Annotated in this window: 49 protein-coding genes (2 of these 49 only partly in view); 13 read left to right on the forward strand and 36 right to left on the reverse strand. The window is 66.0% G+C overall.

The window, feature by feature from the left end:
• Positions 1–664, reverse strand: partial view of an IMP dehydrogenase gene (gene guaB / locus BCL93_RS03970; protein ID WP_112053812.1) — the start only. The gene continues 806 nt to the left of window position 1, outside the view; the window shows 664 of its 1,470 coding nt (coding positions 1–664); it begins with the start codon at positions 662–664; its stop codon lies off the left edge, out of view.
• Between the two features lie 419 nt (positions 665–1,083).
• Here guaB and BCL93_RS03975 point away from each other — a divergent pair, with 419 nt between their 5' ends.
• Together BCL93_RS03975 and xseA are read left to right on the forward strand one after the other, a co-directional pair.
• Positions 1,084–2,151 carry an AbrB family transcriptional regulator gene (locus BCL93_RS03975; RefSeq protein ID WP_112053813.1) on the forward strand — a complete coding sequence of 356 codons (1,068 nt, stop codon included), beginning with the start codon at positions 1,084–1,086 and terminating at the stop codon, positions 2,149–2,151.
• A gap of 136 nt (positions 2,152–2,287) precedes the next feature.
• Positions 2,288–3,754: an exodeoxyribonuclease VII large subunit gene (xseA, locus tag BCL93_RS03980; RefSeq protein WP_112053814.1), complete on the forward strand. Its 1,467-nt coding sequence runs from the start codon at positions 2,288–2,290 to the stop codon at positions 3,752–3,754.
• A gap of 88 nt (positions 3,755–3,842) precedes the next feature.
• On the opposite strand, the gene glrR is transcribed toward xseA, so the two are convergent.
• From glrR to BCL93_RS04010, 6 genes are all read right to left on the reverse strand, one after another.
• Positions 3,843–5,237, reverse strand: a complete 1,395-nt coding sequence (gene glrR / locus BCL93_RS03985) for a two-component system response regulator GlrR (protein ID WP_309251213.1) — start codon at positions 5,235–5,237, stop codon at positions 3,843–3,845.
• A 55-nt stretch (positions 5,238–5,292) separates the two neighbouring features.
• Entirely contained in the window at positions 5,293–5,850 is a 558-nt protein-coding gene (locus BCL93_RS03990; RefSeq protein ID WP_112053815.1) for a hypothetical protein, read from the reverse strand.
• A gap of 3 nt (positions 5,851–5,853) precedes the next feature.
• Positions 5,854–7,374 carry a sensor histidine kinase gene (locus tag BCL93_RS03995; RefSeq protein ID WP_112053816.1) on the reverse strand — a complete coding sequence of 507 codons (1,521 nt, stop codon included), beginning with the start codon at positions 7,372–7,374 and terminating at the stop codon, positions 5,854–5,856.
• Between the two features lie 1,014 nt (positions 7,375–8,388).
• Positions 8,389–9,702 carry an amino-acid N-acetyltransferase gene (gene argA, locus BCL93_RS04000; protein WP_112053817.1) on the reverse strand — a complete coding sequence of 438 codons (1,314 nt, stop codon included), beginning with the start codon at positions 9,700–9,702 and terminating at the stop codon, positions 8,389–8,391.
• A gap of 214 nt (positions 9,703–9,916) precedes the next feature.
• Positions 9,917–11,182 carry an inorganic phosphate transporter gene (locus BCL93_RS04005; RefSeq protein ID WP_112053818.1) on the reverse strand — a complete coding sequence of 422 codons (1,266 nt, stop codon included), beginning with the start codon at positions 11,180–11,182 and terminating at the stop codon, positions 9,917–9,919.
• A 122-nt stretch (positions 11,183–11,304) separates the two neighbouring features.
• Positions 11,305–11,985, reverse strand: a complete 681-nt coding sequence (locus BCL93_RS04010) for a TIGR00153 family protein (protein ID WP_112053819.1) — start codon at positions 11,983–11,985, stop codon at positions 11,305–11,307.
• 103 nt (positions 11,986–12,088) lie between these two features.
• On the opposite strand from BCL93_RS04010, the gene BCL93_RS04015 reads away from it, so the two are divergent.
• Both BCL93_RS04015 and BCL93_RS04020 read left to right on the forward strand, forming a co-directional pair.
• Positions 12,089–12,967 (forward strand): CYTH domain-containing protein, encoded by an 879-nt coding sequence (locus BCL93_RS04015; RefSeq protein WP_112053820.1) that lies wholly within the window; start codon positions 12,089–12,091, stop codon positions 12,965–12,967.
• A 99-nt stretch (positions 12,968–13,066) separates the two neighbouring features.
• Positions 13,067–14,029, forward strand: a complete 963-nt coding sequence (locus BCL93_RS04020; protein ID WP_112053821.1) for an ion transporter — start codon at positions 13,067–13,069, stop codon at positions 14,027–14,029.
• A 54-nt stretch (positions 14,030–14,083) separates the two neighbouring features.
• Here BCL93_RS04020 and BCL93_RS04025 read toward each other — a convergent pair whose 3' ends face one another.
• Positions 14,084–14,707 (reverse strand): L-threonylcarbamoyladenylate synthase, encoded by a 624-nt coding sequence (locus BCL93_RS04025; RefSeq protein WP_112053822.1) that lies wholly within the window; start codon positions 14,705–14,707, stop codon positions 14,084–14,086.
• A gap of 42 nt (positions 14,708–14,749) precedes the next feature.
• Positions 14,750–15,589 carry a PHP domain-containing protein gene (locus tag BCL93_RS04030; RefSeq protein WP_258395977.1) on the reverse strand — a complete coding sequence of 280 codons (840 nt, stop codon included), beginning with the start codon at positions 15,587–15,589 and terminating at the stop codon, positions 14,750–14,752.
• 213 nt (positions 15,590–15,802) lie between these two features.
• On the opposite strand from BCL93_RS04030, the gene BCL93_RS04035 reads away from it, so the two are divergent.
• From BCL93_RS04035 to mnmC, 3 genes are all read left to right on the forward strand, one after another.
• Complete coding sequence (locus tag BCL93_RS04035) at positions 15,803–16,102, forward strand: YciI family protein (protein WP_092523101.1); 300 nt, start codon at positions 15,803–15,805, stop codon at positions 16,100–16,102.
• A gap of 84 nt (positions 16,103–16,186) precedes the next feature.
• On the forward strand, positions 16,187–16,423 hold the full coding sequence (locus BCL93_RS17090) for a hypothetical protein (protein ID WP_146742464.1): 237 nt from the start codon (positions 16,187–16,189) through the stop codon (positions 16,421–16,423).
• Positions 16,420–18,477 (forward strand): bifunctional tRNA (5-methylaminomethyl-2-thiouridine)(34)-methyltransferase MnmD/FAD-dependent 5-carboxymethylaminomethyl-2-thiouridine(34) oxidoreductase MnmC, encoded by a 2,058-nt coding sequence (mnmC, locus tag BCL93_RS04040; RefSeq protein ID WP_112053824.1) that lies wholly within the window; start codon positions 16,420–16,422, stop codon positions 18,475–18,477. Before BCL93_RS17090 ends, mnmC begins: the two co-directional genes overlap by 4 nt.
• 142 nt (positions 18,478–18,619) lie before the next feature.
• On the opposite strand, the gene BCL93_RS04045 is transcribed toward mnmC, so the two are convergent.
• The 7 genes from BCL93_RS04045 to BCL93_RS04075 form a co-directional block, all read right to left on the reverse strand.
• Complete coding sequence (locus tag BCL93_RS04045; protein ID WP_112053825.1) at positions 18,620–18,814, reverse strand: hypothetical protein; 195 nt, start codon at positions 18,812–18,814, stop codon at positions 18,620–18,622.
• A 16-nt stretch (positions 18,815–18,830) separates the two neighbouring features.
• Positions 18,831–19,964: a cytochrome d ubiquinol oxidase subunit II gene (gene cydB, locus BCL93_RS04050; protein ID WP_112053826.1), complete on the reverse strand. Its 1,134-nt coding sequence runs from the start codon at positions 19,962–19,964 to the stop codon at positions 18,831–18,833.
• A gap of 3 nt (positions 19,965–19,967) precedes the next feature.
• The gene (locus tag BCL93_RS04055) at positions 19,968–21,548 is read right to left on the reverse strand and encodes a cytochrome ubiquinol oxidase subunit I (protein WP_112053827.1); all 1,581 of its coding nucleotides are present in this window, start codon (positions 21,546–21,548) and stop codon (positions 19,968–19,970) included.
• Between the two features lie 132 nt (positions 21,549–21,680).
• A complete protein-coding gene (cydC, locus tag BCL93_RS04060) occupies positions 21,681–23,474 on the reverse strand; it encodes a thiol reductant ABC exporter subunit CydC (RefSeq protein WP_112053828.1) in 1,794 nt (597 codons plus the stop codon).
• Entirely contained in the window at positions 23,471–25,270 is a 1,800-nt protein-coding gene (gene cydD, locus BCL93_RS04065; RefSeq protein ID WP_112053829.1) for a thiol reductant ABC exporter subunit CydD, read from the reverse strand. Before cydD ends, cydC begins: the two co-directional genes overlap by 4 nt.
• A gap of 287 nt (positions 25,271–25,557) precedes the next feature.
• The gene (locus BCL93_RS04070) at positions 25,558–27,462 is read right to left on the reverse strand and encodes a PhoX family protein (RefSeq protein ID WP_112053830.1); all 1,905 of its coding nucleotides are present in this window, start codon (positions 27,460–27,462) and stop codon (positions 25,558–25,560) included.
• Positions 27,463–27,686: 224 nt separating this feature from the next.
• The gene (locus BCL93_RS04075; RefSeq protein ID WP_112053831.1) at positions 27,687–28,604 is read right to left on the reverse strand and encodes a LysR substrate-binding domain-containing protein; all 918 of its coding nucleotides are present in this window, start codon (positions 28,602–28,604) and stop codon (positions 27,687–27,689) included.
• Between the two features lie 93 nt (positions 28,605–28,697).
• On the opposite strand from BCL93_RS04075, the gene BCL93_RS04080 reads away from it, so the two are divergent.
• A complete protein-coding gene (locus tag BCL93_RS04080; RefSeq protein WP_112053832.1) occupies positions 28,698–29,855 on the forward strand; it encodes a TauD/TfdA family dioxygenase in 1,158 nt (385 codons plus the stop codon).
• The gene (locus BCL93_RS04085; protein ID WP_112053833.1) at positions 29,852–30,439 is read left to right on the forward strand and encodes an HD domain-containing protein; all 588 of its coding nucleotides are present in this window, start codon (positions 29,852–29,854) and stop codon (positions 30,437–30,439) included. The genes BCL93_RS04080 and BCL93_RS04085 overlap by 4 nt, the downstream gene beginning before the upstream one ends.
• A 112-nt stretch (positions 30,440–30,551) precedes the next feature.
• Here the strand turns inward: BCL93_RS04085 and BCL93_RS04090 are convergent, their stop codons facing one another.
• Together BCL93_RS04090 and BCL93_RS04095 are read right to left on the reverse strand one after the other, a co-directional pair.
• Complete coding sequence (locus BCL93_RS04090) at positions 30,552–32,117, reverse strand: DHA2 family efflux MFS transporter permease subunit (RefSeq protein WP_258395965.1); 1,566 nt, start codon at positions 32,115–32,117, stop codon at positions 30,552–30,554.
• Positions 32,114–33,346 carry an HlyD family secretion protein gene (locus tag BCL93_RS04095; RefSeq protein WP_112053834.1) on the reverse strand — a complete coding sequence of 411 codons (1,233 nt, stop codon included), beginning with the start codon at positions 33,344–33,346 and terminating at the stop codon, positions 32,114–32,116. The genes BCL93_RS04090 and BCL93_RS04095 overlap by 4 nt, the downstream gene beginning before the upstream one ends.
• Before the next feature lie 198 nt (positions 33,347–33,544).
• On the opposite strand from BCL93_RS04095, the gene BCL93_RS04100 reads away from it, so the two are divergent.
• Positions 33,545–34,213 (forward strand): TetR/AcrR family transcriptional regulator, encoded by a 669-nt coding sequence (locus BCL93_RS04100; protein ID WP_112053835.1) that lies wholly within the window; start codon positions 33,545–33,547, stop codon positions 34,211–34,213.
• Between the two features lie 205 nt (positions 34,214–34,418).
• Here the strand turns inward: BCL93_RS04100 and BCL93_RS04105 are convergent, their stop codons facing one another.
• From BCL93_RS04105 to ccmA, 13 genes are all read right to left on the reverse strand, one after another.
• Positions 34,419–34,682 (reverse strand): YheU family protein, encoded by a 264-nt coding sequence (locus BCL93_RS04105; protein WP_112053836.1) that lies wholly within the window; start codon positions 34,680–34,682, stop codon positions 34,419–34,421.
• Positions 34,679–36,769: an NAD-dependent DNA ligase LigA gene (gene ligA / locus BCL93_RS04110; RefSeq protein WP_112053837.1), complete on the reverse strand. Its 2,091-nt coding sequence runs from the start codon at positions 36,767–36,769 to the stop codon at positions 34,679–34,681. Before ligA ends, BCL93_RS04105 begins: the two co-directional genes overlap by 4 nt.
• A 143-nt stretch (positions 36,770–36,912) precedes the next feature.
• Positions 36,913–38,565, reverse strand: a complete 1,653-nt coding sequence (gene zipA / locus BCL93_RS04115; protein ID WP_112053838.1) for a cell division protein ZipA — start codon at positions 38,563–38,565, stop codon at positions 36,913–36,915.
• Between the two features lie 256 nt (positions 38,566–38,821).
• Positions 38,822–42,346 (reverse strand): chromosome segregation protein SMC, encoded by a 3,525-nt coding sequence (gene smc, locus BCL93_RS04120; protein WP_112053839.1) that lies wholly within the window; start codon positions 42,344–42,346, stop codon positions 38,822–38,824.
• Between the two features lie 2 nt (positions 42,347–42,348).
• Positions 42,349–43,683 carry a c-type cytochrome biogenesis protein CcmI gene (gene ccmI, locus BCL93_RS04125; RefSeq protein WP_112053840.1) on the reverse strand — a complete coding sequence of 445 codons (1,335 nt, stop codon included), beginning with the start codon at positions 43,681–43,683 and terminating at the stop codon, positions 42,349–42,351.
• Positions 43,684–44,130 carry a cytochrome c-type biogenesis protein gene (locus BCL93_RS04130; protein ID WP_112053983.1) on the reverse strand — a complete coding sequence of 149 codons (447 nt, stop codon included), beginning with the start codon at positions 44,128–44,130 and terminating at the stop codon, positions 43,684–43,686.
• An 89-nt stretch (positions 44,131–44,219) separates the two neighbouring features.
• Positions 44,220–44,747 (reverse strand): DsbE family thiol:disulfide interchange protein, encoded by a 528-nt coding sequence (locus BCL93_RS04135; RefSeq protein ID WP_112053841.1) that lies wholly within the window; start codon positions 44,745–44,747, stop codon positions 44,220–44,222.
• On the reverse strand, positions 44,744–46,777 hold the full coding sequence (locus BCL93_RS04140) for a heme lyase CcmF/NrfE family subunit (protein WP_112053842.1): 2,034 nt from the start codon (positions 46,775–46,777) through the stop codon (positions 44,744–44,746). The genes BCL93_RS04135 and BCL93_RS04140 overlap by 4 nt, the downstream gene beginning before the upstream one ends.
• A gap of 12 nt (positions 46,778–46,789) precedes the next feature.
• Positions 46,790–47,290 carry a cytochrome c maturation protein CcmE gene (ccmE, locus tag BCL93_RS04145; RefSeq protein WP_112053843.1) on the reverse strand — a complete coding sequence of 167 codons (501 nt, stop codon included), beginning with the start codon at positions 47,288–47,290 and terminating at the stop codon, positions 46,790–46,792.
• On the reverse strand, positions 47,280–47,480 hold the full coding sequence (ccmD, locus tag BCL93_RS04150; protein ID WP_112053844.1) for a heme exporter protein CcmD: 201 nt from the start codon (positions 47,478–47,480) through the stop codon (positions 47,280–47,282). Before ccmD ends, ccmE begins: the two co-directional genes overlap by 11 nt.
• Entirely contained in the window at positions 47,480–48,220 is a 741-nt protein-coding gene (locus tag BCL93_RS04155) for a heme ABC transporter permease (RefSeq protein WP_112053845.1), read from the reverse strand. Before BCL93_RS04155 ends, ccmD begins: the two co-directional genes overlap by 1 nt.
• 13 nt (positions 48,221–48,233) lie before the next feature.
• A complete protein-coding gene (ccmB, locus tag BCL93_RS04160; RefSeq protein WP_112053846.1) occupies positions 48,234–48,965 on the reverse strand; it encodes a heme exporter protein CcmB in 732 nt (243 codons plus the stop codon).
• Complete coding sequence (gene ccmA / locus BCL93_RS04165) at positions 48,952–49,596, reverse strand: cytochrome c biogenesis heme-transporting ATPase CcmA (RefSeq protein ID WP_112053847.1); 645 nt, start codon at positions 49,594–49,596, stop codon at positions 48,952–48,954. The genes ccmB and ccmA overlap by 14 nt, the downstream gene beginning before the upstream one ends.
• Before the next feature lie 236 nt (positions 49,597–49,832).
• Between ccmA and BCL93_RS04170 the strand changes: the two genes are divergently transcribed.
• On the forward strand, positions 49,833–50,303 hold the full coding sequence (locus BCL93_RS04170) for a LexA family protein (protein WP_112053848.1): 471 nt from the start codon (positions 49,833–49,835) through the stop codon (positions 50,301–50,303).
• Positions 50,303–50,920, forward strand: a complete 618-nt coding sequence (locus BCL93_RS04175) for an IMPACT family protein (protein ID WP_112053849.1) — start codon at positions 50,303–50,305, stop codon at positions 50,918–50,920. Before BCL93_RS04170 ends, BCL93_RS04175 begins: the two co-directional genes overlap by 1 nt.
• A gap of 92 nt (positions 50,921–51,012) precedes the next feature.
• Here the strand turns inward: BCL93_RS04175 and BCL93_RS04180 are convergent, their stop codons facing one another.
• The 3 genes from BCL93_RS04180 to BCL93_RS04190 all read right to left on the reverse strand — a co-directional run bounded on the left by BCL93_RS04180 (position 51,013) and on the right by BCL93_RS04190 (position 54,494).
• Entirely contained in the window at positions 51,013–52,335 is a 1,323-nt protein-coding gene (locus BCL93_RS04180) for a sodium ion-translocating decarboxylase subunit beta (protein WP_112053850.1), read from the reverse strand.
• Positions 52,336–52,347: 12 nt separating this feature from the next.
• Positions 52,348–54,162 (reverse strand): sodium-extruding oxaloacetate decarboxylase subunit alpha, encoded by a 1,815-nt coding sequence (gene oadA, locus BCL93_RS04185; RefSeq protein WP_112053851.1) that lies wholly within the window; start codon positions 54,160–54,162, stop codon positions 52,348–52,350.
• A gap of 89 nt (positions 54,163–54,251) precedes the next feature.
• Positions 54,252–54,494, reverse strand: a complete 243-nt coding sequence (locus BCL93_RS04190; RefSeq protein ID WP_112053852.1) for an OadG family protein — start codon at positions 54,492–54,494, stop codon at positions 54,252–54,254.
• Positions 54,495–54,653: 159 nt separating this feature from the next.
• On the opposite strand from BCL93_RS04190, the gene BCL93_RS04195 reads away from it, so the two are divergent.
• Positions 54,654–55,667, forward strand: coding sequence for a tRNA dihydrouridine synthase (locus BCL93_RS04195; protein WP_112053853.1), 1,014 nt, complete (start codon positions 54,654–54,656; stop codon positions 55,665–55,667).
• Positions 55,668–55,674: 7 nt separating this feature from the next.
• Here the strand turns inward: BCL93_RS04195 and BCL93_RS04200 are convergent, their stop codons facing one another.
• Complete coding sequence (locus tag BCL93_RS04200; protein ID WP_112053854.1) at positions 55,675–56,637, reverse strand: biotin-dependent carboxyltransferase family protein; 963 nt, start codon at positions 56,635–56,637, stop codon at positions 55,675–55,677.
• Positions 56,634–57,339: the 3' portion of a 5-oxoprolinase subunit PxpB gene (gene pxpB / locus BCL93_RS04205; protein ID WP_112053855.1), read on the reverse strand. It continues 17 nt past the right edge of the window; only the last 706 of its 723 coding nucleotides appear in the window; its start codon lies off the right edge, out of view; the stop codon is at positions 56,634–56,636. Before pxpB ends, BCL93_RS04200 begins: the two co-directional genes overlap by 4 nt.

The raw sequence follows: 57,339 nt of genomic DNA on the forward strand, positions 1-57,339 counted from the left end.
CGGCGCCGACCAGCAGGCGGCCGTCGCTGTCCTTGGCGGCGCTCGGGTAGGTGCGCGCCTTCTCGATGTCGCGCACGGTGACCAGGCCGCGCAGGCGGAACTCGTCATCGACGATCAGGATCTTCTCGATGCGGTTTTCCTGCAGCTTGGTCTTGATCTGCTCGAGCGGCGTGCCGACCGGCACGGTGACCAGCTTCTCGCGCGGCGTCATGATCGCCTCGACGCTGTCGCTGTGGTCCGGCTGGAAACGCATGTCACGACCGGTGACGATGCCGACCAGGGTCTCGCCCTCGACCACCGGAAAACCGGAATAGCCGTACTCGTCGGCCATCGCCAGCAGGTCGGTGAGCTTGGCCTTGGGGCCAACGGTCACCGGATCCTTGACGATCACGCTCTCGTGCTTCTTGACCTTGCGCACTTCGGCCGCCTGGCCGGCAATGGTCATGCTCTTGTGGATGATGCCGATGCCGCCTTCCTGCGCCATGGCAATCGCCAGACGGGCTTCGGTCACGGTATCCATGGCGGACGAGCAGAGCGGGATGTTCAGTTCGAGATTGCGGGTCAGGCGGGATTTGAGGCTGACGTCCTTGGGGAGGACATCCGAGTAGCCGGGAACGAGTAATACGTCATCGAACGTAAGAGCTTCTTGCGCCATACGTAACATATCGGCAACACCCAATGTTGAGCAGATGGAGGATGTGGTGAGGGGAAGTTAATCGACCATTATAACGCCGAGGCCCACCTTCCATCAATCCGGGTCCTGGATGAAAACCTGCTCGCCCGGCAGGGTGCGTGATACCCCTCACCCGCCGTCACGCTGACCGCTCTGCTTGTCGTCAGACACGCCACCATGGCCCTGTCACCACGCCCGTCATCATGCCATCCACAACGGCCGCGGGAGGCCGGTCGCGGGCGCTCGAATAGGCGGCGAAAGCGCCGAAAAAACGTCGCAAGGCTGTTATCCGCAAGGCCGCCGCGCGAAAATGTCGCACAGGGCTCGGTCATGGCAGATCGTCGCGCGCGGCTCACCCTGCCCTGGCATGCAGTAAAAGGCTCACGCTCACGACAGGAGGTCACCGCCACTTGAATACCCCCCTCACCTCCCGTTTAGCGGCCCTGGGCCGTTTTCTGCCAACGCTTGGCCTGGGGCTTGCGGGCGGCGCCATCGCCTTCCGGCTAGGCCTGCCGCTGCCCTGGCTGCTGGGCGCGATGATCGCGACCACCATCGCCAGCCTTGGCGGAGCACGGCTGCGCTCACCCGGGCGCGGGCGCAAGGGAGTGCTGGTGGTGATCGGGGTCATGCTGGGCTCGGCCTTCCATCAGGGGCTCAACATCGATGTGGCGGCCTGGAGCGCGAGCCTCGCCATCATGCTGCTGGCAACGGCGGTGATGATGGCGTTCTCGGTGTGGTTCTCGCGGAAGGTCGGCGGCTATTCGCTGGAAACCTCTCTCTATGCCGGGGTGCCAGGCGGGGTATCGACGGTGACCCTGATGGCGCTGGAATCCGGTGCCGACCTGCGGGTGGTCGGCATGACCCACGCGGTGCGCATCCTGATCCTGCTGCTGGCCATCCCGCTGGCGCTGCCGCTGTTTGGCCATGTCAGCATGCCGGAGAATCGCACGGATATCGCTCACTGGCTGTGGCTGCCGAATGCGATGGATACCGCCTGGCTCGTCGCGGCGGGGCTTGCCGGCGCCTGGCTGGGCAAGCGCCTGCGACTGCCAAGCGCCCTGCTGTTCGGCCCGGCGCTGGCCTCGGCCGCGCTGCACCTTTCCGGGGTCAGCGATGCCGCGGTGCCGCCAACGTTGATCGCGCTGGCCCAGGTGCTGATCGGCGTGTCGGTGGGGGTGCGCTTTACCGGCACCTCGCTTGCCGCGGTCGGCCACACCCTGGCGATGGGGATTATTCAGGCACTGGGGCTGGTGGTGATCGCAGGCCTCGCCGCCTGGGGCGCACAGCTTTTGACCGGCACCTCGATTGCCGCCGCCCTGCTCGCCTACATGCCCGGCGGCGCCCCAGAGCTAAGCCTGGTGGCGCTGTCGCTGGGCATCGACCCGGCCTTCGTCACCGCCCACCACCTGCTGCGCATCAGCCTGCTGGTGCTCTGCCTGCCACTGCTGCTGAGTGCCGGACGCCGGCTGAGCACCTAGGGCTTAGCGACTGACTCTTCGCGACTGACTCTTCGCGACTGACTAATCGCGACTGACGCTTAGCATCTGAAGCGCCAGGGCCAACGGCCGCCGGCATGTTAGGCTGAGCGGCGTTTCGATCAAGGATGCCGCCGTCATGCCACAGGCCGATACCCCGACCTTTTCCGTCAGCGAACTCAACCGCCGCGCCCGGCTGATGCTGGAGCGCGATTTCGGCGATTGCTGGGTCGAGGGCGAGCTTTCCAATGTGGCGCGGCCGGCCTCGGGGCATGTTTATTTCACCTTGAAGGACGAGCGCGCCCAGCTGAAGTGCGCGCTGTTTCGCAACCGCGGGCGCTTCGTGGGCACGCCGCTGAACGACGGCGACCGGGTGCGCCTGCGCGGCAAGGTGTCGATCTTCGAGCCCCGGGGCGATTATCAGATGATCGTGGAAGCCGTGCAGCCGACGGGCCAGGGTGACCTGCTGGCGGCCTTCGAGCGCTTGAAGCATCAGCTCAGCGCCGAGGGCGTATTCGCCAATGCGCGCCCGCTGCCCTGCCCGCCGCGACATCTGCTGGTGCTGACCTCACCGACCGGCGCGGCGATCCGCGATGTATTGGCGGTGCTTTCCGCGCGCTGGCCGCTTTCCCGGGTCAGCGTGCTGCCGGTGCCGGTACAGGGCAAGGAGGCCGCGCCGGCGATGATCCGTGCCCTGGCGCTGGCCAACCGCGACTCGCGCTTCGACCCGGAGCGTGACGCTATCCTGGTGACTCGCGGCGGCGGCAGCCTCGAAGATCTCTGGGCCTTCAACGACGAGCACCTGGCCCGGGCGATTTTCCATTCCCGGTTGCCGGTGCTCTCGGCGGTGGGCCACGAAACTGATGTCACGCTTTCCGACTTCGCCGCCGATGGCCGAGCCCCGACGCCTTCGGCGGCGGCGGAGCGGCTGGTACCGGACCAGGCGGCGCTGCGTCAGCGCCTGGACAGCGCCCTGTCTCGTCTCGCCCGCGCCCAGCGCAGCCGGCTGGACGCCGAGACCCAGCGTCTGGATCACCTGCGCGCGCGGCTGCGTCACCCCGGCGAGCGGCTCGCCCAGCAGCGCGCGCATCTTGGCCAGCTCGAGGGGCGCCTGCAGCGCGCCATGCAGTCACGGCTCTTGGAGGCCCGCACACGCGAGCGACACGCCGGCGCCCGCCTGAACGCCTTCGACCCTCGCCAACAGTTGGATAGCGCCCGCCAGCGCCTCGCTCAGGCCGACAGGCGGCTCACGGCCACCCTGCCCCGCCAACTCGCGGAACACCGCCAACAGCTGTCGTCGCTTGCTCGGGAACTGCAGGCGGTCAGCCCGCTTGCGGTGCTCGGGCGCGGCTACTCGATTCTTTCGGATGATGAGGGCCGGGTGATCCGGCGCAGTCAGGATACCCAGCCCGGTCAGCAACTGACCGCCCGGCTGGGCGAAGGAAGGCTAAAAGTGGAAGTGAAGCGGCGCTTCAAGGCAGCGCCGGCCCCGGAGCGGACCTCATCACAGGCCCCGAACCAAGCCTCGTCACAGGCCCCTAACCAGGCCTCGTCACAGGCCCCAGCCGAGACCACGGGGCCGGAGCACAGGGACGAGACCGACTAGTCAGGCATGGCGGCGCTCATTCATCGCTACGGCCGTCGCCCCGGCAAGCGCCTTGTGACAGGCGTGTTGCGGCTCCGGTCTGTGCTATTCAGCCATCACTCTTGGCCACGGCCTTGAAGCTGCTGGGTTCGAGTTCGTGGCGGCCCAGCAGCTTGTAGAAGTCGGTGCGGTTGCGCCCGGCGATGCGCGCGGCCTGGGTGACGTTGCCTTCGGTGATCTTCAGCACCTTGATCAGATAGCCCCGCTCGAAGCTCGCGCGGGCGTCGTTGAATGACGGCAGGGCGTTCTCCTCGGCGACCAGCGCCTGGGCGACCAGCGCTTCGGGAATGATCGGCGCACTGGTCAGCGCCACGCACTGCTCGACCACGTTGACCAGCTGGCGCACGTTGCCGGGCCAGGCCGAAGAGGCCAGCAGGTTCAGCGCCTCGGTGGAGAAGCCCTTCACGAACGGCTTGTGGCGGGCGGCGGCTTTGCTGACCAGGTGCTTGGCCAGCAGCGGCACGTCCTCGGCGCGCTCCTTGAGCGGCGGCAGGCGCAGGTTGACCACGTTCAGGCGGTAGTAAAGATCCTCCCGGAAGTCTCCCTCATGCATGGCGCGATCCAGGTCGCGGTGGGTGGCCGAGATGATGCGCACATCGACAGATACCGAGGCGGTCGAGCCCAGCGGCCGGACCTGACGCTCCTGCAGCACGCGCAACAGTTTCACCTGCAGAGAGAGCGGCATATCGCCGATTTCGTCGAGGAACAGGCTGCCGCCATCGGCGGCCTGGAAGAGCCCTTCATGCTGGCTGATCGCGCCGGTGAACGCTCCCTTGGCGTGACCGAAGAGCTCGCTTTCCAACAGCTGCTCGGGCAGCGCGCCGCAGTTGATGGCGACGAACGGCTTGTCGGCGCGGGGGCTGGCATCATGCAGGGCGCGCGCCAGCAGTTCCTTGCCCGAGCCCGAGGGGCCACTGACCAGCACGCTGACATCGGCGCCGGCGACCATGCGTGCCTGGTCGAGGATGCGCTCCATCTGCGGGCTGCGGGTGATGATCGCCGAGCGCCAGGCGTCGTCGCCGTCGCCGGCGGCCGGCGCCTGGAGCAGCGCTTCGTCGATCGCCGTGAACAGCTCGTCGCGGTCGACGGGCTTGGTCAGGAAGCTGAACACCCCCTGGCGGGTGGCGCTCACCGCATCGGGAATCGAACCATGGGCGGTGAGGATGATCACCGGCAGACCTGGGGCTTGGCGCTGGATTTCCTGAAACAGCGCCAGGCCGTCCATCTCATCCATGCGCAGGTCCGAGAGCACCAGGTCCGGGCGCTCAATGGCCAGGCGATCCAGCGCCATGCGGCCGCTGTCGGCGGTGGTGACGCGAAAGCCACGGCTTTCCAGCCGCATGCCCAACAGCCTGAGCAGGCTGGCGTCGTCGTCGACCAGCAGGATATGGGCGATGGGTTTGCTGCCCTTGAGGGCGCCGGTCAGTTGCGCGGCGTCTTTCACGGTGATCTCCCTTCTATTCAGACGAAGCCTGGCCAGGCGCCCGACGCATCGCGCCTCAGGGGGCCTGCTGTCGCAGGTTAATGCTTTGCTCGATATCGCTCAGGGCCTCGAGCTTGTTGGCCATCTCGTCCAGCTGCTCGGCCTGAGCGGCGTTCTCGTCGGCCAGCGCCTGTCGCGCCTGGCTCTGCTCGGCCAGCTTTTCGGACAGGGCGCGGCGCCCTTCGAGCTCGTTGAGCCAGTAACGCAGCAGCGGCTGCAGCTCGGTCGGCGCCTTGGCCAGGTCGGCCTTGTAAAGCTCTGAAGCCTGATTCCATTCGCTCTCGCTGCCCCAGGAAAGCACCACGGCGCGAACTAAGCGCTCATGGGTATCGTTGCCCTCGAGGCGGGCCAGCTGGCGGTCACGCCAGGCACGATCGCCGCGCTGGGAGGCGAGCCCAAAGGCCACCCAGGCCTCGGTCTGGCAGGCGTTTACGGTCAGGCTAGGCCACTCGTCCTGGCAGCCGGCGGGCAGTTCCGTCAGCGTCGGTGGCGTGGAGGACGTTTGCGCCGGCAGCCACTGGCATCCTGCCAGCAGCGAAACGGCGACCAGCCCCGTCAGGGTGCGGTACAGCATGGGTCATGAGTTCCTTGCGTCTGCGTCTGCCGCACGGTGCTGCGGTGACGGCATCGTTATCGTATTCGTATCCTGCTGATTCGCGCCCTGCGCATTACATACCTGCCAGGGCAGCGTCAGGCGGAAGCACACCGCCAGGCGTGCATCGTCGACCAGTTCCAGATGCCCCTGCTGAGCCTTGGCACAGTCGGCAGCCACCGACAGGCCGATCCCAGAGCCCTTGAGCGGCCCCTTGCGCCGGGCGCGGCCCTGATAGAAGGGATCGAAGAGCCGCTCGCGGTCCTCGCCGCCGATCGCATCACCGCTGTTGGCGACCTCCACCAGTAGCACGTCGCCGCGCTGCTGGGCGCGCAGTTCAAGCAGTCCGCCATCTTCACCATAGGCAATGGCATTGGACAACAGGTTATCCAGAATGCGGCCGGTGGCGGTGCGGTCGGCCTGCCAGGCCAGCGGCCGATCGCTCCACTTGAGCTGCATGCCCTTGGCGTCCAGAGCCAGTTGATGCTTGGCCAGCAGTTCCTTGATCAGCGTTGTGACATCGAAACGATCGACGCTGACCTCGGCGTGGTGCTGAAGCAAATTATAGTCAAGCAGCTGTTCGATGAGGCGCTGGAGCTCCTCTCCGCTGGCCTCTATCAGCTCGAGGATCTCGTGCTGGCGCGAGGTCAGCTCGCCGGCCACCCCGTCGGAAAGCAGCGCCGTGCCTTCCCTGACGCTTGCCAGCGGCGTCTTGAGTTCGTGGGACATGTGGCGCAGAAACTGGCGCTTCTGGGCCTCCAGCTCGCCAAGCCGCGCCGACAGCCAGTCGAGCCGCTCATCGAGCTGCACCAGCTCCGCCGGCCCCTGCAGCCCCTTCGAGGGCGCGGGCTGGCCGGCGCTGCCGAGGCTCAGAATGCGTCGCTCGAGCTGGCGAATCGGGCGAATGATCAGCCAGGTGAACAGCAGCATCAGCACCAGACTCGCCGAGACCAGTGCCGTGGTCTGCACCCACAGACGGGTCTGGACGCCGCCGGCCTGTTCGCGAATACGTTCGATGCGCGCGTCGATATGCCGGTTGGTGGCCTGGCGCACGGCCTCGGTGCGCTGGGCGAAGGGCACAAACTCGTCGAGCCGGGCCTGGATATCGGCCACCGGGGCATCGAGCAGGGTCTTGAGGCTATCGATGCGTTTGCTCAGTGCCTGAGCGTCGGGGTTATCGGGCATCAACAACCGCTGCCTGGCCAGCATTGCCTCGAATTCGTCGGCGCGCTGGGTATAGATCTCGCGCAGGCCGGGCTCCTCCAGCACCGCGTACTGGCGGGCGCTGCGCTCCATCTCCACGGCAAGCGACGACAGTGCCCGGGCGCGACGGGTTTCTTCGACCGCCTGCCGAGCGCTGTCATCAGCGAGCCGGGTCAGTTCGGAAAGCGCCTGGCCGGCCTGGAACATCAAGATGCCCAGCGGCAGCATCACCACCAGAAAAGCCAGCAGTACGAGTTGCAGCAGGGAGCGTGGGCGCCATCGGCGCGAGACCTGAGTGGTCATGACAAGGGTTCTTTGCAGAAGGAGTTGGGACGATGTCATGGGGCTTACCACTGCAGGATACCAGAGTTGCCGGGAACGACCGCGACCTTTCACGGCATACCGGACCTGGCCGGATGCATGGACCAGGTCATGAGCATGGTCAGGGCTTGGACACGCCGAGCCACGCCAAGGAATAGGCAAAAAAAGAGGGCCGGCAGAGCCGGCCCAATACGCAGGGAACTTCAGGTGAAACAATGTCGAGGGAGCAGACGCGTCTGGCCGGACTGGTCGACATTCTTTCTGGGCCTAAGCCCCGAAGTCACACGACGGGATCGTCACTCGCCAGAAGCTGGCCGTCATGTGTGGGGACGTATCCCCTCTTCGTTCAGGTGGCAGCGCCGCTTGCGCGTCGCCGCCGGATTCAGCCCCCGAGGGGGCGAGGCATCCTTGCCGAGAGCATCCTTGCCCGTAGCGGTACCATTCCTTGCCTGTCGGCGGTACCCGTCTCATCGCTACATCAGTCACACATCGCGTGGAGCAGACGCGGACCGACCCGATCGGGTGACATGCACAGGGTAGTAAATGCGCCCTGTCAGGCCGGCCAGGAAACGGTTCGAGCCGTGATGAACCGAATCCCTTGCTTGCTCACTGAATATATAGCGAAGAGCGTGCCAGAAATCTTACAAACCCTTTATTTTCAATGTCTTAAAAAACACTGGCTTGTGCCAATCTGGCCAATGACGCTCACAGGGGCGAAAAGGCGCCCGCGACCCGCGGTTTTCGTCTCCAATTGGCGACGCTATATCGAAGGCAAGATAAAATAATCTAAAAATCAAACAGTTACTATGTATTCTTTTGGCGACAATCACCACTCAGGGTGTCGCTGACGGCGACACTCACACGGCGGGGCTCATACCACGGGCTCATACGACGGGCTATCGCGACAGCACTCAAGAGAGAAGCATGCGCGGCGTAGCAGGAAGGTAATGCACCAGGCGGACAGGCGGCGGCCCACAGCGGGGACGCCGCCTGTGATCAACTCAGGGTCTTGAGCAGGATCTTCGACTTGCGGGCATGGTTGTAGGCATCGCGCTTGAGCGGCGGCAGGTCGTCGATATCGGCGAGTCCGAAGCCCTTTTCGATGAACCAGTGGGCGGTATGAGTGGTCAGCGCGAATATCGCCGACAGCCCCCGGCGCCGGGCGCGACGTTCGGCATCGGCCAGCAGCCGCTCGCCGCGATTGCCGCCCCGGTAATCGCCATGCACCGCCACGCAGGCCAGCTCGCCCATGCGGGCGTCCGGATACTCATGCAGGGCAGCACAGCCGATGATCATGCCGTCACGCTCGATGACCAGATAGTCCTCGATCTCGTGCTCCAGGCGCTCCCGGGAACGCGGCACCAGCATGCCGCGCCGCTCCAGGGGCTCGAGCAGCTCGAGCAGGCCACCGACGTCGCCTAGCTCGGCGTCGCGCAGCTGCTCGTAGCGATGCTGGGTGATCATGGTGCCCACGCCGTCGCGGGTGAACAGCTCGCCGAGCAGGGCGTCGTTGTCATGCCAGGACAGCAGGTGAGTGCGGGCCACGCCATGACGGGCCGCGGCACAGGCCGCCGCCAGGTGGCGAGAAAGCTCGCTGCCGGGAGCCGCCTCGTGCATCAGCGGCTCGGCCTCGGCCGGGGTCAGCTGGCGCTGTAAAGCCCCGCTTGCGTCATGCAGGCCCTCGGCTTCGCCGAGCAGTACCAGCTTGTCGGCACCCAGTGCCACCGCGGCCTGCTGGGCGACTTCGGCGGCGTCCAGATCGAACACCTCGCCAGTGCTCGAGAAGCCGAGCGGCGGCAGCACCACCAGCGAGCCCTGATCGAGCAGCGCGTCGATCGCCTCGGCACGAACCCGTCTCACCTCACCGCTACGGGCGAAGTCGAGGCCGTTGCGCACGCCGAGCGGCTTGGCCATCACCAGATTGCCGGATACCGCCGTCAGTTCAATGCCGTGCAGCGGCGTATTGGGCAGCCCCAGCGACAGCCGCGCCTCGAACCACAGCCGCTGCTCGGCGGCGATGCGCTCGACCCGCGCCATGATGGCGTCATCTGCCACCCAGCGACCATCCTCGCGCCGCGGCGTGATGCCCTCATCGACCAGCGCCGCATTGACCTGGGGGCGAATGCCGAACACCAGCACCAGCCGCACGCCCAGGGTATGCAGCAGCGCCAGGTCCTGAATCAGCGATTCGCTGTGACCCGCCGCCATCGCCTCGCCTTCGATCAGCACCACGAAGGTTCGTCCTCGGTGGGCATTGATGTAGGGCGATGACTGACGAAACCAATCGACGAAGGGAAAGCGCGTATTCAAGGGCCGCACTCCGGCAGCTAGAGGGTGAAATCGGGCAGCATGCCCACCAGCCACGACTATAACAGAGGGCGAAAAAAGGCGGCACCGCCTCGCGGTGCCGCCTTTCTCGAGATACGCCCGACAGCGTCGAGTGCAGGTAGCGAGCTCCGTACCTGACTAACTAAGTACGTAGCCCAGTACCTGACTAAGTACCTGAATCAGCACCTGGCCCTGCTTAGCCGAACATGCCCTTGAACATGAAGAAGAACATGATCGCCAGGAAGGCGCCGGCCGGCAGGGTGATCAGCCATGACATGACGATGGTGCCGATCACGCGCAGGTTAAGCGCCGCCATGCCGCGAGCCAGGCCCACACCAAGTACCGCGCCGACCAGGGTATGGGTGGTCGAGATCGGCAGGCCGGTACCCGACGCCAGCACCACGGTGGTGGCGGCCGCCAGGGTGGCGGCAAAGCCGCGGCTCGGCGTCAGCTCGGTGATGCCGGTGCCGACGGTGGCGATGACCTTGTGGCCATAGGTGACCAGGCCGACCACGATACCGCCGCCGCCCAGCACCAGCACCCACCAGGGCACCATCGACGCGCCGCCGACGTCGCCGTGGCTATAGACCACGCTGATGACCGCAGCCAGCGGGCCGACGGCGTTGGCAACATCGTTGGAGCCGTGGGCAAAGGCCATGGCACAGGCGGTGAACAGCATCAGCACGGCGAACACCCGCTCGACGCCGCCGAAACCGAAGGCATCATCCGCCGATCGGTTGCGGCTGACACGACGCTCGAGCAAGCCGCCCAGCGCCATCACGGCGAGGCCGATCAGCACCGCGTAGGCAAGGCTGACGCCGAAGCTGAGATCCAGGCCGACGTGTTTCAGGCCCTTGGTCAGCGTCACCATGGCGACGATAAAGCCAACCAGGAACACATACATCGGCACGTAGCGCTTGGCGGCGGCGAACGGATCGCGGTTCTCGAAGATCAGATGCTGCACGGACTTGAACAACATGAAGGCGATCGAGCCCGACATCAGCGGCGAGACCACCCAGCTGGCGGCGATCTGGCCGACCTTGGCCCAGCCGACGGCATCCAGGCCGAGGCCGGCCATCGCGAAGCCGACGATGGCACCAACGATGGAATGGGTGGTCGACACCGGCCAGCCGCGCATCGAGGCCACCAGCAGCCAGGTCCCGGCCGCCAGCAAGGAGGCCAGCATGCCGTAAACCAGCAGTTGGGGATCACTCTCGAGCAGCGCCGGGTCAATGATGCCCTTGCGGATGGTTTCGGTGACCTGACCGCCCGCGAGCCAGGCGCCCAGAAACTCGAAGATCACGGCGATGAAGATCGCCTGCTTGATGGTGATGGCCCGCGAGCCCACCGAGGTGCCCATGGCGTTGGCCACGTCGTTGGCGCCTACGCCCCAGGCCATGAAGAAGCCGAAGACACAGGCCAGAATAATGAAGATGTCGCCGTGTTGCGCAATGATCGACATAAGAGCTACATCCTTAGGGATGACTGAAGGTCCGCCGTGACACGCCTCGATGCGCCTATCCTTGGCGAGTGCGTCACAGGGCACTCACCGTGGTCGTGGGGCGGAGAGTTCGAGGGAGAGAATCAGCGGGCGGTCAGCACCTGCAGGCGGCTGCCCACGCGCTCGGCACCGTCGGAGAGCTCACCGACCCAGTCGATGATCTTGTAGAGGAAGATCACGTCGACCGGCGGCAGCTCGCTCTCGAGCTGAAACAGCTGGCGACGAATGGCCACCTGCTGGTCGTCGGCCTGGTGCTCGAGGGCGTGAAGCTCGCGAATCAGGTTCTGCATGACATCGGCGACGTTGCTGCCGAACCCGGACTCGAGCAGATCCTTGAGCTCTCCGAGGGCCTTGCGGGCCTGAGACACGGCGGCCACCGAAGTGCGCAGGTAATCGCGCATCGTCGGCGCCAGCGACTCGGGCACCTGCATCTGACGACCGAGCATGATGCCGGTGATGTCGCGGGCCTTGTTGGCGATCTTGTCCTGCACGCTGATCAGGTCCAGCAGGTCCGAGCGGGAGACCGGCAGGAACATGGTATTGGGCAGGTTCAGGCGCAGCTCGGTCTTGAGCTCATCGGCCTCGTGCTCGATGCGGGTAATGGCGCCACGATGGCGTTCTGCCGCCTCCCAGTCACCGCTCAGGGTGGACTCGAAGAATGGCAGCAGCTCGTCGGCGCACTCGCTGACCTTGACGATATGCAAAAGCAGCGGCTGGAAGGGCGAGCGACCGAAGATCGCCGAAAACGGATTAGATGTCACCATGATAGGTAAGCGATTCGCGTTGGAAATGGCGCGGACATTATAGTGGTGGCACCGACCGACGTCATAAAGAATTCACCAATTTGTCATATAGGAAGCATCGGCCATGAGTCAGGAAATCGAACTCAAGCTCGCGCTACCGCCAGAAGGCCCCGAGCGACTGCGTCGCCATCCTCGCCTGGCGGCGCTCCCGGCCGAAGACCGCACGCTTGCCAACACCTACTACGACACCCCGGACGGCGCCCTGGAAGCCGCACGGGTGGCCCTGCGTATCCGCGATACCGGCAAGGGCCGGGTGCAGACCCTGAAGACCACCGGCAACGGCCAGGGCGGGCTCTCGGTACGTGGCGAATGGGAGTGGCCGATTGACGAGAACCGGCTGGACCTCGACGGGCTCAAGACGCTGGCGCCCATGCAGGCGCTAGGCGACGAGACACTCGCCGCTCTGGCACCGCGCTTCGCTACCGACTTCGCCCGCCGCACCTGGATCGTCGACGGCGAGCAGGGCCGCATCGAGGTGGCGCTGGATGATGGCGAGGTGCGCGCGGACGGACGCCGGGCGACGATTCGCGAACTGGAACTCGAACTCAAGGACGGTGACCCCGCGGCCCTGTGGGCGCTGGCCGAAGAGTTCGCCGCCTCGGTGCCGCTGCGCCCCGCTACGGCCAGCAAGGCCGCCCGCGGCGCGTCACTGGGCGAAGGCCGGTGGTCGCTCCCGGCAGCCGATGACGATCCGGCAGCGCTATACGAGCACACCATCCTGGCGCTGGATGCCCTGGCCGACAGTCAGGACAGCCATTTCAAGGACGAGGCCCGCCGGTCGCTGGACCGGCTGGTCGCCCTGGGCGATGATCGCCTGACGGGCCCGGCCGCCACCCTGCTCGCGGCTCTGAGCCATCAGGCACCGGAAGACGATGCCTGGCTCGATGTGGCCTTCGGCCAGGCGGCCCTGGCGCTGGCGCGCGCCCTCTATGCCCCAGCCTGATGACACATGGGCCTGACGGACGCGCGGACCTGAAGTCAACCGGCGCCCGGTGCGCTGCGTCCCCAGGACCGCTCTTATACTAAAGGATCGGGAGGTCCCTTGTTCCCTACTCTCAAACCGGCCGGTGAAGGGCTGCGCACCCGGATCTTTCAGGTCATCTTCGAATCGGATACCCGGCTGGCCAAGGGCTTCGATATCGTCCTGATCGGCCTGATCCTGGCTAGCGTCACGGTAGTGCTGCTCGACAGCGTGCCGGCCTATCACGCCGCCTATGGCCGGTTTTTCAAGGCACTGGAGTGGGGCTTCACCGGGCTTTTCACCCTGGAGCTGCTGGTTCGCCTGTACTGTCTGGAGCGGCCGGCCCGCTACCTGAGAAGCTTCTACGGCATCATCGATCTCATATCGATTCTGCCCACCTGGCTGGTGCTGTTGCTTCCCGGCGCGCATTCGCTGGTGGTGATCCGTCTGCTGCGGGTGTTGCGCATCTTCAGGGTGCTCAGGCTGATGCAGTTCGTCGGCGAGGGCCGGCTGTTGATCGAGGCGCTCAAGCGCAGCTCGCATCAGATCCTGCTGTTCCTGTTCACGGTGTTTATGCTGGTGACCATCTTCGGCTCACTGGTCTACATGATCGAGCCACCCGAGGCCGGCTTTACCAGCATTCCCAAATCCATCTACTGGGGCATCGTCACCCTGACCACGGTCGGCTATGGCGACATCACGCCCACCACCCCGCTGGGGCAGTTCATCTCGATGACGGTAATGCTGATGGGCTACTCGATCATCGCCATTCCCACCGGGGTGTTCTCGGCCGAAGTGATTCGCTCGATTCGCGCCGACCGTTACTCCGATGAAGCCTGCCCGGGCTGCGGCTACGACCGTCACGAAGAAAAAACCAAGTATTGTATGAAATGCGGGACCTGGCTCGACGAAAACACCGAAGACCCACGCGAGGCCGAGCATCGCGAAGAAGCCGAGCGAGAAGAAGAGGAAGAGCGAGCGAAAGAGGAGGACGACGAACAGGACACAGAGAAGGCCCCGGATAAGGGCTCTGAGAAGGAATAAGGCTCGCGGGACAGCCGGGGCGACACCAGCGCTGGCGTCGCCCCGGCAAGCGGTTCAGACCTGGAAGGGTGCCAGATCGCCACGCCCTTCACGCAGGATCACCGGCGGCAGGTCGCGCAGGTCGATCACGCTGGTCGGCTCCAGGTGGCAGGCGCCACCGTCGATGACCAGGTCCAGGTGCGCTCCGAAGCGCTCGCGGATTTCCTCGGCATCGGTCATCGGCAGTTCCTCGCCGACCGGGATCAGGGTCACGCTCATCATCGGCTCGCCGAGCGCCTCGAGCAGCGCATGGGTGATGCGATGATCCGGCACCCGCACACCGATCGAGCGGCGTTTGGGATGCAGCAGCAACCGCGGCACCTCGCTGGTGGCGTTGAGGATGAAGGTGTAGGCCCCCGGCGTGTGAGTCTTCAGCAGCCGAAATACCGCATTGTCGACCTTGGCGTAGGTGCCGATCGTGGACAGGTCCGAGCACACCAGCGTGAAGTTGTGCTTGTCATCCAGCGAGCGCAGCCACTTGATCTTCTCGATGGCCTTCTTGTCGCCCAGGTGGCAACCCAGTGCATAGCCGGAGTCGGTGGGATAGGCCACCACGCCGCCCTTGCGGATGATCTCGGTCGCCTGGTCGATCAGGCGCTTCTGGGGATTTTCGGGGTGCAGCTGGAAGAATTGCGTCATGCTCGCTCCTGAGTTGCGTGATCCGTGATGATAAACCGCAGGTCAGGCCGCCTGATCAAGAATCGCCGCCAGACGAGGGTGCTGCCAGACAGGGCGCAGCGCGGTGCGCGGCACCGGGCTCATGCTGCCCGGGGCCACCGGCCCGCCGGGAAAGTGGAAGTCGCTGCCCAGCGAGCCATACAGGCCCCGCTCGTCGAGCTGGCGCGCCAGGTCGCGGGTCACATCGGCGTTCTGGAAGCCGCTGACCAGCTCGCAGGCCTCGCCGCCGGCGGCGGTGAAGGCATCCAGCAGCAGACCGCGCTTGCGCCGGGTCAGCCCGTAGCGCAGCGGATGCGCCAGCACCGCCACGCCGCCGGCATCATTGATCCACTCGACCACCTCGGACAGGTACGGCCAGCCGGCCTTGACGTCACCTCGCTTGCCGCTGCCCAGATACTTCTTGAAGGCCGTGCCCATGTCCTTGACCAGGCCATCGGCGACCATCGCGCGGGCGAAGTCCGGGCGCCCCAGCGGGCGATCGCTGCCGGCCTGAGCTCGCGCCTTGGCCAGGGCGTCGTGAAGCCCCAGCTTCTCCATGCGCCGGGCGATCTCTTCACCGCGGGTCACTCGCGCCTTAGCCTGCGCCTCGAGACCGGCGACCAGGCTGCCCTGTGCCCCCTGGGGCAGCAGGCCCACCACATGAATGTTCATGCCCTGCCATTGAGACGACAGCTCGAGCCCCGGCAGCAGCGTCATGCCCAGCGCATCGGCGGCCTCTTGCGCCTCGGCAACGCCATCCAGGGTGTCATGATCGGTGAGCGACAGCCTGGTGAGGCCGCGCTCGCGGCACAGCGACATCAGCGCGGCGGGCGAGAGAGCACCGTCGGACGCGGTAGAGTGCATGTGAAAGTCGATGCCCTGGGCATCGGCGAGAGAAGTATCCGCCTGGGTGGCGGGAGCAGCGGGTGTGGCAGGTGACACGTGAGTCTCGTTCATCGGCATGACGCCGGCAGGCGACTTTGTCAGAATAGGACTACCATGGTGCGCGCCGCGCCGGTTGCGGTCAATTTCAGGTGCGTCGGCGCCTTCCTGCCTCACCCATCGAAGGAAACTGCGATGCTCTACGCCATCATCAGTGAAGATGTGAAGAATAGCCTCGAATGGCGCATGGCCGCCCGTCCCGACCACCTGGCCCGCCTCGAGAAGCTGCGCGATGAAGGCCGCCTGGTGCTGGCCGGCCCGCATCCGGCCGTTGATGCCGAGACCCCGGGCGACGCCGGCTTCAGCGGCAGCCTGGTGGTCGCCGAATTCGAAGACCTGCCCACCGCCCAGGCCTGGGCCGACGCCGATCCCTACGTGATCGCCGGCGTCTATGCCAAGGTGACCGTTAAGCCTTTCAAGAAAGTGCTGCCCTGAGCGGCGCCTGAGACGGCCCGCCGCCGCCTTTTTCACAAGCGCTTTTCCACAGCCAGTTTTGCACAGTGGCTGTGGAAAAGTTTGTTGAAAGCCCGCGGACGCCTTGCCATAAGCCAGCCAAGACGCCCGGTTGGCGAAACTGGTCATTTTCTGATCAATTCTGCGCAGATCAACGCTGTCCAGGTCAATCCTGTTCGGGCCAACACCGTCCAGAGCGACGCTACCCTGACCGACCCCGTCTCGATCAGCCGTACCCCGATCAGCCGTATCCCGATCAGCCGTACCTCTTTAACCCTGCCGATTTCCGGAGCCCTGCCTTGAGTGCCGCCGACGAACGCCCCGCGCCCCTGCCTGCCCTGGCCGCCCTTGAGGTCGCGCACCTCGATTGGCCTCGGGACGACAACGACAGCGAGGCGCCCCACTCCAGCGCTTTCGATGATGTCTACTTCTCGCGCCACGACGGCCGCGCCGAGACAGAGCACGTCTTCATCAACGCCAACCGCCTGCCCGAGCGTTTGGCGGCCTGGCAGGGGCCGCGGCCCTTCGTGATCGGCGAGACCGGCTTCGGTACCGGGCTCAACATGCTGTGTGCCTGGGCCGCCTTCGAACGCCACGCCCCGGCCACGGCGCGGCTGCATCTGGTGTCTACCGAGCGCTTCCCGATGACCCGGGACGATCTCGAGCGGGCGCTGACCGCCTGGCCAGAATTTCACGACAAGGCCGCCTGCCTCACGGCCCAATGGCCGGCGCCGGTGGCCGGGGTGCACCGGCTGCGCCTTAGTGAGCGGGTGATCCTGGATCTGCACTTCGGCGACAGCGCCGAGCGGCTTGGCCAGCTCGATGGCCGGGTCGATGCCTGGTTCCTGGATGGCTTTGCGCCGTCCAAGAACCCGGAGATGTGGCAGCCCGCGCTCTTTACCGCCATGGCCCGTGCCAGCCGGCCGGGCGCCACCTTTGCCACTTTCACCTGCGCCGGCGTGGTCAAGCGCGGCCTCAAGGCGGCGGGCTTCGCCTGGCGCAAGGTGCCAGGACACGGACGCAAGCGCGAGATGCTCGCCGGCGAAATTGAAACGCCACCCCACCATCACCCGCGACCCAGCACCCCCTGGTTCACGCCGCCCACAACGAAGCCCGCACGGCATGTCGCGGTGATCGGCGCCGGGCTCGCCGGCACCACGGTCGCCGAGGCCCTGGCGCGACGCGGCGTGGCGGTGACCCTGATCGAGCGCGAAGCCCCCGGCGCCGGCGGCTCGGGTAACCGCCAGGGCGCGCTCTACGTGAAGCTCGCCGCCGAGACCAATGCCCAGAGCCGCATGTATCTCTCTGGGCTCCTGTACAGCCGGCGCTGGCTGGCGACCCTGGACCCCGAGCACACCATCTGGGACGACTGCGGCGTGCTGCAGCTGGCGACCAGCGAGCGGGAAGCCAAGCGCCAGGCGCGCTTTCTGGCCAACCATGCGCTGCCAACGCAAGTCGTGACAGGCGTGGACGCCGAGGAAGCCAGCGCGCGATCCGGAGTGGCCATCGACTCGCCGGGGCTCGACTATGCGGGCGCCGGCTGGGTACGGCCGGATCTGTTGTGCGCCCGCCTTGCCGCCACACCGGGCATCACCCTGCACCGAGGCGAGGTCACCGAACTCATTCCAGGGGCTAATCCCGTGACACATGAAGGCGGCTGGACGCTGAGCTTCAAGGATGGCGAACCCCTCGTCGCCGATCAGGTGGTGGTAGCCACGGCGGCGCTGGCCAACCATTTCGCTCAAACCGCCGCGCTGCCGCTGCAGCCGATCCGCGGCCAGGTCAGTGCCGTCAGGCTGCCCCAGGGCGCGGAGGTGCCCACGCTCTCGCGGGTGGTCTGCGCCGGGGGCTATGTGCCCCCGGCGACGGACGGAATTCTGAGCTTCGGCGCCACCTTCGCGCCCCATGACACCGACACGGCGCTGCGCGACACCGATCATTCGGCGAACCTTGCCGAGCTAGAGGCGAGCCTGCCGCACTTCACCGCCGCCCTCAGAAAGGCCGGCGTCGACCTGGCGCCTGACCATCTCGAAGGCCGGGTGGCGATCCGTGCGGCGAGTCCCGACAAGACGCCCTACGCAGGCCCGGTGCCGGACGCCGCGCACTGGCGCGAGGCCTACTCGACGCTAGCCAAAGACGCCAGACGCATCCCCGACACGCCCGGCGCCCATCACCCGGGGCTGTGGATCAGCGCCGCGCATGGCTCCCGCGGGCTTGCCAGCGCCCCGCTGTGCGCCGAGGTGATCGCCTCACGAATCTGTGATGAGCCGCTGCCAGTAGAGCGCACCCTGGCCGACCACCTGCATCCGGGTCGGCGGCTGATCAGCGAGCTGATCAAGGGACAAACGAACGGTTGATGGATCAGACAGGGCCCTTCAGCCTCATTCAACCCCATGCAGGCGCGTCAGCAGCGTGATCAAAACCGGAAGTCCCTGGCCCGAAACGCCGACGCCCCGGCAATAGCCAGGGCGTCGGAGAACAGGGTGAACGAGGTATCGTTCAGTACTGGTCGTCGCGATGCTCATCGTAACGGGCATCGATGATCGCCGTACCCGCCGCGGCGATCAGCACGATCATCACCGTGCCCAGCACCCAGGCGAAGTACCAAGCGCCGCGCTCGCCCAGCACGATAGTCAGGGCGATCGCCACCACGGCGACGAGCAGCCAGAAGAGAAAGATCAGGACATGTTTCATGGTGCGCGCTCCGCAATCAGTAGGCGTGTTCGTCGTGGGCGATCGATTCCGGCGTCACCTTGCCGCGCATCACCCAGAAGGCCCAGCTGGTGTAGATGACAATGATCGGGATGAAGACCACGGTGAAGGCCAGCATCCAGCCCAACGTACCCAGACTCGAGGAGGCGTCCCACACGGTCAGGCTGTGACTGGGTTCGCTGGACGACGGCATCAGGAACGGGAACATCGCCGCGCCCAGGGTGACCAGAGTGGCGGCCCAGGCGAGCGCGCCCAGCCACCAGGCCAGGTGCGACAGACCGGCGCGCGCCGAGGCGATGCCGCCCAGCACGGCCAGGTAGACCGCCGCCGGGACCAGCCACAGCGCCGGGTGCGCCATGTAGTTGGCGAGCCAGGCACCGGATGCGGTTTCCACGGTCTTGTTGAGCGGCAATGCCGGGCCGGCGGGATCGCCACCCGCGGTGATCTCGTAGCCATGCATCATCGATACCCAGATGCCACAGATAGTGAACACCGCCAGAGCCGTCAGACCGGCGACCGTGACCAGTCGGCAGGCGCGCTCGCGAATCACCCCGGTGCCTCGGTTCATCACCATCGCCCCGCCCTGGTAGAGCGCCAGCGCCAGCGACATCACCCCGCACAGCACGGCGAAGGGGTTGAACAGGGTGATGAAGCTACCGGTGTAGTAGGAGATCATGTTCCAGGAGAAGTGGAACGGTACGCCTTCGAGCATGTTACCCATCGCCGCGCCGAAGACGATCATCGGTACCGCGCCTGAGACGAACAGCATCCAGTCCCAGGCACCGCGCCAGCGATCACTGGGCAGCTTGCTGCGGTACTCGAAGCCCAGCGGACGCACGATCATCGACCACAGCAGCACCAGCATGACCACGTAGAGCCCCGAGAAGGCGGTGGCATAGATGGTCGGCCAGGCGGCGAACACCGCGCCGCCGCCGAGGACGAACCACACCTGATTGCCGTCCCAGTGCGGGGCGATCATGTTGATCACCGCGCGGCGCTCGCCGTCGGTGCGTCCCAGGTAGCGCAGCGCAGCGCCGACGCCCATGTCCATGCCGACCATCACCGCCAGGCCGATCAACAGCACGCCCAGCAGCACCCACCAGGTCACTTTGAGTAGTATGTACGGATCCATGGCTTAGGCCTCGCTCCACTGGGATGAATGACGTTGGGTCGGTTCGGCAGGCGACTCGAGATTGTCTTCGCTCGGCCCCAGGCGAATGAATTTCACCATCAGGAACATCTCGATGACGATGAACAGGGTGTAGAGCAGGACGAAGCCGACCAGCGAGAAGATCATGTAACCGACGCTGTGGGTGGAGGCGGACAACCAGGTCGGCAGTTGACCGTAGACCGTCCACGGCTGGCGACCCAGTTCGGCGACTATCCAGCCGGCCTCGTTGGCGATGAACGGCACCGGAATCATCCACGGCGCCAGGCGCAGGAACCAGTTATTGCGATGCAGGGTGCCGCGCAGCGAGTAGATGACCGCGAGGATCAGGAAGGCCATCATCAAGAAGGCCGTCACTACCATGACGCGGAACGACCAGAACACCGGCGCCACTGGCGGGATGGTATCCGCCGCCGCCTGAGCGATCTGCGCATCGGTAGCCTGCGAGACATCCTCGGCGTAGCGCTGAACCAGCAGCGCGTAGCCCAGGTTGTCCTGATGGGCGTCGAAGGTCGCGCGCGCATCGGCATCGTCCGGGTTTTCGCGCAGGGTCTTCAGCGCGGTCAGCGCCGGGATACCGTCGCGGATCTTCGCCTCGGCATCGGCTTCCAGGTCGCTTACGCCGGGAATCGACTCGTCGAAGGTGTGGGTGACCAGCGGGGTGAGCAGGTAGGGCACCTGCAGCTCGAAGTCGTTGCGCCGCTCCTCCTGGTTGGGCCAGGCGATCAGATTGAAGCCGGCCGGCGCCTCGGCGGTCTCCCACAGCCCTTCCATGGCAGCCAGCTTGGTGGGCTGGGCGTTGCCGTTGATGAAGCCCAGGGCGTCGCCCAGCGAGATCACGCCGACGGTAGCGAACACGCCGAACAGCGCGGCGACCCGGAACGAGCGCTTGGCCAGCTCGATATGGCGGCGGCGCAGCAGGTAGAAGGCGCTGATGCCCACCACGAAGATCGCCGCGGTCACGTAGCCGGCGATGCTGGTATGGACGAACTTGGCCTGCGCCTCGGGGCTGAAGATCAGGTCAGGCAGGCTGGTCAGCTCCATGCGCATGGTGTCGGGATTGAACACCGAGCCGGTGGGATTCTGCATGTAGCCGTTGGCGACCAGGATCCACAGCGCCGAGAGGTTGGACCCCAGCGCCACCATGTAGGTCACCAGCAGGTGCTTGCCGCGCGACAGCTTGCCCCAGCCGAACAGCATCAGGCCGACGAAGGTCGACTCGAGGAAGAACGCCATCAGGCCCTCGATGGCCAGCGGTGCACCGAAGATGTCGCCGACGAAATGCGAGTAGGTCGACCAGTTGGTGCCGAACTCGAACTCCATGGTCAGCCCTGTGGCCACGCCCAGGGCGAAGTTGATGGCGAACAGCTTCGACCAGAAGTGAGTCATCTGGCGATAGATATCGCGCCCGGTGATGACGTAGATGGTCTCCATCGTCGCCAGCAGGACCGACAGGCCCAGCGTGAGTGGCACGAAGAGATAATGGTACAACGCCGTCGCCGCGAACTGAGTCCGCGACAACTCGATGACGGTGTCTAGTTCTTGCATGGCGGAAGTGCTCTCTATGATCCCTGCGGAGGAACCGGCGCCCGATGCGAGACACAAGCGAGACCGGAGAAAGATACCTAATCAGGGTAACCCAATGCCTGGGCGGGCTTTTTGACCTGCATCAAGGGCCGTTCAGGGGTAGACGCCGGCAGGCCGCGGCGCGGCGTCGCAGGCGCTGTCATAGTCACCGGCGCCACCCGACAGCCCACCACCGGCGAGACGCCGGTAATCGGCGCAGTCGTGCGCCAGCATGGCATGACCGCCCTCGGCCAACAGGCGACCGCGCTCGAGCATCAGCACGCGGTCGACCTCGCGCACCCAGGCCATGTGGTGGCTGATCAGCAGCAGTGTGCGCCCCGCGAGATAGCGGTCGAGATTGCGCCATAGGCGGGCCGCGGTGGCGTTGTCCAGCCCCTCGCAGGGCTCGTCGAGGATCACCAGTGGCGCGTCGCGCAGCAGCGCCCGGGCGATGCCCAGGCGGCGGATCTGGCCACCGGAAAGCTTGAGCCCTTCCTCGCCCACCAGGGTGTCGTAACCCGCGGGCAGTGCCAGGATCTCGTCGTGCAGGCAGGCCAGCCGCGCGGCCTCGATCATCGCCGCCTCGTCGGCCTCGGGATCGCCGATCAGCAGGTTGTCGCGCACCGAGGCGTGGAACAGATAGATCTTCTGTGGCACGTAGGCGATGCGTGCGCGCAGGTCCTCGCTGCGATAGTCGCCGATCGGCCGGCCGTCCCAGTGGAGCGTGCCGCGCTCGGCCTCGACCAGCCGCAGCAGCAACTGGGCGACGGTACTCTTGCCGGCGCCGCTGGGCCCGACCAGGGCGACCCGCTCGCCCGGCGCGATGGTCAGATCGAGGCCATCGAGCGCCGCGGCGCCCTCCGGCGCATGGCGCACGCCGACGCCCACGAAGCGCAGCGCGTCGCCGGCCGGCGCGCCGGCCGGTGTTTCGGGTTCGGCCACCCCCGGACGCAGCGCCTCGAAGGCGCGTAGCCGGCGCGTCGCAGCGCGCATCTGGCCCAGTGCCTGCCAGGCCCCGGGCAACTGGGCCACGGCCTCGAAGCAACCCATCGCCAGCAGCACCACCGGGGCGAAGTCCACCGCGTCAAGCCCCGACGACTGCAGCCGCGGCACCATCAACCAGGCGGTGGCCAGCACCGCCAGATGGGTGAAGACCAGCACCCCGGCCTGAGACAGCCCCGAGAGCCGCGACAGGCGCGCCTGACAGGCGATCCAGCGCCGGCCCAGAGTATCCACCCGGCGCCGGCGTTCATCGAGCCCACCGAACACCGTCAGCTCGCCGAGTCCTTCGACGGCATCGACCACCTCGGCCTTGAGCGCCGCGCCGACCTCGACCGCCTCGGCCCCGGGACGACGCCCGAGCCGCTCGACCAGTGCCGGCAGTAACGCCCCAGCCGCCAGCAGCAGCGCCAGATCGACCAGCGCCACCGCCGGGCTGTAGACGGCGAGCACGGCCACCGCCCCAGCCACGCAGACCAGCGCCACCACCGCGGGAGTCAGCAACCGCAGGTAGACGCTATCCAGGGTGTCGATGTCGGCACGGATGCGCGCCAGCAGGTCGCCGCTGCGCAGGCCCTGCAACTGCAGCGGCGAGAGCGGCTCCACCTGGCGGTAGAACCACACCCGCAGGCCGGTGAGCAGGCGCAGCGTAGCGTCGTGGCTGACCAGACGCTCAAGATAGCGCCCGGCGGTGCGGGTGATCGCCAGGCCGCGGATCAGCGCCGCCGGGGTGAAGTAGTTGAAGTCAGCCGCGGCGAGCCCCGCCACCGCCATGCTGGCCAGAAACCAGCCCGATACGGCGAGCAGCGCCATGTTGGCGGAGACGGTCACCACGCTGAGCAGGATGCCCAGCGCGAAGTAGCCGAGATAGGGGCGGGCCAGAGTCAGCCACCAGCGCAGATCGCTCATGACAGCGCCTCCCCGGCAGCGCCTGAAACCAGCCGGGCATAGAGCCCGCCGGCCGCGAGCAGTTCATCGTGGCTCCCTTGCTCGCGAACGCGTCCGGCCTCGAGTACCACGATGCGATCGGCGTGGCGCACGGTCTCCAGCCGGTGGGCGATGACGACCAGGCTGCGGCCCTCGCCCAACGCCTTGAGGGCCGTGACTAGCGCACGTTCGTTGTCGGCATCGAGATGGGCGCTGATCTCGTCGGCGACCACGAAGCCGGCGTCGCGCACCAACGCCCGGGCGATCGCCAGACGCTGCGCCTCGCCGCCGGAGAGGCGAACACCGCGCTCGCCGAGCGGGGTGTCGAGTTCCTGCGGCAGGGTCGCAACGAAGTCCCTTGCCTGTGCCTGCTCGAGCGCACGCCACAGCGCGGCGTCGTCGACGTCTCGCCCCAGGCAGAGGTTGTCGCGCACCGTGCCGAAGAACAGCCGCGGCTGCTGCGGCACCCAGGCCAGCGACTCGCGCCAGGCGGCGATGTCGATCTCGTCGAGGACCACGCCATCGACCGTCACCGCGCCGCGGTCGGGGCGCAGCAGGCCCAGCAGCATCAGCGCCAGGGTGCTCTTGCCGCCGCCCGAAGGGCCGACAATCGCCACCGTTTCGCCGGGGGCAATGCCCAGCGAGACGTCATCGAGCGCCGGCTTGCGCGGCGCATGCGTCTCGCCGGCGGAGGAGTCGTCGTCGCCGAAGACCTCATCGGCGGGATACGCATAGTCGAGCCCGGTCAGCTCAACGCGCGGCACCTGCCCCGCGCCGAGGCCGTCGCGCCGCGTTCCGGTCCACTCGAGGGTCGGCGCGTCGAGCAGTTCGACGATGCGCTCGGCGGCCCCGAGCGCTTCCATGCGCGCGTGATAGACCCCGCCCATGTTGCGCAGCGGCAGGTAGAACTCCGGCGCCAGCAGCAGCACCAGAAAGCCCGACTCGAAGTCCAGCTCGCCCCACAGCAGCCGAAAACCGATCAGCACCGCGACCATGGCGATGCTCACCGTGGCCAGGAACTCCAGGACCAGCGACGAGACGAAGGCCAGGCGCAGCACCTTGAGCGTACTGGTGCGGTACTCGTCGGAGAGCCGTTCGATCAGCCGCGCCTCGCGCCGTCCCAGGTTGAAGACCTTGAGCGTGGTCAGCCCCTGCAGGGCGTCGAGGAAGTGCCCGGAAAGCTGGCCCATGCGCCGCCACTGGCGCTGGTTGAGCTTCTCCGCGCCCTTGCCGATGAAGATCATGAATACCGGAATCAGCGGCGCGGTAACCATCAGGATCAGCGCCGAGACCCAATCGATGGGCAGGATCACCGCCAGGATCGCCAGCGGGATCAGCGCGGCCAGCGCGGTCTGCGGCAGATAGCGAGCATAATAGGCCTCGAGGTGCTCGACGCCGTCGGTGACGGTGTTGACCACGTCACCGGTCTGCGCGCCGCGCTGCCAGACCAGCCCCAGCGCCTGCAACTGGCGCATCAGGCGCTCGCGCACCGCGAGCTTGACGGTGCTCGCCGCAGTGAAGGCGAAGTGTTCAACGGCGTAGGTCAGCCCGGCGCGCAGCAGCAGAATCGCCAGCATGGCGGCGAACGCCGGCCACAGCGTGGCGAGCGGCGTCTGTTGGAAGATCGCGCCATCGGCGACATGGGCGAGCAGCGTCGCCTGAACAATGAGCAGCACGCCGCTGGCGAGTCCCAGGCCGATGGCCCAGGCGACGGGCGTGCGCACGCGGCGGCTCTCCTGCTTGAGCCAGCCGAGGGGTTTGGTCGTTGTGGTTTGCATCGCGAAGCCGGAGTCAGGGAGTCAGTCTCGTTATGGGACGCGACATGCCATCAGGCGCACCGCGGTCCGTTTCGAGCCCAGTCTACGCGTTGCGCTTTGTAACCCCTTGACCTGAATCAACATGGCTCGCGATGCATCGCCTCGAGGGCATCGCTCAGACTCCGCTGCGCGCCGAGGTGATCGCCTGATGATTCAGGTGGGCTCACAGTCGCGCTGTCAGATGGGAAGACACCCTCGGCCGAAACCGGCCGAGGGTGTAGGGCAGGAGTAACGCGGGGCAGGTTTGATCAGCCGAGCTTGGGCATGCCGGTGATGTAGCCCACCGCGGCACCATAGCGGTCCTTGAAATTGGCGCGCACATAGGGGTCCAGGGTCTCGCGGACCTTGTCGTGCAAGGGGCTGTCCCAGTCTCCCGGATGCTGGAAGTTGCTCATGATGTAGGTCCAGCCATTGATCGCATCGACGGCCTGCAGCCCGGTGGACTCGGCGCCGGCCGGACAGGACAGCAGACGCGTCAGGTCGCCGCTGTCGACGTTGTAAGCCCACAGGAAGTTGTTGACGTGATTGCCGCTGTCTTCGCCGATGAACAGCGTGCGCAGCGCCTCGGAATACTTGATGTTGTCGGGGTTGGCAATGCGTTCGGCATGCGCCGTGTTGCCCAGCGCGTCGGGCTCGGCCAGGTCCTCACCGATGAGGTTGGGCGGCACCGCCATGTGCACCGACATCCACTCGCTGTCGATGGGCTGACCATCGCTGTCCTTCTGGCCGCCGCGCAGGGTGTGCTCGTAGACCGCACCGGCGGTCGGGCCTTCGACGTGGATCTCGTTGCTGCCGTCGGTCATCGTCTTATAGACGTAGGACATGGCCGAATAGGCCTTCTTGTCGGCGGCATTGACGGTGGTGCCCTCCATCTTGGTAAAGCCCATCGAGGCTCCCATCAGCGCCGCGTAGCGATGGGTCTCGAGGAAGGCGGCGGCCTTTTCCATGCCCGGCTTGAGCTTGACCCAGTTGAGCTTGCCGCTGAAGGGAATGCGGGTGAAGCCATCGTCCTGAGGGTCCTCGGTGCGGATGTCCATGATGTCCGCCGCCTGGATGCCCTCGTCGATCATTGTCTTGATCTCGGCACTGCTGGCATGTCCCAGGCGAATCCAGCTGATATCGCCTGCGCCGGGCCCTTCGCCCGAGACCTGGGTCCACTTGCCCACGTACAGGGTGCCGGACGACAGATCCCGCGGCTGGTCGGCGACGAACATGAACAGGCCACCGTTGGTGGCGTCGTCGCCCATCAGCACGGTGCGCTCGTCCGGCATCACCTCGATCAGCTCATGAGAGATGCGGCCCAGGTTGTAGTGTTTGGCAAGGGTGCCGCTGCCGTCGGGGTTCACCGTCACTTCCGGCAGGTGGCCATAGTGATAGGGGTTGCCGCGACTCTCGTCGCCGAACAGGTGCTTGCAGAAGCTCCTGAAGGTGTCGTCGGGCGCTGCGGCATCCGGCTCGTATTCTTCGCTCGACAGGTGAGTGCCCCAGGGCGACAGACTGGCACCGCAGGTGATCCACAGGCCGTTGACCGGCGAGGTGTCGACGTTGTGGTACTTGACCAGCGTCAGCTCGCCGGTTTCCGGGTTTTGATCCAGCGTCAGCACCGCGATCGGCGAGGGCAGTTGACCGTACATCCCCTCTTCCGCGCCGTTGCGGGTGGTGTACTCGAACTGCACGACGGCGAACACCGGGTTGCCGTACACGCCATCGACCCGGGCGTTCTCGACCGTTAGCAGGCTGGTGCCGTCCGGGCAGTCGGAGAAGAACTGGCGATTGTCGGCCGACGGATCCAGGATCGGCTGGTTATCGATATCGTAATAGCCGCCGGCGACCACGGTGCCGCCCTGGCCGTCGGGCACGCGATCACCGGTGATGAAGAAGGGATGATAGGCCAGCTTGACCTGGCGACTGGTGCCGTCGCTCATCTTCAGCTGCATGGCCGAACCAATGGTGGTGGTCGCCATGGCTGCCGGATTGCTCAACGAAGGCGCCGCCATGGGCAGGAACTTGACGGACGTCACTGTCGCCTGGCTATCGGCGAAGGCTGAAGTGCTGGCGCCTAGGCTGGCAAGGCCCCCGGCGAGGGGCAGCAGGGGCGCTCCCGCCATGAAGCCGAGGAGACGGCGGCGATTTCTGTCGACAGACTGAGTCATTGGAACGTCCTTGGTCATCAAGAGGATCGAGATCATCACGGGTAGAGGTCATGTCGAACGGCGACGCCTTCGCCTCTCGGCGAGCACCGACGCCGTTGACCGGCACTAAGAATAGTCTCTCGATTTGATGACATATCGCTGACAGTTCCATGTCCGCCGGGTGTAACCGTCGTGACAGGATCAAGGTCAAGGGAGGGCATTCGCCGCCGGGGTACGCCCGCAGCTTAGGCGGGCGCGCGGCCGATTTCCGCCGTGACCCAGCGCATGATTTCGCCGATCAGGGCACTGTGGGCATAGCGGGTGCGCAGAATATAACCGTGGCTTTCGCGCCGGATCGGCGGCGCCAGCGGTATCAGACTACCGTCCTTGAGCGCATCTTGGACCAGCAGGTCCCAGCCAAGCGCGATCCCCTTGCCGGCCTGGGCCGCGTTAAGCAGCAACGGATAGTTGTTGTACTTGAAGACGGCCCCCCGCTCTTCATAGGGCATCTCATAAGTCACCCCAGCCAGGGCGCTCCACTCGCGCCAGTCGATCCAGCGCGAATTGCGCTCGTCCATGTGCAGCAGCGGCAGCGCCGACCAGCGCGCCGGGGTGTCGCCCTCGAGCAGCCCGTGCAAAGCGGCGAAGGCGGGGCTGCAGACCGGAAACACCTCTTCCGGAGTGAAGATATCGTCCTGCTCGCTATCGCGGTCGCAATGAATGGCGATATCGGCGCGGTGGTCCTGATCGTCCTGATCGACGGCCAGCACCTCGATATCCACCTGCGGAAAGGCCGCTTCGAGCCTCGAGAGCCTGGGCAGCAGCCAGAGATGCGCGAAGCCGAAGTTGGCGGCGATCAGCACCCGTTGGCGGGTCGAGCGCGCCCGGGCTCTGAGCGAGTGAACGGCGCTGTCGATGCGGTTGAGCGCAGGGGCGATATCGTCATAGAAGCGCAGCGCCTCGCGGGTCGGCGCGAGGCGGCCGCCACTTCGCTCGAAGAGCACCAGCCCCACCTGGCTCTCCAGCCCGCGAATGCGCTGGGAGATCGCCGGCTGGGTGGCGCCGAGCACCTTGGCGGCGGCGGTCAGCGAGCCCAGGCGAAGGGTGGTTTCAAAGGCGATGAGTGCCTTGAGGCTAGGCAATGACTCGTCAATTTCGGCCATAAGGCAACTCTATGGGATGCATAAGATGGGCGCGCCTTCCCGGCATTTGCGCGATGCGTAAAATGCCGGCCCACACGTTCCGTCAGAGCCGAGATGATGTCAGAACCCGCTTTTCACGTCCAAGAATCCCCCGCCAAGGTCTTCGCCACGGACGCCGCCGGCACCCGCACCGAGCTGCCGGCCCTGTGGCTTCGCGAACGCTGCCAGGAACCGGAGAGCCTGGACGTCGCCACCCAGCAGCGCCTGTTCAACCCGCACCACCTGGATGAGGACCTGACGCTGGTAGAAGCCGAGCTTATGGACGACCAGGAGGTACGCCTGAGCTTCAGCGACGGCCACAGCGGGCGCTATGATCTGCGGCATTTCGCCGATGACTTCGATGATGACGACGGCCTGCCTGCCCCGCGGCTCTGGGACAGCAGCATCGACTTCGCAAGCATCACCCGCGACTGGGAGAAGATCGACGATCACGGCTACTTCCGCGAGGCCCTCGAGACCTACCTGCGCCATGGGGTGATCATTCTCAAGAATGTGCCGACCGACGGCGGCCACCTGGTCGATGTCGGCGAAACCTTTGGCCACGTGCGTTCCACCAACTTCGGCAAGTACTTCGAGGTCTGCTCGCGCCCCGAGTCCAACGATCTGGCCTATCGCAGCGTGCCCCTGGCGCCGCACACCGACAACCCCTATCGCGAGCCGGTCCCCGGCATCCAGCTACTTCACTGCCTGACCAACGAGACGACCGGTGGCCTGTCGACGCTGGTCGACAGCCTGGCCGTCGCCGAGCAGTTGCGCGCCGAGGACCCGGAAGGCTACCGGCTGCTGTCCACTATCCCGGTGCGCTTTCGCTTCATCGACGATGGCGTCGAGCTGATCGAGCGCCGGCCGATGATTCACCTCGATGCCATGGGCAAGATGGACGGCGTGCACTACAGCCCGCGTCTGGACTACCTGCCGCTGATGGACGAGGAGAGCACCAAGGCCTTTCATCGTGCCCGGCGCCGCCTCGGCGAGCTGTTCGCCCACGCGGACTATGAGATCCAGTTTGCGCTGGGCGATGGCGAGCTGATGATGTTCGACAACAACCGGGTGCTGCACGGCCGCACCGCCTACGATCAGAACGAAGGCTTTCGCCACCTGCAGGGCTGCTACATCGACCGGGACGGCCCCACCGGCCATTTCCGGGCGATCGTCAAGCAGGAGCGCGCCTTTCAAGCCACCGTTTCAACCGAGAGCGCGACTGCCGCATGAATACCGTAACGTTCACCCAGATGAAGGATGGCACCAAGGACGAGTACATGATGCTCGGCGAGCTCGAGGAGCGCTTCGTCGAGGGCCTGCCGGAGCGCATTCTCGAAGCGCTTCGGGCGCTGGAGAATACCCTCTCCGGCTACCGGGTCTCGCGGCTCGATCATGTGCTGCAGTCCGCCACCCGGGCCGAGGAAGACGGCGAAGACGAGGAAATGATCGTGGCGGCGCTGATCCACGACATCGGTGACGACCTGGCGCCCCACAATCATTCGCAGTATGCCGCGTCCATCATCCGCCCCTATGTGCGGGCCGAGGTTACCTGGATCATCGAGCACCACGGGCTGTTCCAGAACTACTACTACATTCACCACTTCGGCGGTGATCCGCTGGAGCGCGACCGCTACCAGGGCCATCCCTGGTATCAGCGCTGCGTCGACTTCTGCGAGCGCTGGGACCAGGCCTCCTTCGACCCGGGCTACCCCACCCGGTCGCTCGAGCACTTCGCGCCCATGGTCCGGCGTATCTTCAGCCGCCCGGCTTTCGATCCGGCCTATGTCGGCGACGAAAGCGCCCGCCACCTGTGAGGCGCTGATAGCGCGTCCTGGCGCTTGATACCGGCAGGTCATAAAAACGACGCGGCCCCTGTTTGTGCAGGGGCCGCGTTTGCATGCGAGGCTCATCTGACGCGTCGGCGAGTCAGGCCGATAGCCGCCGCAGCAGAAACACCAGCGGCACGCTCAACAGATAGATCAGCCCCATCCAGGTGAAGATGTCGTTGAAGGCCAGCACCTGCGCCTGCTGCGAGACCCGCTGCACCAGCATGCCAACGGCGGCGTGGTAGGCATCGGGCACCGAGCCTGCGAGCATTGCCTCGTACTTGGCGATTTCCGCCACCACCACCTCACGGCCGGTATCGATGGCCGGGGCCAGCTGGCTCCAGTGAAAGTCCTCGCGGATGTCACGCACCGTATCGAGCAGCGCCAGCCCCATGGCGCCACCCAGGTTGCGCATCACGTTGAAGAGCCCGCTGGCGTTACCCACTTCGCTGGGCGGCAGGGTGCCCAGCGCGATGCGCGAGGCCGGGATGATGCACATGATCAGCCCCATGCCGCGCACGATCTGCGGCACGCAGAACTGCCAGAACCCCGACTCCACGGTGAGATTGGCGTTCATCATGGTGCCCACGCCGACCAGCAGTAGCCCAAAGAACAGCAGCACCCGAAGGTCGAGACGATTGGAGGCCTGGCCCACTATCGGCGCGCACAGGAACATCGTCAGCCCGGTGACGAACATCACCTGGCCGATCTGCAGGCTCGAATAGCCGCGCACATAGCCGAAGAACAGCGGCATGATGTAGACCAGCCCGTAGAGCGCAATGCCGATGATGAAGCCCATCCCGGCGCCGATCGCGAAGTTGCGATTGGCGAAGGCGCGCAGGTCGACGATCGGATGGTCGCTTCGCAGGGTGCGAGTGAAGAACCACACCCCGGCCGCCAGACAGGTCAGGCTAAAGAGGATAATGCGGTCGCTGTCGAACCAGTCATCGCCCGGACCCTCTTCGAGCACGAACTCCAGCGAGCCCAGAAACACCGCAATCAGCACCAGGCCGATCAGGTCGAGATGGCGCGCCACCGCATGGTTGGGCTTGTCGATATCGAGATAGGTCCAGGCGGCCCAGCACACCAGCACGCCGGGGATCACGTTGGCCAGGAACAGCCAGTGCCAGCTCATCGCCTCGGTGATATAGCCGCCTACCGTGGGGCCGATAGAGGGCGCCATGGTCACCACCATGCCGATCACCGCCTGCACGCTGCCCATCACCCGCCGGGGAAAGATCGAGAAACTCACCGCCTGGGTGATCGGGATCATCGCCCCGCCCATGAAGCCCTGGATGGCGCGCAGCACGATGAGCTGTTCGATCGAGGTGGCCAGCGCACAGCCAAAGCTTGCCAGGGTGAAACCGGCACAGGACAGGGTGAAGGCTACCCGGGTCGAGAGGATGCGCATCAGCATGCCCGACAGCGGAATCATCACGATTTCAGCGATCAGGTAGGAGGTCTGTACCCAGGAGATCTCATCTTCGCTGGCCGAGAGCCCCGACTGGATCTCGTTGAGCGAGCTGGCGACGATCTGGATGTCCAGGATCGCCATGAACATGCCGAACACCGCGGCGATGAAGCCAACGCGCTGCCGCCAGGGCGGCATGTCGCTGACCGGCGCCGCCAAGGCTGAGACGGCCGGACTGGCGGACCGCTCGCTCACGAGTCGGCCTGATCGTCGGAGAGAGAGTCTGCTGCCTGGGCCACGCCTTTAGCGGGACCTCCAGCGTCAGGGGAGCCTTTGTCGGGGGTCAGGTCACGGGTGTCCACTTCAGGCACCGCGGACAGCCCGGCGCGCAGCTGGCCAAGCGACTCAACGGGACCGGTAATACGGATCTTGACCGGCACCCGCTGCACGATCTTGTTGAAATTGCCGGTGGCGTTGTCCTGGGGCAGCAGGCTGAACTCGGTGCCGGTGGCCGGTGACAGGCTGTCGACCACGCCATCAAAGGTAGTGTCCGGGTAGGCATCCAGATGCACCTCGACCGGCTGGCCGATGCGTATCCGCTCGAGCTGGGTTTCCTTGAAGTTGGCCGCCACATAGGCCGACTCGATGGGCACCAGCTGCAAAAGCGTCAGCGACGGCTGGGCCAGGGTGCCGGCCTCGACCCGCAGGTTGCCGACGACGCCGTCGCGAGGTGCGACGATGCGGGTCTTGTCGAGCTGATGGCGGGCATAGTCGAGATCGGCGTTGGCGGCGTCGAGGTTGGCCTCGGCGCGGGTCACGTCGCTTTCGGCTACCGCCAGCTGACGCTGAGCAGAGACCACCGCCGCGCGGCTCTTGGCCAGGTTGGCCTCGGCGACCCGCAGCGCCGCCTGGTCGTCTTCACGCTGTTGGCGTGAGCCGTAGTTGTTGGCGGCAAGCGATGAGGAGCGCTCGAGGTGCTGGCGGGCCTGATCGACATCCGCTTGAGAGGCCTCTATCTGTGCATTGGCCTGATCAATGGCCGCCTGCTGCAAGTCGACCTGGCGGCGGGACTGGGCGATAGAGGCCGCCGCCACCGCCTGCTGCGCCTCGGCCTGGGTGACCTGATCGCGATAGGTCTCGGCGTCCAGGCGCACCAGCAAGTCGCCCTGCTTGACCGTCTGGTTGTCATCCACCGCCACCTCGGCGACCCGCGCCGACAGCTCGGCCCGCACGGCCACGCTGTCGGTGCGCACATAGGCATTGTCGGTCTCTTCCATGAAACGCCCGGTCTGCCACCAGCCCACGCCCCACCAGCCAAGTGCCGCCAGGGCGATGAGCACCGCCAGCGCGACCAGCATCTTGCCGCTCGATTTACCGCCGGACCGGGTATCTGGACGCGCGACCGAAGCCTCGCGCTGGTCCGCGACCGACGCCTCGCGCTGGTGCTCGTCCGGGGTTTCGCCCTGCTTGCCATCCGATGTCATGGCCACTCCTCAATGCATGTCGCCCCGACGGACGTCTCTGGAAAGTCGCCTCCTCGGGAGGGGAGCCCTATAGTGTAATGAATGCTACACTACATGACCACCATGGAAGAGCCCGCGAAATGGGCGCGTTCCGCAAGGACCGACCTCACCATGGTGGCCAATCCAGGTGCCACCGAAACGCCCGCGACAGGAATGTGAATGTCCCGTTCAGCCTCTCCCGATCCCCACGATATCGCTGACAAGACCGACGCCTCTCTCACCCCGCGCGGGGTAGCGAGACGCGAACGGCTGCTGGATGCCGCCCGGGATGTCTTTCTCGAGCAGGGCTATGCCGGCGCCAGCGTCAACAAGGTGGTGGCCCGCGCCGGCGGCTCACTGGCAACGCTGTACAAGCAGTTCGGCAACAAGGAAGGACTGTTCACGGCGGCCATGGAGCGCCATATCGCCACCGCCTGGGCGGTATTGGAAGAAGGGCGACGGGATCGCCAGGCTCCCGAACAAGTGCTGTATGAGCTTGGCCGCCGCATGCTGGCGCTGGTGTTCGATCCGGGCGTGATCCGCCTGGTACGCGGCCTGGCCTTCGAGGCCGAGCGGGCGCCCGAGCTTGGCGAGCTGTTCCTCACCCGCGGCCCCGACCAGACCCGTCAGGCACTTGCCACCTATCTCGGAGACCAGGTCGACAGCGGCCGCCTCGATCTGGATGACCCGCGCGAAGCGGCCGGCATGTTCATGGGCATGCTGCTCGGTGAATGGCACATCGACGCCCTGCTCGGCCGCGACCTGCGCCTCGATGAGGCACAGCGCGACGCCCGGGCCATGCGCTGTGTGGCGATCTTTCTCTCGGGGGTCACCCGTCCGTCGGCCTAGGGCTTTCTCCCGGTCCTTATCCAGGACTCAGCCGGAGGCTGCCAAGGCCTGCAGCGCCTGATGATCGAGGCAGCGATAGCGGAACGACAACGGCCCCGCCTGGCGGGGCCGTTGTCGTGTGCAGGGTCTCAGTGCGCTCGAGAAGCCTCTTTTAAAGCCCTCTTGATCGCCCTTTGTGATCGACCCTTTTGATCAAAAGAGTTGATCAATCCTCTTCGTCGTCGGCGATATCCCGCCCGAAGGCGCGCCACTGGGCAAGCGTCATCACCTCGGTAAGCTCGGTCTGCAGGTCATGAGCAATCAGCAGTTCGCCGCGTTCGAGCTGACCCTTGAGCTCGCCGGCCCAGCCGCGCATGCCCTCGCCGGTATCGGTGGTGTCATAGCCCTGACGGGTGACGAAGGCCTCGAGCAGGGCGTCCAGGGTCTCGCCGGGCAGCATGCGATAGGGGACTTCCACGAAACGGCTCATTGCGTCTCCTCTTCATTGTCAGCGTCACTTTCAGCGCCGAAGGATTCGCCGCGCTCCCAGGCGGCCAGGCGGCTCAGGAATTCGGCCTCGTCGATCACCTGTACACCGAGATCCGTCGCCTTGGTGAGCTTGCTGCCGGCGGCCTCGCCGGCCACCAGGCAGGCCGTCTTCTTCGACACGCTGCCGGCGACCTTGGCGCCCAGCGCCTGCAGACGCGCCTTGCCCTCGTCGCGGGTCAGGTTCTCGAGGGTGCCGGTCAGCACCCAGGTCTCGCCGGTCAGCGGCTGCGGACGTTCGCTCACAGCTTCTTCCTGCCAGGTGAGACCCTGCGCGATCAGCGCTTCGATGGTCTCCCGGTTGTGGGGCTGGCGAAAGAACGTATGCAGATGGGCGGCGACGATCGGTCCCACGTCATCCACGGCCTCGAGGTCCGCCTGCTCGGCGGCCATCAGCCCCTCGAGGCTACCGAAATGGCGGGCCAGATTGTTGGCGGTGGCTTCACCGACCTCGCGGATGCCCAGGGCATAGATAAAGCGCGAAAGAGTGGTCGCTTTGGCCTTCTCCAGCGCCGCGACCAGGTTGGCCGCCGACTTCTCGCCCATCCGCGGCAGACCGGCCAGGACCTGGGCCGACAGGGTAAAGAGATCCGCCGGGGACGTCACCCAGTCGCGCTCGACCAGGGCATCGATCAGCTTCACGCCGAGCCCTTCGATATCCAGGGCGCGACGGCTGGCGAAATGCTTGAGCGCCTCCTTGCGCTGAGCCGGGCAAAAGAGCCCGCCGGAGCAGCGCGCTACGGCCTCGCCTTCCAAGCGCTCGATCTGCGATTCACAGACCGGGCAGCAGCTGGGGAAGACGATCTCGCGGGCATCTGCGGGCCGCTCTTCCTCGATCACCCTCACCACCTGCGGGATGACGTCACCGGCGCGGCGAATGCTGACCCGGTCGCCAATCTTCACGCCCAGCCGCGCGATCTCGTCCTGGTTATGCAGGGTGGCATTGGACACGGTAACGCCGGCCACCGAGACCGGTGCCAGCCGCGCGACGGGGGTGATGGCGCCGGTACGCCCGACCTGGAATTCGACGTCTTCGAGCGTCGTGACCTGTTCCTGGGCGGGAAACTTGAAGGCGATAGCCCAGCGCGGCGCCCGAGCCACGAAGCCCAGCTCGCGCTGAAGGCGCAGGTCATCGACCTTGATCACCGCGCCATCGATATCATAGCCAAGCCCGTCTCGCTTCTCGCCGAGGCGTCGGCAGTAGTCGATGATGCCTTCAGCTCCCTCGACCACTTCCAGTTCAGGGCTAACGCGAAAGCCCCAGTCACGCAGCAGGGCCATCTGCTCACTGTGCGTGGGTGTATCGATATTGGCCAAACTGACCGTTCCCTGGACGAGCTGGTAGGCGCTGAATTCCAGGGGACGCTTGTCTGTGATGCGCGGGTCGAGCTGACGCAGGCTGCCGGCGGCGGCGTTGCGAGGGTTGGCGAAGACCTTGGAGCCCTCCTCCCTGGCCTTGTCATTCATGGCCTCGAAGTCGGCGTGACGCATGGTGACCTCGCCACGTACCTCGAGCCGATCAGGCCACTTTTGGCCACGCAGACTAAGCGGAACCGACCTGAGCGTCTTGAGGTTAGAGGTAATTCCCTCACCGGTTTGGCCATCGCCTCGGGTGACGCCGGTATCAAGTTCACCTTGCCGATAGACCAGCGATACCGCCGCGCCATCGAGCTTGGGTTCACAGCAGAAAGACAGGGAATCGGGGGCGACCTCCAGGCGGTCGGCGACTCGCCGCACGAACTCGGCCAGCTCATCCTCATCGAAGGCGTTGTTGAGCGACAGCATGGGGACTTCATGCTGCACTTCGGGAAAACCATCGGCCGGGGCCGAGCCGACGCGCTGGGTCGGCGAGTCCGGCGTCACCAGCGCGGGGTACTCGGCCTCGATCTCCTGCAGGCGGCGCAGTTTGAGGTCGTAGTCCGCGTCGGTCAGCTGCGGCTCATCGAGCACATAGTAGCGGTAATTGGCGTCATCGAGGGCGGCACGCAGCTGGGCCACCTCGTCGAGGGTCTTGGTGTCAGGCTGGCTCATGAAGGGGTGGCATCACGTCAGGGAAGCAAACGGGCATTGTAGCGGATTGGCGGCGGGTCCCAAACGACGCGGCGGATCCCAAACGACACATGGGCTCCCGAAGGAGCCCATGTTGAGGGTCGTGACGGCAGAAGCTGCCGATATCAGTTGGCCTGAGTGCGATGCAGCCGGTGGCGGCGATCGAACTCCTGGACCCGCTCGCGGGCGAAACCCACGGTCTGGGCGGTCATCACGCTCTGGTTCTCGTCCTTCAGCTCGCCGCCCAGATGGCGCACCACCACCATGGCGGTCTCGACCATGGCCTCGAAGGCCGCGGAGCTGTCTTGCGCCCCGGGCAACGGCATCAGCAGACTGATGCCCGGCGTGGTGAAGTCGCCGCCGTCGGCGAGCGGGAAGGTCCCCGGCTTGATCACGTTGACCATCGAGAACTGCAGCTCGCTATGCGGGTCCTGGGTCTCGAAGCGATGGAAGATCTGCATGTCGCGGCAGTAGCGCAGACCGCAGGCCAGCATCAGATCCAGCAGTGCAGTGCCGGAGAAACCGTCCTCGTCGCGGGACATCACGCTGATGACGATGATTTCCTCGGCGTTGCCGAGGGTCTCGCGGGCATGCTCAACCTTGACGCCATTGCGCAGCGCACGCTGGATCGTAGGATGCGGTGGCTCGACGCCGTCGGTTAGCTCGGCCGCCTCGTCAGCATATTGAGAGGGGTCAAACGCGGCATAGCGCTCATCACCTCTTTCCTGTCTCTCGCTTTGGCGCATCTCATCCCGGCGTGCACTATCGCTTGCCTGCGCACTTACCTGCGCGCTTTTCTGCGCAGACAACCGTGATGAAAACAGCGGGTCGTCGCCGTCGCGCTCTGCGGCGGCTTCGGCCGCGCGGCGAGCCTCACTTTCACGTTCGGCCTGTTCCTGCTGTCGACGGCTGGTTTCGCGTGCCTGACGCTCGGCCTTCTGACGCTCGCGCTCCAGCTTGTCCTTCTTACGCTTTTCCTTGCGGCTGGCCATCTTCTGCTGGATCGAGGAACCGAAGCGATGCATGGAATCACCTACCCTCGCCGAGCGATCGCGCAGCGAATCGGACATGCCGTCGAAATCGACGAGCTGATAGCGCTCCTCATCATGGAAGCCTTCATGATCCGCGGGATCGGCGGCAAGACCGGACAGCACATCGTCCTGATGCTCCGTCGCGAATTCCTCCCGGGCATCGAGATCCATCCGTGCATCGGCGCCGACATTGGTCTCGCCTGGCTCGTCTATTACAGGCTGCTTGCCCTTCGGCTGAGTGTCAGCACGGGACATCTGACGGGTGTCGTCTTGCGGCGGTCCCGTATCCTGATAGCGCGGCTCTTGATGGTGGGGCTCTTGATGATGAGGCTCGTGATGGCGAGACTCTTGACGACCAGACGCCTGGGTGACCGTGGGTTCGCCGTCGTGCTGGCTCCCCTGACTCTGGCCACCCTTACTCTGACTTTCCTGGTCCTGGCGCCAACTGGACAGCACCCGAGACGGGCCCGGGTGCTCCTGGCGCTGCAGCTTGGGTTTCGAACGCGGCTCGTAGGCGGCGGGCTTGACGACCCGTGCCCCGCCATTGGGCAGCTCGCTGCGCACTTCGGCATCCCGAGCTTCCTGCTCAGGGTCGGTGTCTGACCCCGATGCTGAATCGATCGATGAGGCATCGACCTGATCCAGTCGGGGGACGCGACGCTGACGCTGGAGGCGACGTACACCATCGATCACGATGATGGTCACCAGCGCCAACCCCAGAATGATCAGCCACTCTCTAAGTTCCATGAGTTGTCTTGCCTGTCTGCTAGGGGCACCATGCCGGAAAGATTAACAGCCATTAGCATAGCGCGATTACCAAAAAAAGGGCCATGTCTTTTTTGATTGTCAAGCAACATTCGTTGCCTGACAGCATGTCGAATGGCCAGCGTAATCACCCTACGTGTGCGTCACCGACATCGTTCATAACTCCCGTCTTGGTACCCGCTTTCGCGATCAGGTGCAAGCGTCGCATTTCACCGACTCGCCCCAGCCTGCGCCGTCTTCAGGCCTCGGCAAGTACTGCTGCCTCTTCGACACCGACCGATACCAAGCGCGAGACCCCGGGCTCCTGCATGGTCACACCCATCAAACGTTCAGCCGCTTCCATGGCGATCTTGTTGTGGGTGATATAGATGAACTGCACGGTCTCGGACATCTCCTTCACCAACTTGGCATAGCGTCCCACGTTGGCATCATCCAGGGGTGCATCGACCTCATCCAGCATGCAAAACGGGGCGGGGTTGAGCTGGAAGATGGCAAATACCAGCGACAGAGCAGTGAGCGCCTTTTCTCCACCCGACAGCAGATGAATGGTGCTGTTCTTCTTGCCCGGGGGCCTTGCCATGATGGCGACCCCGGTCTCGAGCAAATCCTCGCCCGTGAGGGTCAACCATGCGGTCCCGCCGCCGAAGACTTTGGGGAAAAGCGCCTGCAGACCGGCATCGACCTGATCGAAGGTCGCCTTGAAACGGGTGCGGGTCTCCTGATCAATCTTGCGGATCGCCCGGTCGAGAGTCTCCAGAGCCTCGGTCAGCTCGGCATGCTGGGCCTCCAGGTAGTCGCGCCGTTCGGCCTGCTGGTCGTATTCCTCGATGGCCGCGAGGTTGATGGCGCCGAGCCGGCGGATCTTGTCGCCCAGGCCGTCGAGGCGCTCGCGCCAGGCAGATTCGGTGGCGTTAGGGTCGAGGTGCTCGGCCAGGGCGTCGGCATCGTGGTTGAGCTCGGCCAGCTGCTCATCCTGGGCGTCGGCCTTCAATGCCAGGGCCTGAACCTGCATGCGCGCTTCCTGCAACCGCTCGCGGATTCCTTCCAGGTTACGCTCGTGCTGCTGACGAGCCTGCTCGTCCTCGCGCAGCTGTTCAGTGAAGGCGGCGGTCTTGTCGCGGCAGGCGGTTAGAGCCCGCTCGTCACGATCACGCTGGTGCAGCAGCTCTTCCAGGCGCTCGCGATTCTCCTCGTCAGGCTCGCGCAGCATCTCACGGCTCTCTTCGAGCTCGGCGCACTTCTCCTCGAGGCGGGCGCGGGATTCCTCGGCACGACCCTGCTGCTGACCGAGACCGGCGCGCTCGGTGGTCAGCCGCTGATGATCGAGCGCCAGCTGCTGGGCTCGCTGGGCCAGCGGACGCTGGCGCGTGCGCAGCGAAGCGAGCCGTTCCTGGGCCTCGCGGCGGGCGCGCTCTAGGCCCTCACGCTCGGCGCTGTCGTCTTCCAGACGCGCCATCGCGGCCTGCCACTGTTCGCGGGCTTCCTCCAGCGCCAGGGCACGCTCCTCGCGCTGCTCTTCGATGCGCTCAAGCTCTTCGTCGATCTCCCGGGCACGCGCCTCCAGATGTTCGAGACGGGTGGCGAGGTTGGCCTCGGCGAGCGTCCACTGCTGATGCCGCCCCTGCTGTTCGGTCTCGTCGCGCCGGCATTGCTCCAGGGTCGCCTCGACGTCCTGGTCGCGACGCTCGAGCGTTGCCAGCTGTTCGTCCAGTGCTGCCAGGGTGACGACGACCTCGTCGAGTTCCGCGTCTACCTCGTCCCGGCGACGGCGGCTGGTCAGCAGGCTGTCGCTGCCCTGCGCCTCGCCACGCCGGCGCACGAAGCCTTTGCCGAGCCACAGGCCCGCAGGAGTCACCAGGCTCTCGCCCGGCGGAAGGCTCGAGACCCGCGACCAGGCCTCTTGCTCGTCGGCGACGCAGTGAATACCGGTGAGCAGCAGCGCTGCAGCACCGGCGCCCTGCACCTTGCCGGCCAGGCCATCGGCATCCAGGCCCTCCAGAACATCCGAGGCCTCAAGGTCGCCATCCAGCAGCGCCAGGTCACCGAGCGCGGCGGTCTCCGCACTGGCGCCCAGCGCCTGGCGGGCGGTCGCCAGATCGACCAGCCGTGTATTGAGCCAGGGGGCGAGGATCCAGCCGACGACGTCTTCCCACTCGGTCTCCACCGACAGCCGCTCCCCGAGACGTGGGGCATCATCGAGGCCATGCTCGGCCAGATGCGCTTCCAGGGCGTCGTCGTGATCGGCAAGCGCCGCTTCGATCAGCGCATCGAGAGAGGCAAGCTCGCCCTGCAGGCTGTTGCGGCGCTGGCGTTCGGCCTCCCGGCGCGCCTCGGCGTCGCGACGCTCGTCGCGGGTCTGCTGGCGGCGATCCAGCGCCTGCTGACGGCGGTCTTCCAGGGCTTCGCTCTCCAGCTCGGCTTCGGCCAGGCGCTCGGCAAACTCGGCGCGCTGCTCGCGAAGCTCGCTGGCATCGGGCAGTTCTGCGTGCTGCTGACGGCGGCGCTGCACCTCGGCGGCCAGTGTCTCGACGCCCTGCTCGAGGTTACGCACCCGGTCCTGGGCGCGGTCGGCTTCGTGGCTCGCCTGCTGGTGACGCTCGTTGAAGGCCTCCCAGCGCTCGCTATGTTCGGTGTTGGCGGCCTCGGCTTCCTCGAGAGCCTCTTCGAGCTGGGCCAGCTCTTCGGCGACTTCCTCCTGCTCGGGCCCCAGGGTCTCGAGGCGTTCGTCCAGCGCGGCCAGGCGCTCGCCATCGCTATCGTTCAGCCGGTCGAGGTCGGCGAGTTCGGCACGGGCGCTTTCCAGATCACGCGCCAGCTGCTGCTCGCGGGTACGGGCGTGCTCGAGGCTCTGCTCGAGGCGGGCGATGGCGGTGGTGGTTTCATAGAAACGGGCCTGATGGCTCTCGAGTTCCTCGGCGAGGCGATCATGCTCGCTTCTGGCCTGTTCGAGCCGGGTCTCGCACTGACGTGCACCCAGCACCTCGCGCTCGACGCCGGTCTCGAGCTCGCGGACGCGACTCTCCTGCTCGTTCTGCTCGGCGCGCAGCGCACGGCCGCGCAGCAGTGCCAACTCGCCCTTGAGCCGGTATTCCTCCTGCTTGAGGGTCTGGTAGCGCTTGGCGGCGTCGGCCTGACGCTTCAGCCGTTCGAGCTGCTTGTCGAGCTCTTCGCGGATGTCGTCGAGGCGCTCCAGGTTCTCCTGAGTGCGCCGCATGCGGTTCTCGGTCTCGCGACGGCGCTCCTTGTACTTGGAGATGCCGGCGGCTTCTTCGAGGGTCGAACGCAGCTCTTCGGGGCGCGCCTCGACCAGCCGCGAGATCATGCCCTGGCCGATGATGGCGTAGGAGCGCGGCCCCAGGCCGGTGCCCATGAACAAATCGGCGATGTCGCGGCGCCGGCACTTCTGGCCGTTGAAGAAGTAGCTGGATTGGCTGTCGCGGGTCACCACGCGCTTGACGGCGATCTCGGCGTACTGGGCATAGACCCCACCCATGCTGCCGTCGCGGTTGTCGAACAAGAGTTCGATGGAAGCCTGGCCGACCGGCTTGCGGCCGGTGGAGCCGTTGAAGATGACGTCGGTCATCGACTCGCCGCGCAGGGTCTTGGCCGAGGATTCCCCCATCACCCAGCGCACGGCGTCGATGACGTTGGACTTGCCGCAACCGTTGGGGCCGACAATGGCGGTCATGTTGCTGTCAAAGGGCACGGTGACCGGATCGACGAAAGACTTGAAGCCGACCAGTTTGATGGACTTGAGCTGCATGGTTAGTCGTCGGCCTCGCTGCTGCTGGTGGCGACGACCCGGTCGATGATCACCTCGACCGGGGCGCCCGCCTCTTCGACACCCGCCGCTGAAACAGGTACCGCCGCGTGCTCGCCGACCAGATCGCCGGGCTGAGGCCTTGCCTGACCGCTGGGCGAGACCCGCACCACGAGGCGCGCCTCTGCCACCTGGGAAAGCTTGGCCATGGGGCTCATGGCATCACCGTCATCGAGGCGCACCGTCAGCGGCAGGTCACCAACCGTGGCGCGCACGATGGCCAGCGGCGGACGCTCTCCGGCCACATCGCGAGCCACCACGAAGACGCTGGCCCCGGCACCGACCCGTTCGGCGAGGCGCTCATCCAGGCGCACCCGCACGCTGATGCCGGGACCATTGGCGGCCGCCTGGCTAGCCGCGTTCTGGGTAGCGCTAGCCTGACCAGAGGCTGTCTGATCACGTTCTGTCTGACCCAGTGCTACCTGACCCAGCCGCGACTGCGCCACGGCGATGCCCTGGCGCAGGGACTCGGCGGCGGCCGGATTGTTGAAGCCGGCCACGGCGCGCCGCCAGTAGTCGATGGCCTCTTCATAACGCCCGTGGTCGAAGGCCTCGATGCCCAGCATGCCAAGGATGGTCGGCTCACGCGGGTCCTTGTCGAGGGTCTCGTCGACCAGCGCCTGCACCTCAGACGTCAGGGTGCGGTTGGCGGCGAAGAACTGGATCTGCGCCAGCTGGGCGAGCAGCGACGGCTGGCGGCCTTCCAGCGCGACCAGCCGCTCCAGGGCGGCCACGGCCTGTGTGGGCTGACCATTGTCACGGTACAGCGGAAAAAGAGAGGCCCAGACGTTGGGGTTGTCGGGCTGACGGGTGGCTTCCTCTTCGAGGCGATTGATCATCATCGCCGGCGAGCCGTCGGGGGCCTGACGCACCTCCTGTTGCACGGCATAGAGGGCCAGATCGCCGGAGGCGCCCTGCTGGCTATACCAGACGAAGGCCGCCACGGCCACCGCCACCATTGTGATCGGCACCATCAGTCGGCCGGCGCCGGCTGGCTTGAGCGGGCGCGTGGCTCGTGTTGCGGTGTCCTCGAGCAGGCTGCGTTCGAGCTCCAGGTGATCCTCGTCGAAGCGCGCATCATCGATCTCGCCGCGCTCCCGAGCGGCCTCCAGGGAGGCCCGGCGCCGGCGATAGATGGCCAGGTTCTGCTCGGCGCTGCGATCGGCATCCTCATAGGAACGCTGGGTCTTGGCGAGAGCACTGGCGCGGCGCAGCGGCAGGGCCAGCAGCCACAGCGCCGGCAGCAGCAGCACGGCCAGGGCGAGCCAGAGTAGGGTCATTCAGTGATCTCCTGATGGATCAGGGGGTCGATTGATCAGGGCATCCAGGCGCGCGCGCTCCTCGGCCGAGAGCTCGCGGGCCGACGCGCGGCGCCGGCGGCGCACGATCAGCGCCACCAATACGCCGCCGAGCAGCACCAGAGCGGCGGGCAGGCCCCACAGCAGCAGGGTGCGATCCTCCAGGCGCGGATTGTAGAGCACATAGTCACCGAAGCGAGCGACCATGAAGTCCTGAATCTCGCGGTCGCTGCGGCCTTCGCGCAACAGCGCCGCGACCCGCTCGCGCATGTCCTTGGCCACCGGCGAGTTGGAATCACCGATCGCCTGGTTCTGGCACTTCGGGCAGCGCAGGGCGCCGGTCAGGGAACGGTAACGCTCGGCGGTCACCGGGGAGTCGAAGTCGCGCACCTCGACCGCCGCTCGGGCCGTCTCGACGGAAAGCCCCATCAGCAGTGAAAGCAACAGCGCCGCGAGCAGCGTAAGGCCGAGACGCCCCCTGACGGCAAACAAGGTCGCAACGGGAGACGCGGCGGAGGTCATTGCCATTTGCGCACCTCCGGCATGATGGTCTCGGTGACGTCCTCGGGGGTGATATAGCCGGTGTGGTGATAGCGGATCACCCCATCGGCATCGACCAGGAAGGTCTCCGGCGCGCCGTAGACGCCTAGCTCGAAGCCAAGCTCGCCCTCGGGATCGAACAGGTTGACCTCGAAGGGGTTGCCGAACTCCTCGAGAAAGGCGCGCCCCTTCTCGCGGCTGTCCTTGTAGTCGACGCCGACCAGCCGCACGTCGCGCTCCGCAAGATCAAGCAGCTGCGGCATCTCCTGCTTGCAGGTGGGACACCATTCGCCCCAGACGTTGACCAGGGTCACCTCGCCGCGAAGCAGCGAAGCGTCGAAACTCGCCTCGGAATCCTCGAGGCTCGACAGCGTGAAGGCCGGGAAGTCCCGAGCCAGCAGCGCCGAATCCCGGGACGAAGGGTCCAACGACAGGCTGCGGTAGAGAAGCCCCGCCAGGGCGATGAAAAGCAGCAGCGGAATGGCCAGCAACAGACGACGCTTCATGCCCGTGCCTCCTTTCGCGTATCCCGCGGCGAATCGTCAGGCGCGGCGCCCAGCTCGCCCTGTGGCCGGGCGCTGCGCGCCTTGACGCGCTTGCGATAACGCCGGTCGATCACCGCCACCAGCCCACCGGTGGCCATCAGCAACGCTCCGAGCCACAGCCAGCGCACGAAGGGCTTGAACTGAATGCGCAGCGCCCAGGAACCGTCGTCCAGCTCTTCGCCCATCGCCACATATAGGTCGCGCAGGAGCCCGGGACGCAGGGCGACCTGGGTCATCGGCATGCCGCGGGCGATATAGACGCGCTTCTCAGGGTGCATGGTGAAGAGGCGCGCCTCGCCGCCGCGGCTGACCGCAATGGTCGCGGTATCGGCCAGGTAGTTGGGGCCTCGCTGCTGGCCAAGTCCGGTCATGGTGAAGTCATAGCCCGCCACGGTGACGCTTTCGCCCACGTCGAGGCGCACGTTGCGCTCGACGTTGTAGTGCGAGACCACGGTGACGCCGACGATCGTCACCGCAAGGCCCAGATGACCAAGCACCATGCCCCAGTAGGCCGGCGACAGACGCCTGAGGGCCGAGAGCGGCGCGTCCGAACGCCGAACCTTGTCGACAAGATCACGCACCAGCGGCAGCACCACCCAAAGCGCCGAGACCAGCCCGAGCGACACCCAGAGGTTCCACTCGCCGCCATAGATCAGAGGGGCCAGAAGGCCGATCACCAGCGCGGTGATGCCGGAAAGCGCCAGGCGACGGGCAAGCTCGCGGCCCGGCATGGCCTTCCAGCGCGACAGCGGGCCCAGCCCCATGAACACGCAGAGAATCACCGTCAGCGGCACGAAGAGCGCATTGAAGTACGGCGGGCCGACGCTGATCTTGCCAAGGTCCAGGGCATCCAGCACCAGCGGGTAGAGCGTGCCGAGCAGCACGGTGACGGTCATGATCACCAGCAGGATGTTGTTGATCAGCAGCAGCGCATCCCGCGACAGCCAGCTAAAGCGCACCGCATGGCTGACTCTGGGCGCGCGCAGGGCGAACACCGCTAGCGACGCGCCCACGGTGATGCCCAGCAGCGCGAGGATGAACATGCCCCGCGACGGGTCGTTGGCGAAGGCATGCACCGAGGTCAGCACCCCCGAGCGCACCAGGAAGGTACCGAGCAGCGACAGCGAAAAGGTGGTGATGGCCAGCAGCACCGTCCAGCTCTTGAAGGAGCCGCGCTTCTCGGTCACGGCCAGCGAATGGATCAGCGCGGTGCCGGCCAACCAGGGCAGCAGGGAGGCGTTCTCGACCGGGTCCCAGAACCACCAGCCGCCCCAGCCCAGCTCGTAGTAGGCCCACCAGCTGCCCAGCGCGATGCCGACGGTCAGAAAGGCCCAGGCGATATTGGTCCAGGGACGCGCCCAGCGGGTCCAGGCGGCATCGAGCCGACCACCAAGCAGGGCGGCAATGGCGAAGGCGAACACCACCGAGAACCCCACATAGCCCATGTAGAGCATCGGCGGATGGATGATCAGGCCGAAGTCCTGCAGCAGCGGATTGAGGTCGGCGCCATCCTGTGGCGGTATCGGCAGCACCCGCGTGAAGGGGTTGGAGGTCACCAGCACGAAGGTCAGAAAGCCAGCGCTCACTAGCCCCATGACCCCCAGCACCCGCGCCAGCATATCCCTTGGCAATTCCCGGGAGAACAGGCTGGCGGCGAAGCCCCAGGCGCCAAGCAGCAGGCTCCACAGCAGCACCGAGCCCTCATGATTGCCCCAGACGGCGCTGGCCTTGTAGTACCAGGGCAGCATCGAATTGGAGTTGTTGGCGACGTTGGCGACGCTGAAGTCATCCAGCAGGTAGCTTGCGGTCAGGCAGGCGTAGGCGATAAACAGAAACAACAGCTGGCCCGCCGCCATGGGTTGGGCAAAGGCCATCCACAGCGGGCGGCGGGTGGCCGCCCCGGCCAGCGGCACCACCGCCTGGACCAGGGCCAGCAGCAGGGCCAGCACCAGCGCGAAGTGGCCGAGTTCGGGAATCATCTCAATCAGCATGGCAACTCCGGGTCAGTAGGCACCGCCGCTCGCGCTACCGGCCTTGGGGGTGCTGTCACCGCCGGCGGACGAATAGTCGGCAGGGGAATAGCCGGCGGCCTTCAGGGCGTCGGCGACCTCGCGGGGCATGTAGTTCTCGTCGTGCTTGGCGAGCACCTCGCTTGCCGTCAGGTGACCCTCGCCGTCGAGCTGGCCGACTACCACCACGCCCTGCCCCTCGCGGAAGAGGTCGGGCAGGATGCCGCTGTAGCGTACTTCGAGATCCTCGACGAAATCGGTGATCACGAAGGTGACATCCAGGCTCTCGGGGTCCCGGGCGACGCTGTTCTCCTTGACCATGCCACCGGCACGCAGGGTGCGGCTTACCGGCGCCTCGCCGGCGGCGATCTGCACCGGACTGAAGAACAGGTTGATGTTGCTGCGCAGGGCATACAGGGTCAGGCCGATCGCCAGCGCGGCCAGGGCCACCAAGCCAAGGATGACGAAGAGCTTCTGCTTGCGCTTAGGATGCATCGCGGTCGGTCCTCGGGTTGGCGGCTTCACGGCGCGCCCGGCGTTCAAGATCACGGAGCAGGCCGCGGCGTTCTCGCCGGGCATGCAGCACGCTGCCCACCATGGCGAGGGCCGTGACTGCCCAGGCGGACCACACGTAGGTGCCATAACCGCCCATGGCGAAGAAGGCGTCGAGGGAATCGAAAGCCATCAGGCGCCTCCCGCGGCGAGTTCACGCACCCAGTGCTTGCCGGCCTCGCGGCGCAGGATCTCGCTGCGGGTTCGCATCAGGGTCATGGCCATAAAGAAAGCATAGAAGCCCAGGACCATCAGCAGCAGCGGCCACCACATCTCGACCGGCATCGAGGGACGCGAGGTGATCGAGAAAGACGCCGGCTGATGCAGGGTGTACCACCAGTCGACGGAATACTTGATCACCGGAATATTGATCACCCCGACCATGGCCAGCACCGAGGCGGCCCGAGAACCGCTGTCGCGGCTGGCAAAGGCGCCGCGCAGGGCGATCACGCCCAAGTACAGAAACAGCAGAATCAGCATCGAGGTCAGGCGGGCATCCCAGATCCACCAGGTGCCCCAGGTGGGCATGCCCCACACCGAGCCGGTGAACAGCGCCACGAAGGTCATCACCGCGCCCAGCGGCGCCATCACCGCGGCCGCCATGTCGGCGACCTTGATCTTCCAGACCATGAACACCAGCGCCGCCGCCGCCATGGAAACGAAGATCGACTGGGCGAGGAAGGCCGCCGGCACATGCACATAGATGATGCGAAAGCTGTCGCCCTGCTGGTAGTCGGCCGGGGCAAAGGCGAGCCCCCAGACGCTGCCAATGAGGATCAGGGCCACCGCCAGGGTCCAGCACCAGGGCAGGAGCCTTCCGCTAATACCATAGAACCACTTGGGTGATCCCAGCTTGTGAATGAACGCCCACATACCCCGACATTCCTTATCCGTTGATACTGATGCGTAGCGAAGCGGCAATGGCAAAGGGCGCCAGCATAAGCGCCCCGCAGCAAAGCGCGCCGAGTATCGCCAGGTGCGGGCCCACCGGATCGCCGATGATCGCCGCCTGCACGGCGCCGGTGCCGAAGATCAGCACCGGAATATTCAGCGGCAGCACCAGCAGCGAGAGCAGTACGCCACCCCGGGACAGGCCGACCGTCAGGGCCGCGCCGATGGCGCCAATCAGGCTCAGGCTGACGCTACCCAGCGCCAGTGACAGCGACAGCACCAGGTAGCTCTCGGCCGGCAGCGCCAGCAGAAGCCCCAGCAACGGCGCCATCAGCGCCAGCGGCAGCCCAGTCATCAGCCAGTGCACGGCGACCTTGCCGAGCACCAGCGCCGACAGCGGCTGAGGCGCAAGCAGCAGCTGCTCAAGGCTGCCATCTTCGAAGTCGGCGCGAAACAGCGCATCCAGCGACAACAGCGTCGCCAGCAGCGCCGCCACCCACAAAAGCCCCGGCGCGATGGTGGCCAACAGTGCCTGCTGCGGCGAGATGCCCAGCGGAAACAGGGTAATCACCAGGGCGAAGAACGCCAGAGGGTTCAGGATATCGCTGCGCCGGCGCGCGGCGATGATCAGGTCGCGCTTGAAGATGGCGACCATAGCGACGCCGAGGCCGTCGCGGGGCTCCACCCTCTCGACCGCACTCGACGGGCACCTGTTAGAGGATGACATGCTCCCCCCCTTCACCAAGCTGAATGCGCTTCACGGACCCCTGGACGGCAAGGTCGTGATGGGTGGTCAACAGCACGCTACCGCCGGCGGCGACATGGCCATGCAGGCGCTGCTCCAGTGCGGCGACGCCCGGCTTGTCGATGGCGGTGAAGGGCTCGTCGAGCACCCACAGCGGCCGAGGCGTAAGCTCAAGGCGCGCCAGAGCCACCCGGCGCTGCTGCCCCGCCGAGAGCTGAGCCACCGGCAGGTCTTCGAAACCGGCCAGGCCGACCGCATGAAGCGCGTTGAGACGCGCCGCTTCGCTGCCCGTTTCACCCGCCAGCGCCTGATACCAGGCAAGGTTTTCAAGCGCCGTCAGCGCAGCCTTGATGCCGCTGGCATGCCCCAGATAGACAAGGTTGGACAGGAAGGCCTCCCGAACACGGGAAAGGGGCGCATCGCCCCAGCGGAGCTCGCCCTGGTAATCATCAAACTGACCCGAGAGAATCTTCAGAAGCGTGGTCTTGCCGCTGCCGTTGGGCCCTTCGAAGCGCACCAGCTCGCCGGGGCCGATCACCAGATCAAGGTCACGAAACAGCATGCGTCCGTCGCGTTCACAGCTCAGGTTTCGCGCTTGCAGGCGAGCACTCACGAGGGTCTCCCAGGGTCGGTAATCCGCTCGGCACTGTACACGCTGCGGCCATTTCTCGCCAGCACGGGCCTTGCGGCAGCGAGTCGCATTGGCCTGTCATGACGCGGTTTTAGCGTGATTCCCTTGCGAGCCTCGCTGCCCTTGCTATGATGCAGGAGCACCGCCAAGAATACTGTAAATAACAACAGCTATTGAGCCATGGGCTCACTTCGACGCCGCGCCTAGGGAGAAGGATCATGCCGCACACCGCACCGCATTATCTGCACCGTCTACCCAACCTACCGCTCAGCAATGCCTGGGAGGAGATAACGGCCAGCGACATGGTCGAGGTCGAGCTACTTGGCAAGGTCGCCGCCGGCCTGCCCATCGAGGCCTGTCCCGACCAGGCCAGCGTGTTCATCCCGTCCCGCATGGTGCGGCGCAATACCTACGCGCTCAAGGTCTGCGGCGACTCGATGATCGACTGCAATATCTTCGACGGTGACGTAATCATCATCGAGCGCCAGGAAAGCGCCGAGAACGGCGAGACCGCCGTGGTGCTGATCAACAACCAGGAGGTCACCCTGAAGAAGCTCTACATCGAGAAGTCCGGTGTGCGCCTGCAGCCGGCCAACGAGACCATGGCACCGATCTATCTCAAGAACGACGACATTCAGGTGCTGGGCCTGGTCATGGGCGTGGTGCGCCAGCCGGCTCAGGCGGCCTGATGCGCTACCCGATTCCCGATCTCCCCCTTGGCGACTGGCGCGAGACCGAACTCGAGGTCGAGAAGAGTCGCTTTCTGACCTGGACCTGCCACGCCCCGGATACGGCGAGCTTCGAGACCCTGCTGGCCAAGGCCCGGACTCGCCACCCCAACGCCAGCCATCACTGCAGCGCCTTCGTCGCCGGCCCGCCCGGCGAGCAACAGGCCATCGGCTTCTCGGATGACGGCGAGCCCGGCGGCACCGCCGGGCGCCCCATGTTTCAGGTGCTCGAGGGCGCCGGCATGGGCCAGGTGGGCTGCGTGGTCATTCGCTATTTCGGCGGCACCAAGCTCGGCACCGGCGGCCTGGCCCGCGCCTACTCCAAGGCCGTGGCTCAGGCTCTGGAGACACTGCCGAGCCGCGATTTCACCCAGCGCACCCCGCTGCGCATGAAGCTCGGCTTCGCCGGCGAGGCCGAGGCCCGCTCCTGGCTCAATGAGCAAGACATTCCCGTCGAGCAGGCCGACTACGGCGCCGATGGCGTCGTGCTCACCGTGGGCTGGCCCTCTGACCGGGACGCGGACCTCAGCGCCCTAGACAGCCGGCTCAAGGGGCAGCTTGAGCATCTGACCGACTGACGCCTGCCCCGGCGTCTGCGCGCCTGATCGCCACAAAAAACGGCGCCCCAATGGGCGCCGTTTTTATCAACCGGCGGCGTAAACCGCGAGGCTCAGCCCAGGTACTTGATCATCACCCCGGCGGCGACCGCCGAGCCGATGACGCCGGCCACGTTCGGGCCCATGGCATGCATGAGCAGGAAGTTGTGGGGGTTGTACTCAAGCCCCACCTTGTTCGACACCCTTGCTGCCATCGGCACCGCCGACACGCCGGCCGAGCCGATCAGCGGATTGATCTCCATCTTGCTGAAGGTATTCAGCAGCTTGGCCATCAGCACGCCGCAGGCGGTACCGATTGCGAAGGCGATGATGCCAAGACTCAGGATGCCCAGGGTCTCGACGGCCAGAAAGCGATCCGCGATCAGCTTGGAGCCCACCGACAGGCCGAGGAAGATGGTCACGATGTTGATCAGCGCATTCTGTGACGTATCCGACAGACGCTCGACCACGCCGCATTCGCGCATCAGGTTGCCGAAGCAGAACATGCCGAGCAGCGGCGCGGCATCCGGCAGGAACAGCACTACCAGGATCAACAGCACCAGTGGGAAGCAGATCTTCTCGAGCTTGGACACCGGCCGCAGCTGGGTCATGACGATCTGGCGTTCCTTTTCGCTGGTCAACGCACGCATGATCGGTGGCTGAATCAGCGGCACCAGCGCCATGTAGGAATACGACGCCACGGCGATGGCCCCCAGCAGCTCCGGCGCCAGCAGACTCGACACATAAATCGAAGTCGGGCCGTCGGCCCCGCCGATGATGCCGATGGCGGCGGCCTGCTTGAGCGAGAAGTCCATCCAGCCAAGTGAGGTCAGCCCCACCGCGCCGAGCAGGGTGGCGAAGATTCCGAACTGAGCCGCTGCCCCCAGAAACAGGGTGCGCGGATTGGCCAGCAGCGGACCGAAGTCGGTCATGGCGCCCACGCCCATGAAGATCACCAGCGGCGCGATGCCCGAAGCAATGGCCACGCTGTAGAAGTTGTAGAGCATGCCGTTGGTGAAGCCCACATCCTGAGCCACGTCCTGCGCGGCCCGCACCAGGTTGGGTGCGGTATCGCCATGCACCACCGCGGCGATGGCATGGCGCGTGGTCTCAAGCGACGCCGAAGGGTCCAGGTTCATGCCCAGCGCATCGGCCATGCGCCCCAGCACTTCAGGAGTCGCCAGGTGCGCCGCCTGCTCGGCAGCGGACAGGGCAAGCCCGGCTTCGGGGATGTTGGCCAGGATCCCGCCGAAACCGATCGGCACCAGCAGTAGCGGCTCGAACTTCTTGTGGATCGCCAGGTAGAGCAGCAGCAGGCCGATGACGATCATCGCCGCCTGCCCAAGGCTCAGGTTGTAGAGTCCCGAGCCGTACCAGAGAGTCAGCAGTTTATCCATGAATCGGCGCCCTTACAGGACGACCAGCGCATCACCCACGGATACGCTGTCGCCTTCTTTGACTTTGACCGCAGAGACCGTGCCGGCGCTTGCCGCGCGGATTTCAGTCTCCATCTTCATGGCCTCGAGAATGATCACCACGTCGCCCTCGGCGACCTGATCGCCCGGCTTGACGTTGACCTTGAAGATATTGCCGGCGAGCGGCGCGCTGACGGTCTCACCGCTGGAGGCGGCCGGCGCCGCCGGGGCGGCGGCCTGACCGGCGTCATCCTGGGACTGAACCTGGCCGATTTCGCCCCCTTCAGCGACCTCGACCACATACTGCTTGCCGTTGACGGTAATGGTGTAGGTCTCGGGGCCCGCCGCTGGTGCCTCGCCGCCTGACTTGGCAGGAGCGCTGGCCGCCGGCACACCCGCCGCCTGGGCCTTGGGCGCTGGCTCGAAGGCGTCGGGATTGTCGCGGTTCTTGAGGAACTTGAGCCCGATTTGCGGGAAGAGCGCATAGGTCAGCACATCGTCGATGCGTCGCTCGCCGTCTTCCAGACGAATATCCTCTTCCTTGGCCTTGGCCTCGAGTTCCTGGGTCAGGCGCTCGACCTCTGGCTCCAGCCGGTCGGCCGGACGGCAGGTGATCGGCTGCTTGCCTTCCAGCACCCGCGACTGCAGGTCCTGGTTATAGCCCGAGGGCGCCGCGCCATACTCGCCCTTGAGCAGCGCCTGGACCTCCTTGGAGATCGACTTGTAGCGGCTGCCCATCATCACGTTCATCACCGCCTGGGTGCCGACGATCTGCGAGGTCGGGGTCACCAGCGGAATGAAGCCCAGATCCTCGCGGACCCGAGGAATCTCGCTGAGCACGTCATCGAGCTTGTCGCCGGCGCCCTGCTCCTTGAGCTGGCCTTCCATGTTGGTGAGCATGCCACCGGGCACCTGGGCGACCAGAATCCGTGAGTCGATGCCCTTCAGCGAGCCTTCGAAGGCGGCGTACTTCTTGCGCACTTCGCGGAAGTAGGCCGCGATATCCTCGAGCAGCTCGAGATCCAGGCCGGTGTCGCGGTCGGTATCCTTGAGCATCGCCACCACCGATTCGGTGGGGCTGTGGCCGTAGGTCATCGACATCGAGGAGATGGCGGTATCGATATTGTCGATGCCGGCCTCGACGGCCTTGAGGGCGGTAGCCGTGGACATGCCGGTGGTGGCATGGCACTGCATATGGATGGGGATCGACAGTTCCTTCTTGAGCTTGGATACCAGCTCGAAGGCGGTATAGGGCGCCAGCAGGCCGGCCATGTCCTTGATTGCCAGGGAGTCAGCGCCCATGTCGGCGATCTGCTTGGCGAGCTCGACCCAGCCGTCGATGGTGTGCACCGGGCTCACGGTATAGGCGATGGTGCCCTGGGCATGGCCCTCGTTGGCACGCACAGCCTTAATGGCTCGCTCGAGGTTGCGGGGGTCGTTCATGGCATCGAAGACGCGGAAGACATCGACGCCGTTGGTGCGGGCGCGCTCGACGAACTTGTCGACCACGTCGTCGGCATAGTGGCGGTAGCCCAGCAGGTTCTGGCCGCGCAGCAGCATCTGCTGCGGCGTATTGGGCATCGCTTCCTTGAGGGCACGAATGCGCGCCCAGGGGTCTTCACCCAGATAGCGAATGCAGGCATCGAAGGTGGCCCCGCCCCAAGACTCCAGTGACCAGAAACCGACCCGATCGAGCTTCTCGGCGATCGGCAGCATGTCGTCCAGGCGCATGCGAGTGGCGAACAGTGACTGGTGGGCGTCGCGCAGCACCACGTCGGTGATGCCCAATGGGCGTCGAGTCTCACTCATAACGGTTTATCCTTGTCTTTATCGATAATTCTGTCTGGCAGGCGGCGAGGCTCCCGACCTGCTAGCGGCGTGGCGTGACGTCCGCCGGCCTAGCGACGATGACGCTGGCGATAGCGGTGCACGGCCGTGCTGATCACCACCATCAGATCATCATCCTGAGCGGCAGGCGCCGGCGCGCGCGCGGCTTCAGGCTTGGCCGGCACCGGCGCCCAGCGCGCGACCAGCTTCGACATGCCGGTGGTGGCGATGACCAGCACCGTCAGGAAGACGAAGACGAAGCCCATCCCGAACGCCATCAGCATCAGGCCTTCCTGCATCAGCGAGTCTTGCATATGAAATCCCCTTGCTCGGTCGCGCCCAACCATGACTGTCCTGGGCATGCTATTCGACTGGTACAATAACCTGCCTGAACCTACCGATAATGCAATGACACCATGGTTGAGCAGAACGTAGTTAATTTACTACATGAAGGCCGCATCGGCCTAGCGCCCATGGAAGGCGTGATCGATGCCCATACCCGCGCCCTGCTCACCGAGCACCCAGGCTTCGACTGGACGGTGACGGAATTCGTGCGCGTGGTCGACGTGCGCCTGCCGCCGCGGGTCTTCTACAAGCACTGCCCGGAGCTTATTCAGGCGCCCGACTCCGCGCCTGGCCAGCCAAAGGTCATGACGCCCCATGGTATTCCGGTGCACCTGCAACTGCTGGGCTCGGATCCGGAGGCACTGGCCGCCAATGCGCGTCAGGCGGTGAGCCTTGGCGCGATCAGCCTCGACCTTAACTTCGGCTGCCCGGCCAAGACGGTCAATCGTCACGACGGCGGCGCTTCGCTGCTGCGCGACCCGCGCCGCCTCGAGCGGGCCGTGGCCGCGGTGCATCAGGCCGTGGACGGCGCCGTGCCGGTCACCGCCAAGGTGCGCCTGGGTTTCTCGGACCGCCTGCGAGCCCTGGACTGCGCGCTGGCCGCCGAGCGCGGCGGTGCCGCCTCGCTGGTGGTACATGCCCGCACCCGCGACGAGGGCTATCGACCGCCGGCCCACTGGGAGTGGATCGGTCGCATCCGTCATGCCCTGCGCATCCCGGTGATCGCCAATGGCGATATCTGGACGCTCGAGGACTACTGGAAGGCGCGCACCCTGTCTGGGTGTCCGGACGTGATGATTGGCCGCGGCGCGCTCGCCGATCCCTTCCTGGCCCCACGCATCCGCCACTGGCAGCGCACCAACGAGCGTCTGCCCGCTACCCCATGGGCGGTTCGTGCCGATATTCTTGCCACCTATGCTGCATTGCAGCGTAGCACACTCCCCGAGCGTGTCGTGGTCTCGCTGCTCAAGCAGTGGCTGAACCAGATGCGCGCCCGGGACCCGGAAGCCGCCGGCCGCTTTCAGGTGCTGCGCCGCGAGACCCGCCTGGATCCCTTCCTGGCCGGCCTGACCGCCAAGAGCGCACCAGCAGAGAGCACCTCTCTCAAGCAACGGCGGCCAGCAGCCACCTTAGCCACCTGAATCCGCCTCAGGCCTGCAGGGCGGCGAGAAAGCGTCGATAGTCACTCTGCGCCGCGCCCAGCGCCACCGAGGTAAGATGTACCGCCTGGCCGGGCTGGCATTGGGCAAGCCGTGCGCAGGCAAGGGGCGTCAGGGTGCCAAGCCTTGGATAACCGCCGACGGTCTGGCGATCGTTGAGCAGCGCGATGGGCTGACCGTCCGGCGGCACCTGCACGGCCCCCAGGGCGATACCCTCCGAGATCATGCCGGCGAGCCGGCATTCGAGCCTGGGCCCGGTAAGCCGCACGCCCATCCGGTCCGCCCGGGCATCGACCCGCCATTCGGCGTGGAAGGCACGAAACAGGCTCGGTCCGGTAAAGTCAGCGATCTGGGCGCCGGGAATCAGCCCCAGCACCGCCGGCGCCAAATAGTCGAGTCGTTCCTCCATCGGCACGGTTCGCGCCTCACCGACTGAGGCGCCAGCTAACGCATCGGCATCGACGCGTAGGCTCTCACCCTCGGCCAGCGGCGTGCCCGCGCCGCTATGCCCACCAAGCCCTTCACGGGTCACGCAGGAAAGACTGCCAAGCACCGGCGAGCCCTGAAAACCGCCGGGCACGGCCAGGTAGGCGCGCACCCCGGCCCGAGGAATACCGAAAGCCAGGCGCTGCCCCTTGTGCAGGGTAAAGGCCTGCCAGGGCTCAAGTGGCTCGCCGTCGGTAGTGGCACTCAGGTCGGCGCCGCACAGCGCCAAGCGAAGGTCCCGCTCGGCGATCAGGGTCAAGCCGCCCAGGGTGATCTCGAGCATCGCAGCCCCCCATGCATTGCCCAGCAGGTGATTGGCCCAGGCGAAGGCGTGCAGGTCCGCAGGGCCGCCCTGGGTCACGCCCATCCGGCGCACGCCGAATCGTCCGGCGTCCTGCAAGGTGGCCAAGGGTCCGGCTTTCTCCACACGCAGCGCGGTGGCGCCCGTCATTGACGTCTCGCTCATGGGCGTACCTCCTGAGCCGTGGCGACTGGACGGGGATCGCCGCCCAGGCGTTCGAATGCGGCTCGGTCCACTGGCTTGAAGCGCACCCGATCACCGACCTGCAGGTAGCTCTGCTCCTCGCGATGCTGATCGAAGAGCGTGAGCGGCGTGCGCCCGATCAGGTTCCAGCCCCCGGGGGACTGGCGCGGATAGGCGGAGGTCTGTCGCCCGGCCACCGCCACGCTGCCGGCCGGCACCCGCTGGCGCGGGGTGTCGAGCCTGGGCATTTCAAGGCGTTCATCGAGACTGCCCATGAAGGCGAAGCCCGGCGCGAACCCCAACGCGAAAACCCGGTATTCGTGGCCTGAATGCAGCTCGATCAGCGCCTCGCGATCGAGACCGGTGACGTCCATCAGGCGCTTAAGCTCGGGGCCCACACTCTCGTCGTACCAGACCGGGACCTCCTTGATGGCGCCTGCTGCCGCTCCCTCGTCCGGGCGCAGGTCGGCGAGGATGTTCGCCAACCGGCCGCGGGCCTCACCTGCCGAGAGCCGCGCGGCGTCATAGTGCACCAGCAGGGTGGTATAGGAGGGCACCAGATCGACCAATGCCGGCCCGAAGGCGTCTTCACAGCGACGACACAGCGCCATCAGCCACGGCATATTGGCTTCATCGATGGTGTCGAAGAGGCGCACCAGCCAGGCATCGACGCCGGCATTCTCG

The organism is Onishia taeanensis (genome assembly GCF_003268885.1).
GTDB classification, from domain to species: domain Bacteria; phylum Pseudomonadota; class Gammaproteobacteria; order Pseudomonadales; family Halomonadaceae; genus Onishia; species Onishia taeanensis_A.

Excerpts from the sequence above, each read along its gene's own strand:
- BCL93_RS04140 (WP_112053842.1), bottom strand. The coding sequence starts at position 46,777 with ATGCTGATTGAGATGATTCCCGAACTCGGCCACTTCGCGCTGGTGCTG.
- BCL93_RS03995 (WP_112053816.1), bottom strand. The coding sequence starts at position 7,374 with ATGACCACTCAGGTCTCGCGCCGATGGCGCCCACGCTCCCTGCTGCAA.
- ccmB (WP_112053846.1), bottom strand. The coding sequence starts at position 48,965 with ATGTCATCCTCTAACAGGTGCCCGTCGAGTGCGGTCGAGAGGGTGGAG.
- ccmI (WP_112053840.1), bottom strand. The coding sequence starts at position 43,683 with ATGACCCTACTCTGGCTCGCCCTGGCCGTGCTGCTGCTGCCGGCGCTG.
- BCL93_RS04070 (WP_112053830.1), bottom strand. The coding sequence starts at position 27,462 with ATGACTCAGTCTGTCGACAGAAATCGCCGCCGTCTCCTCGGCTTCATG.
- BCL93_RS04025 (WP_112053822.1), bottom strand. The coding sequence starts at position 14,707 with ATGACGCAATTCTTCCAGCTGCACCCCGAAAATCCCCAGAAGCGCCTG.
- BCL93_RS04155 (WP_112053845.1), bottom strand. The coding sequence starts at position 48,220 with ATGTGGGCGTTCATTCACAAGCTGGGATCACCCAAGTGGTTCTATGGT.
- BCL93_RS04135 (WP_112053841.1), bottom strand. The coding sequence starts at position 44,747 with ATGAAGCGTCGTCTGTTGCTGGCCATTCCGCTGCTGCTTTTCATCGCC.
- cydB (WP_112053826.1), bottom strand. The coding sequence starts at position 19,964 with ATGGATCCGTACATACTACTCAAAGTGACCTGGTGGGTGCTGCTGGGC.
- BCL93_RS04085 (WP_112053833.1), top strand. The coding sequence starts at position 29,852 with ATGAATACCGTAACGTTCACCCAGATGAAGGATGGCACCAAGGACGAG.
- BCL93_RS04105 (WP_112053836.1), bottom strand. The coding sequence starts at position 34,682 with ATGAGCCGTTTCGTGGAAGTCCCCTATCGCATGCTGCCCGGCGAGACC.
- ccmE (WP_112053843.1), bottom strand. The coding sequence starts at position 47,290 with ATGCATCCTAAGCGCAAGCAGAAGCTCTTCGTCATCCTTGGCTTGGTG.
- BCL93_RS04200 (WP_112053854.1), bottom strand. The coding sequence starts at position 56,637 with ATGAGCGAGACGTCAATGACGGGCGCCACCGCGCTGCGTGTGGAGAAA.
- BCL93_RS04130 (WP_112053983.1), bottom strand. The coding sequence starts at position 44,130 with ATGGGGCTTTCCGTCGAGACGGCCCGAGCGGCGGTCGAGGTGCGCGAC.
- xseA (WP_112053814.1), top strand. The coding sequence starts at position 2,288 with ATGCCACAGGCCGATACCCCGACCTTTTCCGTCAGCGAACTCAACCGC.
- cydD (WP_112053829.1), bottom strand. The coding sequence starts at position 25,270 with ATGCAAACCACAACGACCAAACCCCTCGGCTGGCTCAAGCAGGAGAGC.
- BCL93_RS04075 (WP_112053831.1), bottom strand. The coding sequence starts at position 28,604 with ATGGCCGAAATTGACGAGTCATTGCCTAGCCTCAAGGCACTCATCGCC.
- BCL93_RS04100 (WP_112053835.1), top strand. The coding sequence starts at position 33,545 with ATGTCCCGTTCAGCCTCTCCCGATCCCCACGATATCGCTGACAAGACC.
- BCL93_RS04170 (WP_112053848.1), top strand. The coding sequence starts at position 49,833 with ATGCCGCACACCGCACCGCATTATCTGCACCGTCTACCCAACCTACCG.
- BCL93_RS04035 (WP_092523101.1), top strand. The coding sequence starts at position 15,803 with ATGCTCTACGCCATCATCAGTGAAGATGTGAAGAATAGCCTCGAATGG.
- smc (WP_112053839.1), bottom strand. The coding sequence starts at position 42,346 with ATGCAGCTCAAGTCCATCAAACTGGTCGGCTTCAAGTCTTTCGTCGAT.
- ligA (WP_112053837.1), bottom strand. The coding sequence starts at position 36,769 with ATGAGCCAGCCTGACACCAAGACCCTCGACGAGGTGGCCCAGCTGCGT.
- BCL93_RS04095 (WP_112053834.1), bottom strand. The coding sequence starts at position 33,346 with ATGACATCGGATGGCAAGCAGGGCGAAACCCCGGACGAGCACCAGCGC.
- BCL93_RS04030 (WP_258395977.1), bottom strand. The coding sequence starts at position 15,589 with ATGCACTCTACCGCGTCCGACGGTGCTCTCTCGCCCGCCGCGCTGATG.
- BCL93_RS04015 (WP_112053820.1), top strand. The coding sequence starts at position 12,089 with ATGAGTCAGGAAATCGAACTCAAGCTCGCGCTACCGCCAGAAGGCCCC.
- BCL93_RS04055 (WP_112053827.1), bottom strand. The coding sequence starts at position 21,548 with ATGCAAGAACTAGACACCGTCATCGAGTTGTCGCGGACTCAGTTCGCG.
- ccmD (WP_112053844.1), bottom strand. The coding sequence starts at position 47,480 with ATGGCTTTCGATTCCCTCGACGCCTTCTTCGCCATGGGCGGTTATGGC.
- BCL93_RS03990 (WP_112053815.1), bottom strand. The coding sequence starts at position 5,850 with ATGCTGTACCGCACCCTGACGGGGCTGGTCGCCGTTTCGCTGCTGGCA.
- BCL93_RS04190 (WP_112053852.1), bottom strand. The coding sequence starts at position 54,494 with ATGCAAGACTCGCTGATGCAGGAAGGCCTGATGCTGATGGCGTTCGGG.
- zipA (WP_112053838.1), bottom strand. The coding sequence starts at position 38,565 with ATGGAACTTAGAGAGTGGCTGATCATTCTGGGGTTGGCGCTGGTGACC.
- cydC (WP_112053828.1), bottom strand. The coding sequence starts at position 23,474 with ATGAGCGATCTGCGCTGGTGGCTGACTCTGGCCCGCCCCTATCTCGGC.
- BCL93_RS04005 (WP_112053818.1), bottom strand. The coding sequence starts at position 11,182 with ATGTCGATCATTGCGCAACACGGCGACATCTTCATTATTCTGGCCTGT.
- BCL93_RS04175 (WP_112053849.1), top strand. The coding sequence starts at position 50,303 with ATGCGCTACCCGATTCCCGATCTCCCCCTTGGCGACTGGCGCGAGACC.
- oadA (WP_112053851.1), bottom strand. The coding sequence starts at position 54,162 with ATGAGTGAGACTCGACGCCCATTGGGCATCACCGACGTGGTGCTGCGC.
- BCL93_RS04010 (WP_112053819.1), bottom strand. The coding sequence starts at position 11,985 with ATGGTGACATCTAATCCGTTTTCGGCGATCTTCGGTCGCTCGCCCTTC.
- BCL93_RS04045 (WP_112053825.1), bottom strand. The coding sequence starts at position 18,814 with ATGAAACATGTCCTGATCTTTCTCTTCTGGCTGCTCGTCGCCGTGGTG.
- BCL93_RS04180 (WP_112053850.1), bottom strand. The coding sequence starts at position 52,335 with ATGGATAAACTGCTGACTCTCTGGTACGGCTCGGGACTCTACAACCTG.
- BCL93_RS04195 (WP_112053853.1), top strand. The coding sequence starts at position 54,654 with ATGGAAGGCGTGATCGATGCCCATACCCGCGCCCTGCTCACCGAGCAC.
- BCL93_RS04080 (WP_112053832.1), top strand. The coding sequence starts at position 28,698 with ATGATGTCAGAACCCGCTTTTCACGTCCAAGAATCCCCCGCCAAGGTC.